The organism is Streptomyces sp. NTD107, from assembly GCF_059510435.1.
In genome coordinates, this window is the sequence record NZ_JCAJZV010000015.1 from 57,275 (window position 1) to 114,380 (window position 57,106).

The 57,106-nt window shown below is 72.0% G+C and carries 50 protein-coding genes and 1 pseudogene (2 of these 51 cut by a window edge); 13 read left to right on the forward strand and 38 right to left on the reverse strand.

Annotated features, from left to right (window positions below):
- Positions 1-194, reverse strand: the beginning of a protein-coding gene (locus tag AC5WRL_RS24215) for a hypothetical protein (RefSeq protein WP_496090846.1). Its footprint begins 244 nt before the window's first position; only the first 194 of its 438 coding nucleotides appear in the window; it begins with the start codon at positions 192-194; the stop codon falls past the left edge of the window.
- Positions 195-407: 213 nt separating this feature from the next.
- Complete coding sequence (locus tag AC5WRL_RS24220) at positions 408-1,403, reverse strand: hypothetical protein (RefSeq protein WP_496090773.1); 996 nt, start codon at positions 1,401-1,403, stop codon at positions 408-410.
- Between the two features lie 107 nt (positions 1,404-1,510).
- Between AC5WRL_RS24220 and AC5WRL_RS24225 the strand changes: the two genes are divergently transcribed.
- Genes AC5WRL_RS24225 through AC5WRL_RS24240 form a run of 4 tightly spaced genes read left to right on the forward strand, consistent with a single transcriptional unit; the run spans position 1,511 to position 7,409 of the window.
- On the forward strand, positions 1,511-2,533 hold the full coding sequence (locus AC5WRL_RS24225) for an adenosine deaminase (RefSeq protein ID WP_496090774.1): 1,023 nt from the start codon (positions 1,511-1,513) through the stop codon (positions 2,531-2,533).
- A complete protein-coding gene (locus AC5WRL_RS24230; RefSeq protein WP_496090775.1) occupies positions 2,530-3,222 on the forward strand; it encodes a glycerophosphodiester phosphodiesterase in 693 nt (230 codons plus the stop codon). The genes AC5WRL_RS24225 and AC5WRL_RS24230 overlap by 4 nt, the downstream gene beginning before the upstream one ends.
- 57 nt (positions 3,223-3,279) lie before the next feature.
- Positions 3,280-4,668, forward strand: a complete 1,389-nt coding sequence (locus tag AC5WRL_RS24235) for an SWIM zinc finger family protein (protein WP_496090776.1) — start codon at positions 3,280-3,282, stop codon at positions 4,666-4,668.
- Positions 4,665-7,409: a hypothetical protein gene (locus AC5WRL_RS24240; RefSeq protein WP_496090777.1), complete on the forward strand. Its 2,745-nt coding sequence runs from the start codon at positions 4,665-4,667 to the stop codon at positions 7,407-7,409. The genes AC5WRL_RS24235 and AC5WRL_RS24240 overlap by 4 nt, the downstream gene beginning before the upstream one ends.
- 95 nt (positions 7,410-7,504) lie before the next feature.
- On the opposite strand, the gene AC5WRL_RS24245 is transcribed toward AC5WRL_RS24240, so the two are convergent.
- A complete protein-coding gene (locus AC5WRL_RS24245; RefSeq protein ID WP_496090778.1) occupies positions 7,505-8,938 on the reverse strand; it encodes a gamma-aminobutyraldehyde dehydrogenase in 1,434 nt (477 codons plus the stop codon).
- A 387-nt stretch (positions 8,939-9,325) separates the two neighbouring features.
- On the opposite strand from AC5WRL_RS24245, the gene AC5WRL_RS24250 reads away from it, so the two are divergent.
- Positions 9,326-10,033: an ABC transporter ATP-binding protein gene (locus tag AC5WRL_RS24250; RefSeq protein WP_496090779.1), complete on the forward strand. Its 708-nt coding sequence runs from the start codon at positions 9,326-9,328 to the stop codon at positions 10,031-10,033.
- Positions 10,015-11,244: a hypothetical protein gene (locus tag AC5WRL_RS24255; protein ID WP_496090780.1), complete on the forward strand. Its 1,230-nt coding sequence runs from the start codon at positions 10,015-10,017 to the stop codon at positions 11,242-11,244. The genes AC5WRL_RS24250 and AC5WRL_RS24255 overlap by 19 nt, the downstream gene beginning before the upstream one ends.
- Before the next feature lie 43 nt (positions 11,245-11,287).
- On the opposite strand, the gene AC5WRL_RS24260 is transcribed toward AC5WRL_RS24255, so the two are convergent.
- The 10 genes from AC5WRL_RS24260 to rpsB form a co-directional block, all read right to left on the reverse strand.
- A complete protein-coding gene (locus AC5WRL_RS24260) occupies positions 11,288-12,859 on the reverse strand; it encodes a family 10 glycosylhydrolase (RefSeq protein ID WP_496090781.1) in 1,572 nt (523 codons plus the stop codon).
- 76 nt (positions 12,860-12,935) lie between these two features.
- Positions 12,936-14,015: an ABC transporter ATP-binding protein gene (locus AC5WRL_RS24265; RefSeq protein ID WP_496090782.1), complete on the reverse strand. Its 1,080-nt coding sequence runs from the start codon at positions 14,013-14,015 to the stop codon at positions 12,936-12,938.
- 14 nt (positions 14,016-14,029) lie between these two features.
- Positions 14,030-15,646 carry an ABC transporter permease gene (locus AC5WRL_RS24270; protein WP_496090847.1) on the reverse strand — a complete coding sequence of 539 codons (1,617 nt, stop codon included), beginning with the start codon at positions 15,644-15,646 and terminating at the stop codon, positions 14,030-14,032.
- Between the two features lie 98 nt (positions 15,647-15,744).
- Positions 15,745-16,824: a thiamine ABC transporter substrate-binding protein gene (locus AC5WRL_RS24275; protein ID WP_496090783.1), complete on the reverse strand. Its 1,080-nt coding sequence runs from the start codon at positions 16,822-16,824 to the stop codon at positions 15,745-15,747.
- 261 nt (positions 16,825-17,085) lie between these two features.
- The gene (gene rlmN / locus AC5WRL_RS24280) at positions 17,086-18,192 is read right to left on the reverse strand and encodes a dual-specificity RNA methyltransferase RlmN (RefSeq protein ID WP_496090784.1); all 1,107 of its coding nucleotides are present in this window, start codon (positions 18,190-18,192) and stop codon (positions 17,086-17,088) included.
- 35 nt (positions 18,193-18,227) lie between these two features.
- On the reverse strand, positions 18,228-19,262 hold the full coding sequence (locus tag AC5WRL_RS24285) for a phosphatidate cytidylyltransferase (RefSeq protein ID WP_496090785.1): 1,035 nt from the start codon (positions 19,260-19,262) through the stop codon (positions 18,228-18,230).
- Positions 19,263-19,335: 73 nt separating this feature from the next.
- A complete protein-coding gene (frr, locus tag AC5WRL_RS24290; RefSeq protein ID WP_496090786.1) occupies positions 19,336-19,893 on the reverse strand; it encodes a ribosome recycling factor in 558 nt (185 codons plus the stop codon).
- A 44-nt stretch (positions 19,894-19,937) separates the two neighbouring features.
- Positions 19,938-20,708: a UMP kinase gene (gene pyrH, locus AC5WRL_RS24295; RefSeq protein ID WP_496090787.1), complete on the reverse strand. Its 771-nt coding sequence runs from the start codon at positions 20,706-20,708 to the stop codon at positions 19,938-19,940.
- 192 nt (positions 20,709-20,900) lie between these two features.
- On the reverse strand, positions 20,901-21,746 hold the full coding sequence (gene tsf / locus AC5WRL_RS24300; protein ID WP_496090788.1) for a translation elongation factor Ts: 846 nt from the start codon (positions 21,744-21,746) through the stop codon (positions 20,901-20,903).
- A 49-nt stretch (positions 21,747-21,795) separates the two neighbouring features.
- Positions 21,796-22,677 (reverse strand): 30S ribosomal protein S2, encoded by an 882-nt coding sequence (gene rpsB, locus AC5WRL_RS24305; protein ID WP_496090789.1) that lies wholly within the window; start codon positions 22,675-22,677, stop codon positions 21,796-21,798.
- A gap of 391 nt (positions 22,678-23,068) precedes the next feature.
- On the opposite strand from rpsB, the gene AC5WRL_RS24310 reads away from it, so the two are divergent.
- The 5 genes from AC5WRL_RS24310 (at position 23,069) to AC5WRL_RS24330 (ending at position 27,941) form a co-directional block, all read left to right on the forward strand.
- Positions 23,069-23,476: a YraN family protein gene (locus AC5WRL_RS24310; protein WP_496090790.1), complete on the forward strand. Its 408-nt coding sequence runs from the start codon at positions 23,069-23,071 to the stop codon at positions 23,474-23,476.
- On the forward strand, positions 23,476-25,089 hold the full coding sequence (locus tag AC5WRL_RS24315) for a YifB family Mg chelatase-like AAA ATPase (RefSeq protein ID WP_496090791.1): 1,614 nt from the start codon (positions 23,476-23,478) through the stop codon (positions 25,087-25,089). The genes AC5WRL_RS24310 and AC5WRL_RS24315 overlap by 1 nt, the downstream gene beginning before the upstream one ends.
- Positions 25,090-25,097: 8 nt before the next feature.
- Entirely contained in the window at positions 25,098-26,252 is a 1,155-nt protein-coding gene (dprA, locus tag AC5WRL_RS24320; RefSeq protein ID WP_496090848.1) for a DNA-processing protein DprA, read from the forward strand.
- A gap of 154 nt (positions 26,253-26,406) precedes the next feature.
- On the forward strand, positions 26,407-27,249 hold the full coding sequence (gene whiG, locus AC5WRL_RS24325; protein WP_496090792.1) for an RNA polymerase sigma factor WhiG: 843 nt from the start codon (positions 26,407-26,409) through the stop codon (positions 27,247-27,249).
- 80 nt (positions 27,250-27,329) lie between these two features.
- Entirely contained in the window at positions 27,330-27,941 is a 612-nt protein-coding gene (locus tag AC5WRL_RS24330; protein WP_496090849.1) for a TetR/AcrR family transcriptional regulator, read from the forward strand.
- 54 nt (positions 27,942-27,995) lie between these two features.
- On the opposite strand, the pseudogene AC5WRL_RS24335 reads toward AC5WRL_RS24330, so the two are convergent.
- The 18 genes and pseudogenes from AC5WRL_RS24335 to nsdA all read right to left on the reverse strand — a co-directional run.
- Positions 27,996-28,415: pseudogene (locus AC5WRL_RS24335) on the reverse strand (murein hydrolase activator EnvC family protein); the annotation flags it as partial.
- Positions 28,416-28,527: 112 nt separating this feature from the next.
- Positions 28,528-28,863, reverse strand: coding sequence for a DUF2469 domain-containing protein (locus AC5WRL_RS24340; protein ID WP_496090793.1), 336 nt, complete (start codon positions 28,861-28,863; stop codon positions 28,528-28,530).
- Between the two features lie 28 nt (positions 28,864-28,891).
- Positions 28,892-29,596, reverse strand: coding sequence for a signal peptidase I (lepB, locus tag AC5WRL_RS24345; protein WP_496090794.1), 705 nt, complete (start codon positions 29,594-29,596; stop codon positions 28,892-28,894).
- 99 nt (positions 29,597-29,695) lie between these two features.
- Positions 29,696-30,601 carry a signal peptidase I gene (gene lepB, locus AC5WRL_RS24350; protein WP_496090795.1) on the reverse strand — a complete coding sequence of 302 codons (906 nt, stop codon included), beginning with the start codon at positions 30,599-30,601 and terminating at the stop codon, positions 29,696-29,698.
- On the reverse strand, positions 30,510-31,700 hold the full coding sequence (lepB, locus tag AC5WRL_RS24355) for a signal peptidase I (RefSeq protein WP_496090796.1): 1,191 nt from the start codon (positions 31,698-31,700) through the stop codon (positions 30,510-30,512). Before lepB (AC5WRL_RS24355) ends, lepB (AC5WRL_RS24350) begins: the two co-directional genes overlap by 92 nt.
- Complete coding sequence (lepB, locus tag AC5WRL_RS24360; protein ID WP_496090797.1) at positions 31,693-32,283, reverse strand: signal peptidase I; 591 nt, start codon at positions 32,281-32,283, stop codon at positions 31,693-31,695. Before lepB (AC5WRL_RS24360) ends, lepB (AC5WRL_RS24355) begins: the two co-directional genes overlap by 8 nt.
- Before the next feature lie 144 nt (positions 32,284-32,427).
- On the reverse strand, positions 32,428-32,778 hold the full coding sequence (gene rplS, locus AC5WRL_RS24365; RefSeq protein ID WP_496090798.1) for a 50S ribosomal protein L19: 351 nt from the start codon (positions 32,776-32,778) through the stop codon (positions 32,428-32,430).
- Positions 32,779-32,916: 138 nt separating this feature from the next.
- On the reverse strand, positions 32,917-33,726 hold the full coding sequence (trmD, locus tag AC5WRL_RS24370; protein ID WP_496090799.1) for a tRNA (guanosine(37)-N1)-methyltransferase TrmD: 810 nt from the start codon (positions 33,724-33,726) through the stop codon (positions 32,917-32,919).
- A complete protein-coding gene (gene rimM, locus AC5WRL_RS24375) occupies positions 33,723-34,268 on the reverse strand; it encodes a ribosome maturation factor RimM (protein WP_496090800.1) in 546 nt (181 codons plus the stop codon). The genes trmD and rimM overlap by 4 nt, the downstream gene beginning before the upstream one ends.
- A gap of 102 nt (positions 34,269-34,370) precedes the next feature.
- Positions 34,371-34,610, reverse strand: coding sequence for an RNA-binding protein (locus AC5WRL_RS24380; RefSeq protein ID WP_019435522.1), 240 nt, complete (start codon positions 34,608-34,610; stop codon positions 34,371-34,373).
- Between the two features lies 1 nt (position 34,611).
- The gene (gene rpsP, locus AC5WRL_RS24385; RefSeq protein ID WP_496090801.1) at positions 34,612-35,061 is read right to left on the reverse strand and encodes a 30S ribosomal protein S16; all 450 of its coding nucleotides are present in this window, start codon (positions 35,059-35,061) and stop codon (positions 34,612-34,614) included.
- A gap of 243 nt (positions 35,062-35,304) precedes the next feature.
- Positions 35,305-35,922 carry a hypothetical protein gene (locus AC5WRL_RS24390; protein WP_030738346.1) on the reverse strand — a complete coding sequence of 206 codons (618 nt, stop codon included), beginning with the start codon at positions 35,920-35,922 and terminating at the stop codon, positions 35,305-35,307.
- 110 nt (positions 35,923-36,032) lie between these two features.
- Complete coding sequence (gene proS, locus AC5WRL_RS24395; RefSeq protein WP_496090802.1) at positions 36,033-37,448, reverse strand: proline--tRNA ligase; 1,416 nt, start codon at positions 37,446-37,448, stop codon at positions 36,033-36,035.
- 65 nt (positions 37,449-37,513) lie between these two features.
- The gene (ffh, locus tag AC5WRL_RS24400) at positions 37,514-39,067 is read right to left on the reverse strand and encodes a signal recognition particle protein (RefSeq protein WP_496090803.1); all 1,554 of its coding nucleotides are present in this window, start codon (positions 39,065-39,067) and stop codon (positions 37,514-37,516) included.
- Positions 39,068-39,143: 76 nt separating this feature from the next.
- A complete protein-coding gene (locus AC5WRL_RS24405; protein ID WP_496090804.1) occupies positions 39,144-41,696 on the reverse strand; it encodes a [protein-PII] uridylyltransferase in 2,553 nt (850 codons plus the stop codon).
- 165 nt (positions 41,697-41,861) lie between these two features.
- Positions 41,862-42,200, reverse strand: a complete 339-nt coding sequence (locus AC5WRL_RS24410) for a P-II family nitrogen regulator (RefSeq protein ID WP_496090805.1) — start codon at positions 42,198-42,200, stop codon at positions 41,862-41,864.
- Entirely contained in the window at positions 42,197-43,486 is a 1,290-nt protein-coding gene (locus AC5WRL_RS24415) for an ammonium transporter (protein ID WP_496090806.1), read from the reverse strand. Before AC5WRL_RS24415 ends, AC5WRL_RS24410 begins: the two co-directional genes overlap by 4 nt.
- Positions 43,487-43,809: 323 nt before the next feature.
- Positions 43,810-45,354, reverse strand: a complete 1,545-nt coding sequence (nsdA, locus tag AC5WRL_RS24420; protein WP_496090807.1) for a transcriptional repressor NsdA — start codon at positions 45,352-45,354, stop codon at positions 43,810-43,812.
- Positions 45,355-45,686: 332 nt separating this feature from the next.
- On the opposite strand from nsdA, the gene AC5WRL_RS24425 reads away from it, so the two are divergent.
- Entirely contained in the window at positions 45,687-46,376 is a 690-nt protein-coding gene (locus AC5WRL_RS24425; protein ID WP_496090808.1) for a bifunctional DNA primase/polymerase, read from the forward strand.
- 45 nt (positions 46,377-46,421) lie between these two features.
- Here AC5WRL_RS24425 and ftsY read toward each other — a convergent pair whose 3' ends face one another.
- The 5 genes from ftsY to AC5WRL_RS24450 all read right to left on the reverse strand — a co-directional run bounded on the left by ftsY (position 46,422) and on the right by AC5WRL_RS24450 (position 54,429).
- Positions 46,422-47,657, reverse strand: a complete 1,236-nt coding sequence (gene ftsY / locus AC5WRL_RS24430) for a signal recognition particle-docking protein FtsY (RefSeq protein ID WP_496090809.1) — start codon at positions 47,655-47,657, stop codon at positions 46,422-46,424.
- Positions 47,658-47,702: 45 nt separating this feature from the next.
- Complete coding sequence (locus AC5WRL_RS24435) at positions 47,703-49,130, reverse strand: sugar porter family MFS transporter (RefSeq protein WP_496090810.1); 1,428 nt, start codon at positions 49,128-49,130, stop codon at positions 47,703-47,705.
- 122 nt (positions 49,131-49,252) lie between these two features.
- On the reverse strand, positions 49,253-53,344 hold the full coding sequence (locus tag AC5WRL_RS24440) for an AAA family ATPase (RefSeq protein ID WP_496090811.1): 4,092 nt from the start codon (positions 53,342-53,344) through the stop codon (positions 49,253-49,255).
- A 229-nt stretch (positions 53,345-53,573) separates the two neighbouring features.
- Entirely contained in the window at positions 53,574-53,780 is a 207-nt protein-coding gene (locus AC5WRL_RS24445) for a hypothetical protein (protein WP_496090812.1), read from the reverse strand.
- A 337-nt stretch (positions 53,781-54,117) separates the two neighbouring features.
- Complete coding sequence (locus tag AC5WRL_RS24450) at positions 54,118-54,429, reverse strand: acylphosphatase (protein ID WP_496090813.1); 312 nt, start codon at positions 54,427-54,429, stop codon at positions 54,118-54,120.
- Between the two features lie 134 nt (positions 54,430-54,563).
- Between AC5WRL_RS24450 and AC5WRL_RS24455 the strand changes: the two genes are divergently transcribed.
- The gene (locus tag AC5WRL_RS24455) at positions 54,564-55,493 is read left to right on the forward strand and encodes a CAP domain-containing protein (protein ID WP_496090814.1); all 930 of its coding nucleotides are present in this window, start codon (positions 54,564-54,566) and stop codon (positions 55,491-55,493) included.
- A 29-nt stretch (positions 55,494-55,522) separates the two neighbouring features.
- On the opposite strand, the gene mutM is transcribed toward AC5WRL_RS24455, so the two are convergent.
- Positions 55,523-56,383, reverse strand: coding sequence for a bifunctional DNA-formamidopyrimidine glycosylase/DNA-(apurinic or apyrimidinic site) lyase (gene mutM / locus AC5WRL_RS24460; protein ID WP_496090815.1), 861 nt, complete (start codon positions 56,381-56,383; stop codon positions 55,523-55,525).
- Positions 56,376-57,106, reverse strand: partial view of a ribonuclease III gene (gene rnc / locus AC5WRL_RS24465; protein ID WP_496090816.1) — the 3' portion only. It continues 49 nt past the right edge of the window; only the last 731 of its 780 coding nucleotides appear in the window; its start codon lies off the right edge, out of view — the gene reads right to left on this strand; the stop codon is at positions 56,376-56,378. Before rnc ends, mutM begins: the two co-directional genes overlap by 8 nt.

Consider the following 57,106-nt stretch of genomic DNA (forward strand, 5'->3'; position numbering starts at 1 on the left):
GCGTCCGCCAGCACCGGGCCCGGCCGGTCCAGCAGCCGGGTGAGCACTTCCAGCGTGGGGTGGCCCAGCGCGCCGTCCAGAATCAGCACATCCCACACCCGGCCGGCCGGCAGCAGCGCCACCCCCAGCGGATGGCGCTCCCACTCCCATCGGCAGGTCTCCGGTTCGTGCGCCGCCGATGCCAGCCATCGCATCGCGGACCTCACCCCGACTGTGCCGCTCACCGTTCTCTCCTTCCTGATGCTCCGCCGGTCCCCGGTCGGGGGCTGTGCGGATCATCCGGTGAGAGCGGCGGGCGGACGGATCCTTACACCGTTTCGCCGGGGTTTCGCGTGGTGTGCCTCACATCGTCCGAAGGGTTCGATACGCGGTGCGGCGGCGCGCGGCGCCGGGCACGGGCGCTCGGATCAGACGTCGGCGGTGTCGCCGTTGTCCCGGTCCCGCTCCCGCTCCCGGTCGTCGCCGCGGTCGGCAACCCCGGGCAGCGGCAGCCGCCAGTAGCCGAACGCGTAGTCCCGGCCCGGAGCGTAGTCCACGCCGAACTCGGTCGCACCGGAGGGCACGGTGACGGTGTACCGCGCCGTCCAGCTCTGGCCCGGGTCCAGGCTGCCGGGAGCGGGGGTCTCCAGTCGCACGTCGCGGCCCGGCAGGTCGCGGTCACCGACCAGGACGTACAGCTCTGCGCCGCCGAGGCGGGCCTTGCCGCTGCCCTCGTTGCGCAGCCGTACCTCCACGGTGGCGATCGCCCCGCTGGCGGACAGTTCCGGCTCGGGCATGGTCACGGTCAGCCCGTCCTCGAAGCGGACGGCCACCTCGGCACCGGCCAGTTGGTCGGACCCTGCCTGCGATTGCACCTCGATGACCTGGAGCAGCGAGCCGGCCAGCAGCATCGAGAGCACCGCGCCGATCGCCGCCGCGCCCGCCCCCGACCACAGTCCGCCCAGCGCCGCGCCGCGGTTGGTGGCGGCGCCGCGCCGCGCGCGGCCGGCCCCCACGGCGCCGAACACCAGGGCAAGCACGCCCAGGACCACGGCCAGCGGGCTGAGATAGAAGGTCCAGCACACGGCGGCGGCGATCACGCCGAGTACCAGCGATGCGGTGCCGAGACCGTTGCGTGGCGGGCCGGGCGCCATGATCGGATAGGGGGCGCCGTACGGCGAGTTCATCATGTACGCCGGCGGGCCGTACGGCAGCTGATGCGGTACGGGCGTCGGCGCGAGCAGGGGCGCGGGTACGGGTACGGGCCCCGGTACGCCGCCAGGCGCAGGTTGCTGCTGCGGCGGCGCCGTGGGCGGCGTGACCGGCGGGGGCATCGTGCCCGCGCCGCCCGGCGGTTCCCAGCCCGATCCCTGTCCCTTGGCCCCGTTCTCCTCCGGCGCCCGGAACGGATTGGGCTCCTCCATCGACGTCACCTTTCCTCCCCTGAGTCCCCATACCCTATGGGCCGCCGCGAGCGGCGCGGCCCTTGCCTACCATGAACGGGCCCAGCCAGCCCGTCCCGGAGGCAGCCTTGTCCGACCTGACCGCATTCATCGCCCGACTTCCCAAGGCTGAGCTGCATGTTCACCATGTCGGCTCGGCCTCCCCGCGCATCGTCGCGGAGCTGGCCGCCCGGCACCCCGACTCGTCGGTCCCCAAGGATCCGGAGCAGCTGGCCGAGTACTTCACCTTCCGGGACTTCGCGCACTTCGTCGAGGTGTACATCTCCGTCGTCGATCTGATCCGCGACGCCGAGGACATCCGGCTGCTGACGTACGAGGTCGCCCGGGACATGGCGGCCCAGCAGATCCGCTACGCGGAGCTGACACTCACGCCGTACTCCTCCGTCATCCGTGACATCCCGGCTCCCGCGTACATGGAGGCCGTCGAGGACGCGAGGGTCACCGCGGAGCGCGACCTGGGCGTCGTGCTGCGCTGGTGCTTCGACATCCCCGGTGAGCTGGGACTGCCGGCTGCCGAGGAGACGGCCCGGCTGGCGACGGAACTGCCGCCGGACGGCCTGGTGTCCTTCGGTCTCGGCGGCCCGGAGAAGGGCTGGCCGCGTGGACTGTTCAAGCCGGCCTTCGACCGGGCGATCGCCGCCGGGCTGCACAGCGTCCCGCACGCCGGGGAGAGCACCGGGCCGCAGACCGTCTGGGACGCACTGACCGAGTTGCGCGCCGAGCGGATCGGGCACGGGAACAACGCCGTCCACGACCCCGCCCTGCTGGCGCATCTCGCGGAGACCGGCATTCCCCTGGAGATCTGCCCCACCTCCGAGGTCGCCACCCGGTCGGTGTCCTCCATGCCCGAACACCCGCTCCCGCAGCTGGTCGACGCCGGGGTCACCGTCACCATCAACTCCGACGACCCGCCGATGTTCGGCACCGATCTGAGTACGGAGTACGCAATCGCCGCGCAGCTGCTGGGCCTGGACGCCGCGGGCGTGGCGGCGCTGGCGAAGAACGCCGTGACGGCCTCCTTCCTCGACCCGGCCGGCAAGGCGGCGCTGACGGCGGAGATCGACGCGCATCTGGCGGCGTGGCCCGCATGAGGAAGGTCCTCGCGGTGGCCCACCGGGGCGACCCGTACCGCGCCCGGGAGAACACCGTCGCCTCCTTCCGCTCGGCGATCGCCGCGGGCGCGGACATGGTCGAGCTGGATGTCCGGCTGACCCGGGACGGGATGCCGGTGGTGCTGCACGATCCGACCCTGAAACGGCTGTGGGGGCACGACCGCCCGGTGGCGGAGCTGACCGCCCAGGAGGTACGGGGGCTGTCCGCCGGCGGAGTGCCGACCCTCGCCGAGGTCCTGGCGGTCACGGCGCCGGTGCGCACCCTGATCGATCTGCCGATGCGCGCCGCGGCGCCGGCCCGCGCGGCGGTCGCGGCGGTACGGGAGGCGGGCGCGGGTGACCGGGTGAGTTACTGCGGCGATCCGGCGGCGGTCAAGGCGGTGCGGGCGGCGGACGGAGCGGCGGAGATCAGTCTCACCTGGAAACGTACGGGTCCGCCGCGCCCCGCCGTGCTGCGCGAACTGCGCCCCTCCTGGCTGACGTACCGCTTCGGCCTGCTGGACCATGCGCTGGTGGACGGCGCCCACGCACAGGGGCTGCGGGTGATGGCCTGGACGGTGGATTCGCCGCGCGTCATGCGCCGCCTGCTGGCCATGGGCGTGGACGCCATCACCAGCAACCGTGTCACCGAACTGCGTCGCATCGTGGACTCGTTGTCCCACCGCTGAGCCCAACCATCCCTGCACCGGGCCGGATTGTCAGTGGTCGGCTCTACGGTTCGGTGCATGGTGGCGATGACGCATTCTTATCGGTATCTACGGCCCTCTGCGGCCGATGTGCCCAAGGGCAGAGTCGGGCTCGCGACATCGGGCGGCAGGACAGCGCGCGGTACGCCGCCCCATCCCCGCTTCTTCAGCGGGGTGCTGACCCGGCCCGAGCCGGCGGCGCGCGGCCTGCTGGCGATCGCGGTGGTGGCCCGTACCCGCTACTTCCAGCCAGATCTGGCCGCGCTGCGTGATCCGGTGGTGACCTGCGACGGGCAGCGGCTGCGCTTCGAGTCGTTCTCGGCGTGCTGCGGGGTACACGCCCGGCTTGATGTCCTGGCGGGCGGGCTGGACGGCGAGGTCATCGACCGGGGCACCACCAATGTCGATGTGAACGATCCGCTGCGTGAGGCGCTGGCCCGGGTGCGCGGCGGCGACCCGCTGCATCTGTCGGTCGGCGCCGATGAGCTGGCGGTGACCACGGGGGACGGCGCGGTGGTGGAGAAGAAGGTTCCGCTGCCCGAGCGCTGGTTGCGAAGCTTCGCCGAACTTCAGGTGATATCCGCGCCGTTCGACCTACGGGCCGAACTGTCGGCGGCGGAGGCGGTCCGGCTGCTGCGGTCGCTGCCGGCCGGTACGGAGCCGCTGTGGATGGTGCCCGCCGGGCGTACGCTGCGCCGCTCGGCACGACCGGTGCCCGGTGCGGTGACACTCGCCGGGGCGCGGCGTCTTGAGGTACTGGCCCCGCTGCTGCGTTTCGCCCGGGCCCTGCGGGTGTACGGCCCGCCGGTGACGGCCGGGGCACTCCCCGCGGCATCGGCATGGGAGCTGGAACTGCCGTGGATGCGCGTGATGCTGACACTGTCCCCCGAGGTGACGCGTGGCTTCTCCGGCGAGGGCGCGGTGCTGGACGCGCTGGCGGCCGACGAGGTGGAGGCTGACGCCGAACTCATCGGCGCGCTGATGGACTTCGAGCCTGCCGTCGACACCGGAGAGCTGGCGCGGCTGTCCGGGCTGCCGCTGCCCCGGGTGAAAGCGGCGCTGGGGCTGCTGGGAACGGCCGGCCGGGTCGGGTACGACGTGGCGGAGGCCGCGTACTTCCACCGCGAGCTGCCCTACGACGCCGCCCGCGCCGAGCGGCTGAACCCGCGGCTGCGCGGCGCGCGCTCGCTGCTGGCGGCGGGCGTGGTGCGGCTGGCGGAAGGCGGCGCCACGGCCACCATCGCGGTGCCGGACCACGTCCACCGGGTTCGGCTGTCCTCGGACGGTGCGGCGTTGGGCTGCACCTGCCCCTGGTGGTCGCGGTACCGGGGGACGCGTGGCAAGTGCAAGCACGCGCTGGCGGCACAGCTCGCGGCGCGGAGCGGCGGAGCGAACGACCGGGAGCGGCTGGGGAGCGCGGGATCATGACGGATGAAGTGTTCGGCCCTCTGGAGAAGGCGCTGGAGGCGGCCGACCACGCGGCGGTACGCGCGGCGGTCTCGGGCCTGACCGACCGCGAGCGGCGGGCCCTGGTCAAGCCGCTGCGCGCCTACCGCCGACGGTGGGAGCGGGAGTGGGACGAGAGCGATCGGTCGCTGTGGGGCCGCGGATCGCGGGGACGACGCGCGACCCGGGCGAGCCGTCAGCTGGTGTACGAGCGCGGCCCCGCGCTGCGGCTGGCCTGCACCGGGGTGTTGCGGGGCCCGGAGGAGCTGGCCCGCTGGCTGACCGATTGGCGGTTCTTCCAGGGCCCCTTCCGGGAGGGTTTCGCGGCGGAGCTGGAGGTGCTCCGGGAACGGGACGCCGCGTGGCTGCGGGAGCTGACCGAGCGGCTGGTGCTGCGGGTGGACGACTCCGCCCGGGACGAATGCCAACGGGCCGCTCTCGATCTGCTCGCCGAGACCGGCGTGACGCCGCCGCCGCGCGCCGAGCTGGTGCAGTCGTGGGTGCGCCGCTCGTACCACCGGGACTACGCCGCCGCGGGCTTGGGGAAGGATCCGCTGCTCAGGGCGATGGTGCCGCTGCTGTTCTCGGTGGACGGCGTGGGGGAGCTGTTGGAGAAAGGGCAGTTCGCACCGCGTCTGGTGGCCGCTGCGGACGGCCGGGACGGCAGGCCGGACCGGACCGGACTGCTGGACGGCACACTGCGCCGGCTGCTGCGCGGCGGCCGGCCGGGCGATCTGCGCGGTTATCTGCGGCTGTACGCGCTGTTGGAGGTGACGACGCAGGAGGCGGCGGCGCGCAAGCGGGAGCTGGCACTGCTGCTGCCCGACGCGCCGTCCGCGGTGGCCGCCGCGGCGCAGGCGGAGCTGCGTCGCCTGGACGAGGCGGGGCTGCTGACGGCGAGCGAGCTGTGCGAGGTCACCGAGGCGGTGCTGTTCCGCCCGGAGCGGAAGTCGCCGACCGCTCAGCTGTCCTGGCTGGCCAAGGCCGTTCCCCGGCACCGGGAGCACACGGCGGCGCTGCTGACGGCGGCGGCCACCGCCTTCGCCCATGGCTCCTCCGAGGTGGCCGAGCGCGCCGCCCGGCTGGTGGTGCGGCACGCGTCCGCGCTGCCTCCGGGCGCCGCGGAGGAACTGTCGGTGCGGGCCGAATCCCTGCCCGCGGATCTGCGCAAGCAACTGGGTCCGGCGCTGGGGATCGAGGTCAGCGCGCCGGACGGCGCTCCGCCGCCGCCCCCACCCGCCCCACCCGTGCGGAGCGCACCCGTCCCGATCGGCTCGCTCGCGGAGCTGGCGGAGGAGACGGCGCAGCTGCTGTCGGTGATGACCGGCGGCGTACCGTTCTCCCACGGCGCCGAGGTCGATCCGTCGGCGCTGGAGCGCGTGCTGGCGGCCGTGGTGTCCGCCGCGTATGAGGACCGGCCGGGGCTGATCGCGGCGCTGACCCCGGTGCTCGACCGGCATGGCATCGGTCTCGGGGAGAGCGAGTCGTACCTGCGCTCGTACTGCGACCCGCTCGGCGAGTTCCGCGATCTGCTGGGCGCGGCGACCGGCGCGGTGGCAGGGCCGGGCAGCAGGCTCCGGCTGTTCCACCTGGGGGCGGCGGTGGAAGGCCGGTCGCCCGATCCGGACCGCCATTTCGGTGTCCGCCTGCGGCAGTGGCGTACCGAGGCGGACCGGTCCCCCGGCCCGGTACAGGTAATCCTCCACCGGTTGCGGGAGATCAGTCTCGGCCTGGCAGCACACGCCCCGGTGCCGCTGCTGGTGGCGACGCCCACGGAGCCGGACGGCACACTGGCCGCGCCGCGGCTGACGGAGCGTCTGGAGCGGGCGGCGCGCGAGGGCTGGACGCCCTGGGAGTACGACCTCCAGCTGGCGCTGCTGCGGCTGCCGCCGGATCCGGAACCCCAGCTCGCGCAGCGCGCCAACGCGATCGGCACCGAGGCCGGGGACCGGCTGGCGGACTGGCTGAGCTTCGGCGCCGCGGGGGCGACGGTGGAACGGCCCAGGGGCCTGCGCGCCATCGCGCTGCGGTCGGTCGCCGTGCCCGCCCGTACCGGTGTCCCGGCAGCGGGGAACGACGCGCTGCTCTCGATGCTCACCACGCCACCCAACCCGCGGCGCCAGCTCTACCCGAGGGCGCAGCTGGCCAGTTGCTGGCCCGCGCTGTGGCCCGCCCAGCCGGAGCTGCTGGCGGCGGCCGTGGTGCCCGGGCTGCCCGCTCTGGTGGACAACACGTCGAACGAGGGCTCCGGGATGATCACTCAGCTGGCCGAAAGCCCCGGGTCCGGTGGCCCGGTCCTGCTGCTCGCCACCACGTTGACCCTGAGCGCGGCCCGTGCCGAGGACCGGGCGGTGGCGGTGGACGCGCTGCTGGTCCTGGCGGCGGGGCGGCGGCTGGACGGCGCGAGGCTGGGCGCGGAGTTGGCGGCCCGCGCCGGGCAGGGTGAGGTCAAGCTCAGCCGGGTCGTCCCGGCCCTGCGGGAAGCGGCGGGGTCCGGCGCGTACCGGGAGATCTGGGACGCGGTGGCGGTGGCCCTGCCCAAACTGCTGGCCGACCCCCCGCACCGGATGGCGGACCTGGTGGCGCTGGGCACCGAGTGCGCCGCCTGGGCCGGCGCGGGCGGGAAGATACCGGCCTTGGCGGAGTACGCCGCACGGCCGGGCTCCACCAGGCTCCTGGCGGAGGCCCGCCGGCTGCGGGACGTCCTGGCCGAGGACAGCTGAATCCGGCGCGGTGACGCGCCGCCGACCGCGCTCCGCCGCGCACCGGGTCGCCCGGTGCAGGGTCGGCGGCCGGCGGCCGGCGGCGCGTCACCGCCTCACAGTGCCGTCATCACATGCTTGATCCGGGTGTAGTCCTCCAGGCCGTACGCGGAGAGGTCCTTGCCGTACCCGGACTTCTTGAAGCCGCCGTGCGGCATCTCGCCCACCAGTGGAATGTGGGTGTTGATCCACACGCAGCCGAACTCCAGCTCCTTGGACAGCCGCATCGCCCGCGAGTGGTCCTTCGTCCACACCGATGAGGCCAGGCCGTACTCCACGTCGTTGGCCCACCGCACGCCCTCGGCCTCGTCCGTGAACCTCTGCACGGTGATGACCGGGCCGAAGACCTCCTGCTGGATGATCTCGTCGTCCTGGTGCAGTCCGCTGATCACGGTCGGTGCGTAGAAGTACCCGCGCTCGCCGACCCGCCTGCCGCCGGTCTCGACCTTCGCGTGGGCGGGCAGCCGCTCGATGAAGCCGGTCACCTTCGCCAGATGGGCGGCGCTGTTGAGCGGGCCGTAGAAACAGTCGGGGTCGGTCGGATCGCCGGTCCTGACCTCCTGCGTCGCCTTGGTGAGGGCGGCGACGAAGTCGTCGTGCAGTGACTCGTGCACCAGAACCCGGGTGGCCGCCGTACAGTCCTGGCCGGCGTTGAAGAAGCCGGCGTCGCGGATGCCGGCCACCGCTGCCTGGAGGTCGGCGTCCTCGAAGACGAGGCAGGGCGCCTTGCCGCCCAGCTCCAGGTGCACGCGCTTGAGGCCGGCCGCGGCGCCTGCCGCGACCTCGCCGCCGGCCCGTACCGAGCCGGTGATGGACACCATGGCGGGGGTGGGGTGATCGACCATCAGCCGGCCGGTGTCGCGGTCGCCGCACACCACGTTGAAGACGCCGGGCGGCAGGATCTCGCCCATCAGACCGGCGGCGTACACCGTGGAGGCGGGCGTGGTGTCGGACGGCTTGAGGACCACGGTGTTGCCCGCCGCCAGGGCAGGGGCGAACTTCCACACCGCCATCATGATCGGGTAGTTCCAGGGGGCCACCTGGGCACACACCCCGACCGGCTCGCGGCGGACGAAGGAGGTCATGCCGGCCATGTACTCCCCGGCGGACTTGCCCTCCAGCATGCGCGCGGCCCCGGCGAAGAAGCGGATCTGCTCCAGCATCATCGGCAGTTCTTCCTGCCGGGTCAGCTCCAGCGGTTTGCCGGTGTTCTCGCACTCGACGGCGAGCAGTTCGTCGGCGTGCCGCTCGAAGGCGTCGGCGATCTTCAGCAGCGCCAGTTGCCGGGTGGCGGGGGTGGCGTCCCGCCAGGCGGGGAACGCCGCCTCGGCGGCGGCCATCGCCTCGTCCACATCGGCCGGCCCGGAGAGCGGGGCCAGGGCGTACGCGTCACCTGTCGTGGGATCGACCACCTCGGTGGTGCGCCCGTCGTGGGCGTCGCGGAACGTACCGCCGATGTAGTTGCGCAGCCGACGCGGTTCGGTGGTCACAACAGCCTCCTGCTCACTGTCCTGGGGAGGGCGGGACACCTCACCCTATGCCCGCACGCCCCTGTGGCAACACCGCCACTGTCGAGAAATCCGCATCCTTATCTGCTCGATATCGGGAAGAACAGCGACTGCACGGCGTGATCGAGGGAGATCTTACGGATGTCTTGCCTCGCGTTCCCCCGTCCGGCCGCCATCGGCTTCCGCCAGGGTTCCCTCCCGTACACCCCAGCGCGCGCCTCGCCGACTTGCTCGACTATGTGCCGATTCGCCGCCTCCCGTTGTTAGCATCGCCGCTCCGGCGGCAGCATCCCCTGTGACCGACTACCCCGGCGACTCATTCACCCGGCCGGGGGAACCCCGACCCCATGAGCGGAGGTCCCGGCAAGCATGGCCCCACCCGACGACGATGTGCTGTGGGCGCGCGACGTGCACTACTCCCACGGCGGCTCCCCGGCACTGCTCGGAGTCTCCCTGGGCGTCCAGGAAGGCGAGATCGTGGCCGTCACCGGCCCCCGGGGCTGCGGCAAGACCACGCTTCTGGGCTGCCTGTCCGGGCAACTGGTGCCCAGCGGCGGCGAGGTCTGGTTCAGCGGCATGCCCGTCCACACCCTCACCCCCACCTCCCGCGAGCGGCTGCGCCGCGACAAGTTCGGCTGGGTGGGCGACCGCCCGCATCTGGTTCCCGAGCTGACCGCCTGGGAGAACGCCGCCCTGCCGCTGCTGCTCACCGGCACCGGCCACCGCGCCGCCAAGCGTGCCGCGCTGGACTGGCTGGAACGGCTCGACGTGATCGACTGCGCCCGCAAACGCCCCGCGGCGCTGCTCCAATCGCAGCGTCAGCGCATCGCCATCGCCCGCGCGCTGGTGCACAAACCGGATGTGGTCTTCGCGGACGAACCCACCGCGCCGCTGCATCAGGCCGACCGCGCCCAGGCGCTGCGCACCCTCACCAGCGCCGGCCGCTCCCACGGCATCACCGTGCTGCTCGCCACCCATGACCCGGAGGTCGCCACGCTCGCCGACCGTACCCTCACCCTGCTCGACGGCCGCCAGCCCGACTCGACGGCCGAGCCGGCATGCTCGCTCTCCGCCTAGCCCGCGGCTCCCGGCCGCCGGCGCTGGCCCGCCGGCTGCTGCTGGCGGGCGCGGCCGGCGGGGTGGGGTTCTTGCTGCTCAGTGGTCTGGGCTGGGCCAGCGCCCACCCCGGCGACGGCGACCAGGCGGTCCTGCGGCTGGCGTGGTGCGTCCTGCCGATCGCCGCGACAGTCCAGCTGGCCGTGGCGGTCGCCCGCGCCGATCCTGCGGGCCGGCCCCGCTCTGGGCTCGACACGGCGGGTCTCGGCCCGGCGCGGCTGCCGATGCTGGCGGCGGTGTCCACGGCGGTCGCCGCGCTGCTGGGCAGTGCACTGGCGCTGCTGGTCTTCCTGCATCTGCGCGGGGACATCTCGGGGTTGCCGTTCGACGGGGCGGCGGCGGGACTGCTGGCCGCCGATCGGCCACTGCCGCTGCCGGCCGCGCTGACGCTGCTGACGATCGTCCCGGTGGCGGCTGCGGTCGCCAGTGCGCTCGCGCTGCGTGGCCGGGTGGCGCCGGTACGGCAGTCCTCTGCGCTGCTGCCGGCGCCGCCCCCCACGCCGCCTCCTGTCACGCCCGGCGCCGCGGCACACGGGTCGGCCGCCGAGGAGCCGGTCCAGGTCCCCACCGGGCTGCCATGGGGTGCCGCACTGACCGGGGCGGGCATCGCGTTCAGCGGGTACGCGGGCTTCACGGAGCGGCCCCCCAGCAACACCGAGGGGGCGCTGACCCTGCCGGGCGCGCTCAGCGGACTGACTCCCGGCGTCGTGGCCGGCTGGCTGCTGATCGCCACCGGCGTCATCGTGGCGGCGCCGTCCCTCACCCATCTGTGCGGCCGGGTGCTGGCCGCCGGCCGGCCGAGGGCACTGCGGTTGCTGGCGGGCCGGGTGCTGCAAAGCGAGGCGGAGCGGCTCGGGCATCCGCTGGGGGCGCTGTGCGTGGCCGTCGCGGCGGCGCTGGCGGCGCTCGACCTCGACGGGCCCCGGCTGTTCGGCCCGCTCAGCGCGCTGGGCACCGGCATCGTGCTGGTCAGTGCGCTGGGCACCATCGTGGCGACGGTCCATGAGACCCGCGCCACCCGGGCTCCGGCGACCACCTCACTGCTGCGGCTTGGCGCGCCGCGCGCCCTGATCCGCCGCGCGGCGCTGCTGCGGGTGGCGGCGCTGCTGCTGGTCTTCGCCCCGCTGACATGGCTGGTGTTCCAGACGCTGGTACTGCCGATCCGCGCCTAGCCGGCCGCGGCGTGGGCCGCGGCCGGCGGGCGGGGGGAACGGATCAGGGCAGTGGCCGGAACGGGGCGAACGGCGCCTGGCTGATGCGGCCCTCACGCACCACGACGGTGCTCACCGGGACGCCCACCACGCCCGAGGGCAGATCCACCGTCAACAGGTAGCGCCCCGGGGCGGTGTGCGCGAAACCGAACCAGCCGGAACCGTCCGTAACCGTGCGCACTGTCTGCGGCGGGGAGCCGCCGTCCGGGCCGAGTGGCCGCAAGGTGACCCCGGCCCGATCCAGCGGCGTACCGTCGCGCAGCGCCAGTTCGCCGGTCACATGGCCGTCCCGGGGCGCGGATTTCCACGCCATGTCCGGTACGGCGGCGGGCTCGGCGAACGGTGCGTCCGGACCGGTGGTGAGCGCGGCGGACAGCCGCTCCCGTTCCGCTGCGAGACCGTTCGCCGCCACGTCCATGCTGGGGCTGGCGTAGGAGTAGCCGCTCCAACCCACCGCCACATTCCCCGCGGCGGTCGGGGCCAGGGCCTCCCGTACCTGGGCAACGCTGCCCTCCACCGGGTTGAGGTAGAGCGCGGGCCCGGTAACCCCTTGCCGTTCTGCCTGCGAATCGGCCAGGAACTCCGTCCATTCGCTGTACATCCGCGCCTGGTCGGGGTTCCAGTCCCGCTTGTAGTTCATGGTGACCACCGTGTCGGTGATGCCCTCCGCCAGCCAGCCGGCCCAGTCCTGGAGCACCTCGGCATAGGTACGGGTGGCCTCCCAGCCGCCCACCGACTGCGGGCCGAAGCCGTAGGTGATGGCGTTGACGGACAGCCGCGCCGCCGGGTCCTCCTCCCACATGCCGAGGTAGATCCGTCGTACCAGGGAGGTGATCTGGTCGCGGCGCCACTCGCTCCACAGCGCGTCGTCGGGCGCGGGGGTGCCGGTACGGCCGGTGGCCTGCCGGAAGCGTTCCAGCGCGACCTCGTTGTACCCCCAGTCGCTGTGCGTGGTGGTGGAGCTGCCGTCGGGGTAGCGGATGTAGTCGAGATTGATGCCGTCCACGTCGTACTGGCGCACGATGGAGCGGATGGCGGCCACGATGTACGCGGCGGCGTCCGGGTGCCCGGGATCGATGTAGGCGTTGACCCCCTGGAGTTCGGTGCCGTCCGCCTTCTTGTTCAGCCAGCGGTCCCGGCCCTGAGCGGTGGGGCCGTGGCGGTTGAAGGCGTGGTCGGCGGAGCGCGGCGGGGTGGCGCTGTTCCACAGCGTGTTGACGTTGACCCAGGCATGCACCTGGAGGCCGGCGGCGTGTGCCTGGGCGATGACCTCGTCCAGCGGGTCGTACGGGGCGGCGGCGATGGCGGCGTCGGTTCGTGGATACAGCGCCCTGTTGCAGAAACAGTCGTAGCGGCGGGCGGTCTGCACGATGAGGACGTTGGCGTTGACGGCGCGGGCGTCTTCGATCAGGGTGCTGACCTGATCCGGGGTGTAGATGCCGTCATTGAAAGCGTCGACCCAGTAGCTGCGCCACTGTTCGGGGACGTCCTGCTCCGCGCGGGCGGGGCCGGCCAGCGCGACGCTGCCCAGCAGCAGACTCAGCGCGACGAGCCAGGTGGCGACGATCCGTCTCATACGGCCCCTCCAGGGGTGGTTGACGGGACGGCCGACAATTTACTTCGCCACTTGGCCTACGTACAGATGAAAACTTTCATTCCTCCTCGGCACTGTCGCCGGCGGCCAGGGGCACCACCTCGCGCGGATCGAACACCACCGTCACCCGCTCGCCTTCCGCAGGGGCCGAGCGCAGCGGTACGGAGGCCTCAAGCTGCGGGCCACGCTCGGGGTCCAGCAACAGGGCAACCCGCTCGCCCCGGAAGGTACGCGACGCCACGGTGCAGCGCGGCCCGGCACCGCCATCGGAACCGGATCCGTCGCCGCCCCCACCGCCGCCCGAGAAGCCCACCCCGGAGGGCCGGATCAGCAGCCGGACCGCCCCCTCGGGGGTGCCGGCCGGCACCGGCACCGCGCCCCAGGAAGTCTGCGCCACCTGGCCCCGTACCGTCGCCCCGATCACATTACGGAAGCCCAGAAAGCGCGCGACGAACTCCGAGGCCGGGCGCTGCCACACCTCGGCCGGACTGCCGCTCTGCGCGATCCGGCCCGCCCGCATCACCAGCACCCGGTCGGCCAGCGCGAACGCCTCACCCTGGTCATGGGTGACGGCCAGCACCGTGGTGCCCAGCGCCCGGAACAACTGCCGCAGCTCCACCACCAGCCGCTCCCGCAGTCCCCGGTCCAGCTGGCCCAGCGGTTCGTCCAGCATCAGCAGCCGGGGGCTCGGCGCCAGCGCGCGCGCAAGCGCCACCCGCTGCTGCTCGCCGCCGGACAGCGAACCCACCGCCCGGCCGGCGGCGTCCGGCAGACCCACCAGGTCGAGCAGTTCGGCCACCCGCGCCGCCGCGGCGCGGCGCGGCACGCCGCGCATCCGCAGCCCGAAGGCGATGTTCCCGCCGACATCCCGCTGCGGGAAGAGCTGGTGGTCCTGGAACATCAGCCCAACGCCGCGGCGGTGGGTGGGTACCGCGGACTGGTCCTCGCCGCCGAGCATGACCGTGCCGGCGTCGGCGGACCGCAGCCCGGCGACCGCGCGCAGCAGGGTGGACTTGCCGCTGCCGCTGGGACCCAGCACGCAGACGATCTCCCGTTCGGCGACGGAGAGATCCACGGCGTCCAGCGCGAGGTGCGCGCCGAAACGTACGGTCAACCCGTCCAGACGCAGCAGGGCCATCGAGTCTCTTCCCTTCACAGCTCTCCCGTGCGGCCGGGGCGCAGCCGCTCCAGGATCAGCAGCGTGGCGGCACACACCAGCATGAGAATGGTGGACAGGGCCATCGCCTGCCCGTAGTTGAGCTGCCCGGCGCGCCCCAGCAGCCGGGCCACCGCGACCGGCAGTGTGGGGGTGTCGGCGCGGGCGATGAAGACGGTGGCCCCGAACTCCCCCAGCGACACGGCGAACGCGAACCCCGCCGCGACCAGCACGGCCCGGCGAACCAGCGGCAGATCGACCTCACGCCACACCCGTAGCGGGGAGGCACCCAGGACCGCCGCCGCCTGCCGCAGCCGGTCGTCGACGGCGCGCAGCACCGGCAGCAGCACCCGTACCACGAAGGGCACCCCGACCAGTGCCTGAGCCAGCGGCACCAGAATCCATGAGGCGCGCAGGTCCAGCGGTGGTTCGTCCAGCGCGATCAGGAAGCCGAAGCCCACGGTGACGGCGGAGGTGCCCAGCGGCAGCATCAGCAGGGCATCGAAGCCCCGGGTGAAGCGGCCGGCCCGCCGGGTGAGCGCGGCGGCGGCCAGTCCGCCCACGGTCAGCGCGATCACGGTGGCCACCGCCCCGTAGGCCAGGGAGTGCCCTATCGCCTCCCACGGCGCCACCACAAAGGTGCCGCTGTCGGTGCTGGTCAACGCCCGGTAGTAGGTGAGGCCATAGCCTTCGGGACCGGACAGGGAGCGTTCGACGAGGACCGAGAGCGGCAGCAGGAGCAGCAGCGCGATGGAGATCAGGACTCCGCCCAGCAGCGCCCACTGCGCGGCGCCGCGCGGCCGGTGCGCGGCGGATCCGGCGTCCACCAGCCGCAGGGCGGACTCGGCGCGGCGCACCGTGCGCGCGTGCAGCAGCAGCAACGCGCCGACTGCGGCGAACTGGAGCAGGGTGAGCACCGCGGCGGTGGGCAGATCCAGCAACTGCGCGGTCTGCCGGTAGATCTCCACCTCCAGCGTGGCGTAACGAGGGCCACCGAGGATCTGCACCACCCCGAAGGAGGTGAAGGTGAACAGGAAGACCATCAGTGCGGCGGAGGCCACCGAGGGGGCCAGCGCCGGGAGGGTGACGCGTCGCCAGGCCGCCGCGCGGCTCGCCCCCAGCACGCGTGCCGCCTCCTCCTGGCCGGGGTCGAGTTGCGCCCACAGACCACCCACGGTGCGGACGACCACCGCGTAGTTGAAGAACACATGGGCCAGCAGGATGGCCCACACCGTGGTGTCCAGGCGGACGCCCCACAGCTCCTCCAGCAGCCCGCCGCGGCCCAGCAGGGCCAGGAAGGCGGCGCCGGTCACCACCGTGGGCAGCACGAAGGGCACGGTCACGGCGGCGTGCAGCAGGCGTTTGCCGGGGATGTCGAGCCGGGCGAAGACATAGGCGCCGGGCAGGGCGAGAGCAAGAGTGAGCGCTGTGGAGGCGGCAGCCTGCCACAGCGTGAACCACAGCACCTTGCGGATGCCGGGGTCGCCGAGCACGTCGGCGGCGGGGCCCAGCTGCCAGCTGCCGCCGTCGCGCAGCCCGCGGCCGATGATGGCGGCCACCGGGTAGGCGAAGAACAGTGCGAAGAAGACCAGCGGCACGGCGAGCAGGGCCAGCCGTACGGCCGTGGCCCTGCGCCGTGCCCGCGCCGCCGCCGGGGACCGCGGCGCGGACGGTGGGGCGTAGGGCGGCGCCGCCGGCGCCCGGTCGCGTACTACCTGATGACCAGCGAGGTCCACGCCGAAACCCAGTCCTCGCGGTGCTCCGCTATCCGCTGCGGGTCCATCGTCTGCGGCGTCTCGATCGTCTCGCCGTAGGTGACGAACTCCTGCGGAAGCTCGGCGTCCGGGTGCACCGGATTGACGAACATCTGCAGCGGCAGATCCTCCTGGAAGTCCAGACCGATCAGAAAGTCCAGCAGCGCCCGACCGCCCTCGGGATTGCCGGCGCCGGTCAGCAGTCCGGCGAACTCGATCTGCCGGAAACAGGTGCCGGTGGCGACCCCGGTCGGCCCCTCGGCGGGCGGCTCGCCCTCACCGTAGATGACCTCGACGGGCGGGCTGGAGGCGTAGGAGACCACCAGTGGCCGGTCGCCGGATCCGCCACCGGCGCCCGAGAAGCGCTCGTTGTACGCCTGCTCCCAGCCGTCGACCACCTCAACGCCGTTGTCCCGGAGCGCCTGCCAGTAGTCCTGCCACCCGCCCTCTCCGTAGGCGGCGACCGTACCGAGCAGAAAGCCGAGACCGGGCGACGAGGTCGCGGCGTTCTGCACCACCAGCAGATCGCGGTAGGCCGGGTCGATGAGGTCGTCCAGACTCTGCGGCGCGGCGAGATCGTGCTCGGCGAAGTACGCGCGGTCGTAGTTGACGCAGATGTCACCGGTGTCGACCGGGGTCACCCGGTGCTCGGCGGCGTCCAGCTGGTACTCCTGGGGGACCGCGCTCAGGCCGGCCGCCTCGTACGGGGTGAACACGCCCTCGTCCAGAGCACGGGAGAGCAGGGTGTTGTCCACCCCGAAGAGCACGTCACCCTGCGGGTTGTTCTTGGAGAGCACCGCCTGGTTGACCATCACACCGGCATCACCGGAGCGCAGCACCTGGACCCGGTAACCCGTCTCCTCGGTGAATCTCTCCAGCACCTCGGGAGAGACATTGAACGAGTCATGGGTGACGAGGGTGACCTGCTCACCACCGGAACCGCCGGAGTCGCCGCCACCGCCGCAGGCGGTCAGGGGCACCGCCGCCATGGTCAGGGCGAGGGCCGCCGCGAACCGGCGGCTACTGCTGCGCGTCATCGTGCTGCTTTCTCAAGGAGGGCACACGCGGGCAGCACGAGAGACATCGACTTCCTACCCAGCATGACCTGGGCGAGGTTCGAGGGTCTGCGGCCTGGTGCCGCACTCTCAGCGCTGCGAGCGCTCCCCTGTCGGAGTAATGCGTTTGTTCGAGGTCACGATAGCAGCAGGTCCGGACAGAACCACCTGGACCACCGAAGACCGACCGGACCGGGCCCCTTCCCCACGGACCGGTCCGGACCCGCTGCCACCGGAGGGCCGCTACCGCTCGGCCGCCGCCAGTTGCCCGCAGGCGCCCTCGATCTCCTGACCACGCGTGTCCCGTACGGTCACCGGCACCCCCTGCGCCTGCAACGCCGCGACGAACGCCGCCTCGTCCTCGGGCCGGGAGGCCGTCCACTGGGAACCGGGCGTCGGGTTCAGCGGGATGAGGTTGACGTGCGCGCGGTGCCCGCGCAGCAGCTTGCCGAGCAGATCTGCCCGCCACGCCTGGTCGTTGATGTCCCTGATGAGCGCGTACTCGATGGAGATCCGGCGACCGGAGCGCTCCGCGTACTCCCACGCCGCGTCCAGCACCTCGCGCACCTTCCAGCGGGTGTTCACGGGCACCAGGGTGTCACGCAGCTCGTCGTCGGGTGCGTGCAGCGACACCGCCAGCCGGCAGCTCAGCCCCTCGTCGGCGAACCGCCGCATCGCCGGTACCAGGCCGACCGTGGAGACCGTGATGCCACGCTGGGAGAGCCCGATGCCGTCCGGCTCGGGATCGGTCAGCCGCCGGATCGCGCCGATGACCCGGTTGTAGTTGGCCAGCGGCTCGCCCATCCCCATGAAGACGATGTTCGACAGGCGGGCCGGGCCGCCGGGCACCTCGCCGTCCCGCAGCGCCCGCATGCCGTCCACGATCTGGTGAACGATCTCGGCGGTGGACAGATTGCGGTCGAGACCGGCCTGCCCGGTGGCGCAGAACGGGCAGTTCATTCCGCAGCCGGCCTGCGAGGAGATGCACATGGTGACCCGGTCCGGGTACCGCATCAGCACGGACTCCACCAGCGTCCCGTCGTGCAGCCGCCACAGCGTCTTGCGAGTGGCGCCGTCGTCGCAGCTGATGTGCCGGACCACCGACATCAGCGGCGGCAGCAACCCGCTCGCCAGCCGGTCGCGGGCGGCGGCGGGAATGTCCGTCCAGGCCGAGGGGTCATCGGTCAGCCGCGCGAAGTAGTGCCGCGACAGCTGCTGGGCACGAAACGGCTTCTCCCCGAGCGCGGCCACCGCCTCGCGGCGCTCCTCAGGGGTCAGATCGGCCAGGTGGCGCGGCGGCTTCTTGGCTCCGCGCGGCGCGACAAAAGTGAGTTCTCCGGGCTTAGGCATGGTTCTGCCAGTGTCGCAGATTCACCCGGGTGGGCTCACCCGGCGCCGGTGAAGGCCAGGTACAGCAGCCACGCCACCGGCGCGGTGGGCAGCAGCGAGTCGAGCCGGTCCATGATGCCGCCGTGGCCGGGCAGCAGGGTGCCCATGTCCTTGATGCCGAGATCGCGCTTGATCATCGACTCGCCCAGGTCGCCGAGCGTGGCGCAGATCGCCACCGCGAGCCCCATCAGCAGGCCCTGCCACCAGGCCCCGTCCTCGATGAGGAACGCGAAGCACAGCGCGCCGGCCACCATCGCGAACGAGATCGCCCCCGCGAGTCCTTCCAGGGTCTTGCCGGGGCTGATCCGGGGCGCGAGCTTGCGGCGGCCGAGCCGCCAGCCGACGGCGTACGCACCGGTGTCGCTGACCACCACCAGCACCAGGAACGTCAGCACCCGCCACGGCCCGTCGTCGGCGGCGAGCATGAGCGCCACGAAGGTGGCCAGGAAGGGCACGTAGAACGCGGCGAAGACCGCCGCCGTGGCGTCCCGCAGGTAGGTCTCGGGAGAGAACGCCATTCGCCACACCAGCACCACGAGCACCGTGAGTCCCAGGGCCACCCAGGCGCCCGCCGCGCCGCGCAGATACCCCGCCACGACCATGGCGGCGCCGCCGATCGCCAGCGGCACCACCGGCACCCGGATCTGCTTGCGTTCGGCCAGCCGAGAGGACAGCTCCCACACCCCGACCATGACGGCGACCGCTATCACGCCGAGGAAGACCGGCTTGTAGACGAACAGCGCGGCGATGATCACCGCGCCCAAAGACAGTCCCACCCCGACGGCGGCGCGCAGGTCGCGCCCCGCCCGCTTGCCGCCGCCCGCGCTCCCCCGGCCCTCCGGTCCACCGCCACCCGCGGCGCCGCCCGGCGCGGACGCCGCCGACGCCGGGGAGGCGGCGGAGCGATCCGCCGTGTCACGGCCGTGGCCGCGGCCGTCATCCGTGTGCCCCGTCGCGTGGGGACGGGCATACGCTGGCGGTTCCCCGTAGCCGGCGGCGGGCTGGGGCGGGCGCCAGGATGGTTCGTTCACGGGTGGCGGTGTCCTTCGTCCTTCGGTGGCGGCGGTGTGGCGTGCGGCACGACGGCGTGGGGTCCGGCGCCGCTCAGACTTCGAGCAGCTCGGCTTCCTTGTGCTTGAGCAGTTCGTCGACCTGGGTGACGTACTTGCTGGTGGTGTCGTCCAGCTCCTTCTCCGCGCGCCGTCCCTCGTCCTCGCCGACCTCGCCGTCCTTGACGGACTTGTCGATGGATTCCTTGGCCTTGCGGCGTACGCCGCGGATCGAGATCTTGGCGTCCTCACCCTTGGTCTTGGCGACCTTGATGTACTCCCGCCGCCGCTCCTCCGTCAGTTCGGGGAAGACCACCCGGATGATGTGACCGTCGTTGGTGGGGTTGACGCCCAGGTCGGAGTCGCGGATCGCCTGCTCGATATTGCGCAGCGCGGTCTTGTCGAACGGGGTCACCACCGCCATCCGGGCCTCGGGCACCGAGAACGAGGCCAGCTGGTTGATCGGGGTCAGGGTGCCGTAGTACTCGGCCACGATCTTGCTGAACATCGCCGGGTGGGCACGACCGGTACGGATCGCGGCCAGGTCCTCCTTGGCGACGACGACCGCCTTCTCCATCTTCTCCTCAGCCTCGAGGAGGGCTTCTTCGATCACCACGTGCTCCTGGTTCGATGTGTATGACGTGACAAGACGGACCGTCAGGCCCGCCGGCCCTGGCTGTTCACGAGCGTGCCGATCTTCTCACCCTTTACGGCGCGGGCGATATTGCCTTCGGCCAGCAGTTCGAAGACCAGAATGGGGAGCGAATTATCCCGGCACAGGGTGATGGCCGTGGAATCGGCGACCCGCAGATTTCGGGTGATGACCTCGCCGTAGTCGAGGGCGTCGTACTTCACCGCGTCGGGGTTCTTGGCGGGGTCGGAGTCGTACACGCCATCGACCCCGTTCTTGCCCATCAGCAGTGCCTCGGCGTCGATCTCCAGCGCCCGCTGGGCGGCGGTGGTGTCGGTGGAGAAGTAGGGCATGCCCATGCCGGCGCCGAAGATGACGACCCGGCCCTTCTCCAGATGCCGCACCGCACGCAGCGGGATGTACGGCTCGGCGACCTGCCCCATGGTGATCGCGGTCTGCACCCGGGAGTCGATGCCCTCCTTCTCCAGGAAGTCCTGGAGCGCGAGGCAGTTCATCACCGTGCCCAGCATGCCCATGTAGTCGGACCTGGCACGGTCCATACCACGCTGCTGGAGCTCGGCCCCGCGGAAGAAGTTGCCGCCGCCGATGACGATGGCGATCTGGGCACCGTCCCTGACCACGGCAGCGATCTCCCGCGCCATCTTGTGGACGATGTCGGGATCGACGCCGAGCCCTCCGTCTCCCGCGAAGGCTTCTCCCGACAGCTTCAGGAGAAAGCGGGGAGGTGTGACGTCCTTGCCGTCCGTCCTCTCGGCGGCGGCGGCGCCCTGGTTCATGGAAATCTCCTCGTGCGCATGCTGAGGAGGCCATTGCCCGTGGATCCTTGACGGTTCCTGCTCGGCAATGGCCTCCTCGTCACAACTGCGGCCGTCCGGATTCGAATCCGGCGCGACCGTACGGCCTGCCGCCCCCGACAATAGCCGGGTGCGCTCCCGTCCGCCGCCGATGGCGCGGGACGGATTCCGTGATCAGGCGCCGACGCGGAAGCGGGCGAAGTTCTTGACCGTGGCGCCCGCCTCGGTCAGGACCTTCTGCACCGACTTCTTGTTGTCCTTGGCGAAGGGCTGGTCAAGGAGGACGTTCTCCTTGTAGAAGCCCGTCACCCGGCCCTCGACGATCCGCGCCAGGGCGGCCTCGGGCTTGCCCTCCTCGCGGGCGGTCGCCTCGGCGACGCGGCGCTCGGACTCCACCAGGTCGGCGGGCACGTCCTCACGGGAGAGGAAGCGCGGGGCGAAGGCGGCGATGTGCTGCGCGACGTCCTTCAGAACCTGGGCGGCCTGCTCGCCACCCTCGGCCAGCTCCACCAGCACGCCCACCTGCGGCGGCAGGTCGGGGTTGGTGCGGTGCAGGTAGGAGCCGACGTAACCGCCGGAGAAGCGCGCGAAGCGGTCGAGAACGATCTTCTCGCCCAGGGTCGCGTTGGCCTCGTCGACGTACGCCTGTACGGACTTGCCGGGCTCGATCTCCGAGGCCAGCAGCGTCGCCAGGTCCGCCGGGGCGGTGTCGGAGACGTGCCGCGCGATGGCGGCGACGGCCACCTGGAACTTGTCGCCCTTGGCGACGAAGTCCGTCTCGCACTTCAGCTCGACCAGCACACCGAGGGTGGCGTCGTCGGAGATCAGCGAGGTGACGGCGCCGTTGTCGGCGGTGCGGCTCTCACGCTTGGCCACACCCTTCTGGCCCTTGACGCGCAGGATCTCAACAGCCTTGTCGACGTTGCCCTCGGCCTCGTCCAGCGCCTTCTTGCAGTCCATCATGCCGGCGCCGGTCAGCTCACGGAGCTTCTTGACGTCAGCGGCGGTGTAGTTCGCCATGGTTGTCTGATTCTCTTCCCGGAATGTCGATGAATCGCTCTGCGGCTCGTCAGCCCTGCTCGGCGGAGGTGTCCGCGGCGGGGGCCTCGGGAGCAGCGGCCTCAGCGGCCGGTGCCTGCTCGGCGGGCTTCTCCTCGGCCTTGGCCTCGGCGGACTCACCGCGCTCCAGCAGCTCGCGCTCCCACTCGGGCAGCGGCTCTCCGGCCGCCTTCTCGCCGCCCTTGGCCGCCTCGGCGGCACCGGAGCGCGAGATCAGGCCCTCGGCGACGGCGTCGGCGATGACCCGGGTAAGCAGCGTGACGGAGCGGATCGCGTCGTCGTTGCCGGGGATCTTGTAGTCGACCTCGTCCGGGTCGCAGTTGGTGTCGAGGATCGCGACCACCGGGATGTTGAGCTTCCGGGCCTCGCCGACCGCGATGTGCTCCTTCTTGGTGTCCACGATCCAGACGGCGCTGGGCACCTTCTGCATGTCGCGGATACCGCCCAGGGTCTTCTCCAGCTTGGCCTTCTCGCGGGAGAGAACGAGCAGTTCCTTCTTGGTCAGGCCGGAGGCGGCCACGTCCTCGAAGTCGATCTGCTCCAGCTCCTTCAGGCGCTGCAGCCGCTTGTGCACGGTGGAGAAGTTGGTGAGCATGCCGCCCAGCCAGCGCTGGTTGACGAAGGGCATACCGACCCGGGTCGCCTGCTCCGCGATGGCCTGCTGGGCCTGCTTCTTGGTGCCGACGAACATGACCGTGCCGCCGTGGGCGACGGTCTCCTTGACGAACTCGTAGGCGCGGTCGATGTACGACAGCGACTGGAGCAGGTCGATGATGTAGATGCCGTTGCGCTCGGTGAAGATGAAGCGCTTCATCTTCGGGTTCCAGCGACGGGTCTGGTGCCCGAAGTGGACGCCGCTCTCCAGCAGCTCCCGCATCGTGACGACGGCCATGGCCGTTCTCCTCGTGGTGCTCGGTTGTCAGCGCCGACCGGGCGGCCGGCGCTCCTGACGCCCCTGCGCGCTGTGCCGGGGACCGCCCGCGAAGGCCGTCCCATGGACCGAGAGTCGCGGCCACCCCAGCACGTCGGCTGCGAGGCCGGTGCGCGGTGGTGGCGGGGCATGCGAGGTCGATCCGGGGACCCGGATCGCCACCAGAAGTGTACGGGACCCGGGGCACGCGGGGCGACAGCCCATCGGCCACCGGACCCACCTCCACTTCCGCCCCCGACGCGGCGCGGTTCCCACGGAAGAGTGAACGAGTTATCCACACCCCCCGGGTTGTCCACAGGCCGCAGCGGGTTCCCGGCGACTGGGGCACCGTCCATGGCGGAGGTGAGGCGCGATGACGCGTGCGACGGGACGTACCGGAGGACAGCGGGGAGCGCTGGGCCGGTTCGGAGAGGATCTGGCGGCACGGCGACTGACGGCCGCCGGGGTTGCCGTACTGGAGCGGAACTGGCGCTGCCGGGCCGGAGAGATCGACATCGTGGCCCGGGAGCCGGGCCCGGCCGGGGCCCTGATGGTGTGCGAGGTGAAGACCCGCAGGGGTGCCGCGTTCCAGCACCCGATGGCGGGCGTCACGGTGAGCAAGGCGGAGCGGCTGCAGCGGCTGGCCGAGTGGTGGCTGAGCGAGCGCTGGCTGCCGGCGTACGGTGCCCCACCGCCCGGCGGGGTGCGGATCGATCTGATCGGGGTGCTGCTGCCCCGTCGTGGTGCTCCGGTCGTGGAGCACGCCAAGGGGGTGGCGTGATGGGGTTCGCGCGGACCGGTGCGGTCGCCCTGATCGGGGTCGAGGGCGTGGTGGTGGAGGTGCAGGCCGATCTGGAGCCGGGGGTCGCGGCCTTCACCTTGGTAGGGCTGGCCGACAAGTCGCTGAGCGAGAGCCGGGACCGGGTGCGGGCCGCGGTGCTCAACTCGGGTGCCCAGTGGCCGCAGAAGAAACTCACCGTGGGGCTGAGTCCGGCGGCGGTGCCCAAACGCGGCAGCGGCTTCGATCTCGCGGTGGCCTGCGCCGTACTGGCGGCGGCCGAGCGCATCGATCCCAGGGCGATCGCGGATCTGCTGCTGATCGGCGAGCTGGGCCTGGACGGCGGGGTCCGTCCGGTACGTGGCGTACTGCCCGCCGTGCTCACCGCGGCGGACGCGGGCTACCGGCAGGTGGTGGTGCCCGAGCAGGCCGCCGCCGAGGCTTCTCTGGTGCCCGATGTGGCGGTGCTGGGGGTACGTACGCTGCGGCAGCTGATCGCCGTACTGGCCGGTGAGCCGGTGCCGGACGAACCGCCGCCCCGGCCCGAAGGGGCCGGCCCCGGGCCGCGGGGTGCGGGTTGGGGCTATCCGCGTCCGGGCGGCCTGTACCGCACCTTCGACGGGAAGGGGCAGCCGCCGGACCTCGCGGAGGTGGCGGGCCAGCGGCTGGCCCGCCGGGCTCTGGAGGTCGCGGCGGCCGGGCGGCACCATCTCTTCCTCAAGGGTTCGCCGGGAGCGGGAAAGACCATGCTGGCCGAGCGCCTGCCGGGGCTGCTGCCGCCGCTGACCCGGCAGGAGGCACTCGAAGTCACGGCCGTGCACTCGGTGAGCGGTTCGCTGCCGCCGGGGCGCCCGCTGGTGGACCGGCCGCCGTACTGCGCCCCGCATCACTCCGCTTCGCTGCCCGCGCTGGTGGGTGGCGGCAGCGGGCTGCCCAGGCCGGGCGCCGCCTCGCTGGCACACCATGGGGTGCTCTTTCTGGACGAGGCCGCCGAGATGAGCAGCCAGGTGCTGGACGCGCTGCGGCAGCCGCTGGAATCGGGGCAGGTGGTGGTGGCGCGCTCTGCGGGGGTGCTGCGCATGCCGGCCCGGGTGCTGCTGGTGCTGGCCGCCAATCCCTGTCCGTGCGGGCGGCATGGTGCGCCGGGTGGGGAGTGCGAGTGTCTGCCCAGTACGGTACGGCGCTACCGGGCCCGGCTGTCGGGTCCGCTGCTGGACCGGATCGATCTGCGAGTGCCGGTGGAGCCGGTGCGCCGGGCCGAGTTGACCTCGCCAGGTCTGGGCGAGTCCACCGCCGCGGTGGCCGAGCGGGTGCTGGCGGCGAGGGAGCGGGCGGCGGCCCGCTATGCCGGGATGGGGTGGTCCACCAATGGTGAGGCTCCGGGGCACGAGCTGCGCACCCGCTGGGCCCCGGCACCGGGCGCGCTGGCCCGGGCGGAGACGGACATGGACCGGGGCACGCTGACCGCCCGGGGCCTGGACCGGGTGCTGCGGGTGGCCTGGACCGTGGCGGACCTGGCGGGGCACGACCGCCCCACGGCGGAGGACGTGGACGCCGCGCTGGAGTTCCGTACCGGGGTACAGCGGGGCGCCGGAGTGATGGGCAGTCTCCCGTGAGCGGGGTGGTGACGCAGGAGGAACGGCTGGCACGGGCGGCGTTGACCCGGGTGATCGAGCCGGGCGACGCGCTCATGGGCCGGGAGCTGGCGCGGATCGGTGCGGTACGGGTATGGCGGGCGCTGGAGGAGGACCAGCCGCTGCCGGGGCTGTCGGCCGGCCGCTGGGCAGGGTTGCGGCTACGGGCCGAGCGGGCCGAGCCGGGCCGGGATCTGGCGCGGATCGCCGAGTGTGGGGGCCGTTTGGTGTGCCCGGGCGACTGGGAATGGCCCGGCCAGCTGGACGATCTCGGGGAGGACCGCCCGGTCGGGCTGTGGGTGCGCGGCAGTTGCTCGCTGCGGTTCATGGCGCTGCGGTCGGTGTCCCTGGTGGGGGCGCGGGCCTGCACCGACTACGGGATGCACATGGCGGCCGAGCTGGGGGCGTCGCTGGCGGAACGCGGCTGGACGGTCGTCTCGGGTGCTGCGTACGGGATCGACGGCGCGGCGCACCGCGGTGCGCTGGGGGTGGGCGGGCCCACGGTGGCGGTTCTGGCCTGCGGGCTGGATGTGGCGTATCCGGCCGGGCACCGGGAGCTGCTGGGCAAGATCGCCGAGGGCGGGCTGTTGGTCACCGAACTGCCGCCGGGGGAACGTCCCACCCGGGGTCGGTTCGTACAGCGGAACCGGGTGATCGCGGCACTGAGCCGGGGGACGGTGGTGGTGGAGGCGGCGCTGCGCAGCGGTTCGCTGATCACCGCCCGGCAAGCGGCGCGGCTCGGGCGGCATCTGATGGCGGTACCGGGGCCGGTGACTTCGGGGCTGTCGGCTGGGGCGCATCGGCTGATCCGGCAGGAGGCCACGCTGGTGGGCAGCGCGGCGGAGGTCATCGAACTCGCCGGCGACATGGGCGAGGTGGTGGACACGGAGACGGGCCCGGTGGTCCCCCGGGATCTGCTGGGAGAGGCCGCCGGGCGGGTACTGGACGCGTTGCCGGCGACGGGGGCGATCCCGGTGGCGGAGGTTGCCCGCGGGGCGTGCATGTCCGGCGAGGCGGCGCTGGCCCGGCTGCTCGAACTCGGCTCCCTCGGCTTCGTCGAACACGCAGGCGATCGCTGGCAGTTACGACGTGTCTCCGGCCGACACACCCTCCAGCCCGTCCCACGCCTTGCCGCGGGCGCGTAACACGACGGTGCGGCCAGCGGAACGTATCTGCGCATCGGTCAACTTCGGCCACCTGCACAAAGCGACCCACTAGTCACGCTACGCTCACAGAGTTCTCCATCCCGGAACTTCGTACCACTCGCTCAGACCCCTGCAGAACGGCTCAAGACAACGCATGCCCCAGCACTCTCCCGGGCCCGCGCACCCGGCGCCGGCCGCACCGGCCGCGGTGGAGGGCGCGACGCTTCCCGCCGCGCCCACCTCGCTCGATGAGCTGTGGCGTACGTACAAGGCCACCGGCGACGAGCGGCTGCGGGAGCAGCTGATCCTGCACTACTCCCCTTTGGTGAAGTATGTGGCGGGCCGGGTGAGCGTGGGGCTGCCGCCCAATGTGGAACAGGCCGACTTCGTCTCCTCCGGGGTGTTCGGGCTGATCGACGCGATCGAGAAGTTCGACCCCGAGCGCTCCATCAAGTTCGAGACCTACGCCATCACCCGGATCCGCGGCGCGATGATCGACGAACTGCGGGCCCTGGACTGGATCCCACGCTCGGTACGGCAGAAGGCGCGGGCGATCGAGCGCGCCTACGCCACGCTGGAGGCGTCGCTGCGCCGCACCCCCTCGGAGTCCGAGGTGGCCCGGGAGATGGACATCACCCTGGAGGAACTGCACGCGGTATTCAGCCAGTTGTCGCTGGCCAACGTGGTGGCGCTGGAGGAGCTGCTGCATGTGGGCGGGGAGAGCGGCGACCGGCTGAGCCTGATGGACACCCTGGAGGACACCGCCGCCGACGATCCGGTGGAGGTGGCCGAGGACCGTGAGCTGCGCCGGCTGCTGGCGCGGGCCGTCAACACCCTGCCGGAGCGGGAGAAGACCGTGGTGACGCTGTACTACTACGAGGGGCTGACGCTGGCGGAGATCGGCCAGGTGCTGGGGGTCACCGAGAGCCGGGTCAGCCAGATCCACACCAAATCCGTGCTCCAGCTGCGGGCCAAGCTCGCCGATGTGAGCGGTTGAGGCAGCTCTTGCGCGCGGGGCTGAACCTCACCCGGGGCACGCTCTACAGTGGTCTGGTGCCCAGGATCCAAGCGGCCTCGGTGGCCGAGCACCGCTCACTCCAGCTCGGCGCCCTGCTGGACGCCGCCCGTTCACTGCTGTCCGAGGGCGGCGCGGCGGCACTGACCTTTCCGGCACTTGCCGCCCGTACCGGCCTGGCGCGCTCCTCCGTCTATGAGTACTTCCGCTCGCGGGGCGCGGTCGTCGAGGAACTGTGCGCGGTCGACTTCCCACTGTGGGCCGCCGAGATCGAGGCGGCGGTGGCCGCCGCCGGCTCACCGCGCGACCGGGTGGAGGCCTATGTGCGCGCGCAGCTCGCGCTCGCCTGTGACAGTCGGCATCGAGCGGTGGTGGCGATCTCGGCCATGGAGCTTGACGCAACGGCCCGGGAGAAGATCAAGGCGGCGCACGGCGGCCTGTTTGAGCTGATCACCGAAGCGCTTCGCGGCCTGGGGCACACCGAGCCGCGGCAGACGGCGGCGCTGCTGCAGGGCGTGGTGGACGCGGCGGTGCGCCGTTCGCTGGCGGGGTTCGACGATCCTGCCGAGATCACCGGTGCGGCCGTGCGGATCGCGCTGGACGGAGTCGCCGGGGCCGCCGTGGGGCAGCGGGACTCCGTGGACGGGCAGCAGCCGGGAGGGGCCCGGGCGTAGCAGATCGGCGGGCAGCAGGCTCAACGGGTCCTGGTAGCGGCGGGTGCCGCTCTCCTTGAGGCCCCAGTGCAGACAGGGCTGATCGCAGTGGTACGGCCCGTCCTCCAGGACACCCACCGGCTGGCCGGCGGTGACTTCCTCGCCCACGGTCACCGTGGCCCTTACCGGCTCGTAGGTGGTACGCATCGGGGGTCCTTCCCCGCCGGAGAGTTCGATGCTGATCACTCCCCGGCCGGCGACCCGGCCGGCGAACACCACCGTGCCGGGAGCGGCCGCCATCACGGTGGCGCCGGGGTCGGTGAGCAGGTCCACCCCTCGGTGGCCGGCGCCCCAGCCGGTCGCGGGGGGCTCGAAGAGTCGGAGGATCAGCGGCCGGGATGCCCCTTGAGCACCGGGTACGGGCCAGGCGCGCTCGGGTGGTGAGCCGCCCCCGGCCAGGGCGAGCAGCAGACAACACAGAGTAATCGGAGACATGCGGGCAGGGTGCCCGATGCGTCCCGGTCGTGGTGGTGGGCGGCCGAAATCTGTGGATAACCGGCGGGCTGTGGATAACTCCCTCACTCGTCCGAGTGAGCCTGGGGCGCAGTCACTGCCCTCGCGATCCCCCGAACCCTGAGTCCTCAGGGAGATCGAGATCGCTCTTGTTGAGCTCCTCGATGTTCACGTCCTTGAAGGTCAGAACGCGCACCTGCTTGACGAACCGGGCCGGCCGGTACATGTCCCAGACCCAGGCGTCCGCCATGGACACCTCGAAGAAGACCTCGCCGTGGACCGAATGCACCTGCATCTCGTAGTCATTGGTGAGGTAGAAGCGCCGCTCGGTTTCAATCACATATGTGAACAGTCCGACAACGTCCCGATACTCCCGGTAGAGCTTCAGCTCCATCTCGGTCTCGTACTTTTCGAGGTCCTCGGCGCTCATGGCGTGATCCCCTTCAGCCGTGCTTCCCTCATTGTGCGTCACCGGTGGGCTTCGGCACCCCCCGGAGACCCGATCGGGATGAGCGGCGTGCCAGCGGCGCGTACAGCGCCCCGGCGAAGATCAACAACATTCCGGCGCCAATCGCCCAGCACAATGCCACCAGCGGCCCCGTGCCGGATATGCCGCCGGGCTGGCCGGCGAACCCGGTGGGACGCGGCAGCAGCCCGACGGAATCCGGCGGCCACAGTGTGGCCTCGACTCGGGCGGTGACCGCCTGGAGGGGAATGCTGCCCGCCTGGACATCGGTGATCTGATCACGGGAGTCCACGGAGGCCAGCCGCTGGTCTCCCAGCAGAAAGAGCTCGCCCTGCGGGATCCGGACCTCGTAGGAGGTCGGCGACTCACCCCAGCGGGGGTCCAGATACGGCTCCTGGATCGGCTCGCCGTTCACCAGCAGCAGACCATCCGGGTCGCAGCAGGCCACGGTGTCCCCGCCGAGGCCCACCACGCGCTTGACCATCGGGGCGTCCCCCCAGGCAGCCTCGCGGAAGACCACCACATCCCCGCGTCGTACCTGATCGCCCTCGATGCGCTGGGCCAGCACCCGGTCCCCTGCCGCGACCGAGGGGTACATGGAATCGGTGGGCACGGCATACGGCTGATAGAGCAGGCCGCCCAAGACGAAGCCCCCCACGAACAGCACGCATCCCACGGCCACGGCGAGCCGGGACACCAGCCGTCCCACGCCCCCGCGGCCGCGCGGCGCTGCGATCATCACACCCTCCAGATTTCTGGTCCGGGGTGACTCTACCCAGCGCCGGGTGTCGCACGGTCAGCGCTGCTGGGACTCCTCCCGACGGAGCAGCGACCGGCGCCGCCACAACACCAGCGGAACGGCCAGGGCCAGCCCCAGGCCGGCGGGGCTCGCCGCCGTCGCCGCGGCCGTGGCCATCGCGGCGCTGGGAATGTCGTTGTAGCTGGACGGGACCGGCAGGGTGGCCCAGCGGTTCACCGGCCAGGCAACCACGATGGCGCGACCGACAACCTTGCTCTCCGGTACGGTGCCGCCGCCCGGGAGGTTCTGGTGATAGCGGGAGTCCAGCGAGTCCTGCCGGTGGTCCCCCATCACCCACAGCTGGCCGTCCGGGATGGTGATGGGCCCGAACTCCTGGTCGTCGCAAGGAGTGTTGCCGGGGAAGAGATAGGCGCTCTCGTCCAGTTCCGTGCCGTTCAGGATCACCGGGCCGCCCTTGCGGCAGGAAACGGTGTCGCCGCCGACGGCGATCACCCGCTTGATCAGATCCTGGTCCTCGGCGGACGGCATCAGCCCGATCCAGCTCAGACCCTGCTGCACGGCGGCGCCGAACCCGCTCTGCTTCGGGCTCTCGCCGAGCCAGCCGCCCGGGTCGTTGAAAACAACGACCTCACCGCGCTCAGGAGTGGACCCGAACCAGGGGGTGAGCTTGTCGACCAGCACCCGGTCACCACGCTGCAGGGTGTTCTGCATCGAGTTCGAGGGGATCGAGAACGCCTGCACCAGGAAGGTCTTGATCAACAGCGCCAGCACGATGGCGATGCCGATCAGGATCGGCAGCTCCTTCCAGAAGGAACGCTGCTTCTTTCCGGGTGCCGGCTTGCTCTGGCCGTCATCGGGCTGATAGCCGCCCGCATCCTGCCCCTCTGACCCGCTGCCGCCGCCTGGGGGCTCCTCGCCAGATGCCTCGCCGCCGGGGTTCACCGGGGATTCCTCCGGTTCGTCCGCGCCGGACCGTGCACCGACTGCCACATCCCCCACATCCACTCCTCACGCTGCGTTTCCGCCCGTGCGATATCCGCCACAGGCCCACTACTCCCATAACGAGCGGGAGTTCCGCAGGGATCGGGAGTGGCGCCAAAACATTGTCCTCGACCGTGGCCCGTTCCAGCGGACCGGCTCGCGCCTCGGCGTCGTCACCGGGCCCATCCGGATCCGGCACCGCCGCGAAGACATCGGTGCCGTCCAACCGCTGCCAGTGCGAGAAAGGCCAGGCTATGACCACTGCCCGGCCCACGACCAGGTCAGTGGGAACGGTACCCTGGTCCGGCCCGTCCAGGTGATAGCGGGAGTCGGCGGAGTTCGACCGGTGGTCACCCATCACAAAGATGTGCCCCTCGGGCACCGTCACGTCGAACTCGATCCGTGAGGGCGGGTTCCCCGGGTAGAGGTAGGGCTCGTCCACCGCGACGCCGTTCACCGTGATCCGGCCGGCCTCCTCGCAGCAGACCACGGTGTCCCCGCCGACGCCGATCACCCGTTTGATCAAGTCCTGGTCTTCGGCGGAGGGCAGCAGTCCGATCCAGGTCAGCGCATCCTGCAACTGTTTGACACCGACGGGGGACTCTCCCCCGGTGCCCTGTGGGTCCTGCTCCAGCCAGCCTCCGGGGTCCTTGAAGACGACCACCTCGCCGCGCTGCGGCTCCCAGCCGAACCACGGGGTCAGCTTGTCCACCAGCACCCGGTCGTCGATCTTGATGGTCTGTTCCATCGACCCGGACGGGATGACGAACGCCTGCACCAGAAAGGTCTTGAGCACCAGCGCGATCAGCAGGGCCACCCCGATGAGGATCGGAATCTCACGGGTCGCCCGCAGCCGGCGGCGGCGCTTGATCCGTTTCGCAGCCCGCCGCCGGTCGGCCCGACCCTCGCCGGGCCCGCGCAGCGTGGGCCGATCCAAACCGTCCGCGCTCGGCATCTCCTCCGACGGCGCCGTTGTCGCGTCCGCCGCGTCGTGTGCCTCCTGGGATTTCCCCGGGTCCGGCCGTCCGCGCCCGCTCCTGGGCCTCCCCCGCTCACCCATCGCCGGACCGCAGTGAGTGCATTCTGCTGGGCGGCCAGCCGATCCAGTCGGCCCGACCGATCACCTTGTCCTCGGAAATCGTGCCACCCCCCGGGGCTCCCAGATACTCCCGGGAGTCCGCCGAATCGGAACGGTGGTCACCCATTACCCACAACCGTCCCTCCGGCACCTCGATGTCAAACCTGACCGTCGAGGGCTCGTCCCCCGGATACAGATAGGGCTCGTCGAGCGGTTCACCGTTCACCTCGATCCGGCCTTGGGTGTCGCAACAGGTCACCCGGTCCCCGCCGACACCGATGACCCGTTTCACGTAGTCGGTCCCCGACGCAGGACCGAGCCCCACGGCGGCGCCGACCGTGCGCACCAGCCCGCCGAGCAGCCCTGGATCGTCCGGCTCGGCGGCGAAGGTGCCGGCGCCGTCGAAGACGATCACATCCCCGCGCTGGATCTCACCGCCGAAGCGGTAGGCGAGCTTGTTGACCAGCACCCGGTCACCGACCTGGAGTGTGCCCTCCATCGAGCCGCTGGGGATGACGAAGGGCTGCACGACATAGGCGCTGGTGAGTCCGAAGAACAGCGCCATGCCCGCCAGTGAGACAGTCCACACACGCACGGAGCGCGACCGCCACCACCTGCCCCACTCGGAGCCGGAGGAGCGGTCGCGCTCCGGAAGTTGTGCGTCGGATTCGGTCACGCCTGATGGTAACCGGCCACCGGGCGCGGCCCGTCAGCGATCGCGCTTCTCCTTGATCTTGGCGGCCTTGCCGCGCAGCTCGCGCAGGTAGTACAGCTTGGCGCGGCGGACGGCGCCGCGGGTCACGACCTCGATCTTCTCCACGACGGGGGTGTGTACGGGGAAGGTACGCTCCACGCCCACGCCGAAGCTGACCTTGCGGACCGTGAAGGTCTCGCGGACGCCGGAGCCCTGGCGGCGGATCGCCACGCCCTTGAACTGCTGCACACGGGAGCGGTTGCCCTCGATGACGCGCACGTGGACGTTGATGGTGTCACCGGGCCGGAAGGCCGGGATGTCGTCGCGCAGCGACGCGGAGTCGACGGTGTCGAGAAGGTGGGTCATCTCAGGCTGCTCTCTTCGCGGATGCCACAGGTCATCAGCGGTCATAGTCACGGTGGGTGGGAATACGTCAGAGGTGCTCGCCGTCGGCGGGCGTCGATCCCCCTGTGGCAGGGTCGCGCGCCGGATGGGTGAGCCGGGCTATTCTTCCACGCCGTCCGGCCCCCGCCCAAATCGGCCGTCCGTCCCCGGCCACCAGCCCTCTTCCGCCAGCGTCGCCCGGTCCCGCTTGTCGAACGCCGCCGGGTCGGCGCCGGAGATCAGATCGGGACGGTGGGCGATCGTACGGCGCAGTGCCTCGTCCCTGCGCCACCGGGCGATCTTTCCGTGGTGGCCGCTGACCAGCACCTCGGGCACCTCGTGCCCGCGCCAGCCCGGTGGCTTGGTGTAGACGGGCCCCTCCAGCAGGGCCGCCATGGTGCCCGGCGCGAAGGAGTCGTCCTGGTGGGAGGCGGCGTTGCCGAGCACGCCGGGCAGCAGCCGGGCGATGGCCTCGGTCATCACCAGTACCGGAGCCTCGCCGCCGGCCAGGACGTAGTCGCCGATGGAGATCTCGCGCACCGGCAGCCGGGCGCCGTACTCCTCGATCACCCGGCGGTCGATGCCCTCGTAGCGCGCCGGGGTGAAGATCAGCCAGGGCGCGGCGGACAGCTCCACGGCGAGCCGCTGCGTGAACGGCACTCCGCTGGGCGTGGGCACGATCAGCTCCGGACGGCCCTCGCCGTCCGCGATGATCGCGTCCAGCGCCTCCCCCCAGGGTTCGGGCTTCATGACCATGCCGGGGCCGCCGCCGTAGGGCGTGTCGTCCACGGTGTGGTGCCGGTCGTGCGTCCACTGCCGCAGATCGTGCACCCGGACGTCCAGCTGTCCGCGGGCGCGGGCCTTGCCGACCAGGGAGACGTTCAGCGGCTCCAGGTACTCGGGGAAGATGCTGACGATGTCGATCCTCACCGCCGGCCGTCCTCCGTACCGTCCGCATCCGCCGGCTCCTCCAGCAGGCCGGGCGGCGGGTCGATCACGGCGCGCTGCGCGCTCAGGTCGATCACGGGAACGATCTCGTGGACGAAGGGGATGAGTGCCTCGCCGCCACCGGGACGGGCCACCACCAGCAGATCCTGGTACGGCAGATGCGAGATCTCGGTGATCCGGCCGACCGGGGTGCCGTCGCGGGTGACCACTTCGAGGTCGATCAGCTGGTGGTCGTAGTACTCTTCCGGGTCCTCCGGGGTCTCCTGCGGATCGATCTCCGCGATCAGCAGGGTGTTGCGCAGCGCCTCGGCGCCGCCCCGGTCGCTCACCCCGGCGAACCGCAGCAGCAGTCGCCCACTGTGCACCCGGCCGGTCTCGATGGTCAGCGGCCCGGTGCCGGGCGGGTCGGTGGCGAGCACCGCGCCGGGCGCCAGCCGTACCTCCGGCTCGTCGGTGCGTACCTCGACGGTGACCTCGCCCTTGATGCCATGGGCACGCCCAATGCGGGCTACAACCAGCTCCACGGTGACTGTTCCGTCTCTTCCCTCAGTGCTGCGCGAACAGCCGAAGGCCGGGGGCGCTGTGCTCAGCCCCCGGCCTTCGGAATGATGCCATCGCGACGGGCCCTAGCGGACCTCGTCCACGTCGACCAGATCGACCCGGATGCCCCGGCCGCCGAGCGCGCCCACGACCGTACGCAGCGATCGGGCGGTCCGGCCATTGCGGCCGATCACCTTGCCGAGGTCGTCGGGGTGCACCCGGACCTCCAGCACGCGCCCGCGGCGCAGCGTGCGCGACGCGACCTGGACCTCGTCGGGATTGTCGACGATGCCCTTCACCAGGTGCTCCAGGGCCTCCTCAAGCATCTCAGCCCTCGGTCGACTCGGCCGGGGCGTCGGTGCCCTCGGCATCGGCCTTCTTGTCGGCCTTGTCGCTCTTCTTGGCCTTCTGCGTGATGGCCTCGCCCTTGGGCTCGCCACCCGACTCCTGGGCAGCGGCCTCGAAGAGGGCGCGCTTGTCGGGCTTGGGCTCGGCGACCTTCATCGGCGGCGGCGCGGGCAGACCCTTGAACTTCTGCCAATCGCCGGTGACCTTGAGGATGGCGAGCACGGGCTCGGTCGGCTGGGCGCCGACCCCCAGCCAGTACTGGGCACGCTCGGAGTCGACCTCGATGCGCGAGGGGTTCTGCACCGGGTGGTAGAGGCCGATCTCCTCGATCGCCCGGCCGTCACGGCGGGTGCGGGAGTCGGCGACGACGATGCGGTAGTGCGGCGAACGGATCTTGCCCAGTCGCTTCAGCTTGATCTTGACTGCCACTGCTGTGGTGTCTCCTGAGTCTTGACGTGATGGGCCACAGCGTTCTGCCACGTGGGGTTGCGGCTCAGGAGGGCCCGATGGACGCGGCAGCCGAAGGCGAGAGGGGTCCTGTACGACTGTCGAGTTCAGCGTTTCATTCTGCCACACGGGCGCGGGGCCCGATGCACGCCCGGGAAAAGGTGGGGGGACCGGTGTGGTCAACCGCCCCGGAGGCGTCAGGAGACAGCGACAGGTCCGTCCGCGTCACACGGACGCGGCGACAGCCATCGTCTTTCCGGCCACTGCCGTCTCAGCGATCTGGAAGGGCTTCTTGCAGGCGCCGCACATGATGGGGGCCTGTGCGAGGACGGAGGGGACGACCCGCACATTGCGTCCGCATTCGCAGACGGCCTTGACCCGGACACCGCCACCGGACGAACCGTGGCGAGCGGCGGGCCCGCGGAAACTGCGCTTGGTATCGGTGGCGGTCGCCGCCAGGTGGGCCTTGAGGGCCCGCTGGAGACGCTCGGCCGTGGGTCGGTAACGCCGGCGGGCCTCGGCGTTCATGGTCACCAGGGAGAATCCGCTGCTGGGATGCGGATCCTCGGCGTGATCGAGGCCGAGCTCCTCGGCGATCGCCAGGAAGCGGCGGTTGTGATACCGCCCCGCCCGGGAGGTGTCCCGCACTCCGCGGGCGGCGGCGATGCCATGCACGGCCTCGTGCAACAGTCGTTCGAAGGAGAGCTCGTGTCCGCAGGCGGACGACGACTCCCCGATCAGGGATTCAGGGGCGGCCAGATCTGGCAACTCCGGGTGGTGCCGTTGAATATCGGCCCACGCGTGTGCCAGCTCGGCGGCGAGAACTGGTGGTGTCGTGCTCACGTCGTGTGTAACGAGCCAGGGCCGCCGGGTGTTCCGATTCCGGTGCCAAGTCCGCGAATTTGCACTTACCCGTCAGTTCATGGCGACGCCGAAATCCCCGGAGATCTCGGTCAGTACGCGCGGCCCACCACAGCGACCGTACCGGGTGCGTCGTCCGCGTCCGGAACCGACCCGTCCGCCGCCACCAGCACCCGTACCGACACGGCATCCTGCGCCAGCCGAGCCTCCCCCTCCGGGCCGAGATCCGCCCACGGGATCCGCGCCCAGCCGCCCGCCTTGGCCGCCTCGACCGCCTCCTGGACAGTGGACACCTCGGTGGTGCGGGCCTCGCGCCGTTCGCGCGACTCGCGCAGCAGTTGCGCCTGGTCCTCCTCCAGCAAGCCGGGGAGCAGCCCCGGCAACGCCGCCAGCGCCACCGGCTGCTTGCCACCGGGGATGCGGCGTACCAGGGTGGCCGCACCGTCCGCCAGGTCGCGCGGGCCGATCTCCACCCGGACCGGGACGCCCTTGAGTTCCCAGTCCACCGCGCGCCGCCCGAACGGGATCTCCGCCCGTTCGTCGGTCTCCACCCGGATCCCGGCCTCGCGCAGTCGCGCGGCGGTCTCGCGCACCGCCGCGAGCACCGCCTCGTCGCCCTTGACCGCGAGCACCACGGCCTGCACCGGCGCCAGCCGCGGCGGCACCCGCAGCCCCTGGTCGTCGCCGTGCGACATGATCAGCCCGCCCACCATACGGGTGGACGCGCCCCAGGACGTCTGCCACACCAACTGCTGTGTGCCGTCCTGGCCCAGATAGCGGGTGTCGAAAGCCTTCGCGAAGTTCTGGCCCAGCTCATGGCTGGTGCCCAGTTGCAGTGCCTTGCCGTCACGCATCATGCCCTCCAGGGTGAGGGTGTTGATGGCGCCGGCGAACCGCTCGGCCGGTGACTTGCGGCCCAGCACCACGTCGATGGCCAGCACGTTGCGCAGCAGGTCGGCGTACACGTCGCGGTGGATGCGGGCGGCGTAGTCGCGGGCCTCCTCGTAGGTGGCGTGCGCGGTATGGCCCTCCTGCCACAGGAACTCGGTGGTACGCAGAAAGACCCGCGGCCGCATCTCCCAGCGCACCACGTTCGCCCACTGGTTGATCAGCAGCGGCAGATCGCGGTAGCTGTTGACCCATTTGGAGAAGTACTCGTTGACGATCGTCTCCGAGGTGGGCCGGACCACCACCGGCTCCTCGAGCCGCTTACCGCCGCCGTGTGTGACCACCGCCAGCTCCGGCGCGAAGCCCTCCACATGCTCGGCCTCGCGGCTGAGGTAGGACTCCGGGATGAACAGCGGGAAGTACGCGTTACGGGCGCCGGCCGCCTTGATCCGGGCGTCCAGTTCCTGCTGCATCCGCTCCCACAGCCCGTACCCGTACGGTCGGATCACCATGGTGCCGCGCACCGGCCCGTTGTCCGCCAGCTCGGCCTTGCCGATCAGATCCTGGTACCAGCGGGGGAAGTCCTGGTCCTGCGGGGTGAGTACGGGAGCCTTGGCCATGGCGGACATGCTACGGCGCCCGGCGGCGTACGCTACGCCACCGGGCGCCGTGGGCGCAGGGCCGGTCACTTGGGGGGCAGGATGTCCCGGAACTCCTTGGGCAGTTCGAAGTTGCCCGGGTCCTCTCCCGCGCCGGGGATGCCGAACGCCGCGCCGCCGCCCTCGGCCTTGCGCTGGGCCTCGGCGCGCTCCTGCTCCTGACGCTTCATCGGGTTGCCGGACTGGCGCTTGCCCTTGCTCTTCTTCTGCTGCTTGGCCTTGCGCCGGCCGGCGCCGCCCATGCCGGGGATCCCGGGCATGCCCGGCATGCCGCCGCCCTGAGCCATCCGCGACATCATCTTGCGAGCCTCGAAGAACCGCTCCACCAGGCCCTTGACGGTGGAGACGTCCACCCCGGAGCCCCGCGCGATGCGGGCCCGTCGCGAGCCATTGATGATCTTGGGGTCGGCGCGCTCGCCCGGTGTCATGGACTTGATGATCGCGGCGGTGCGGTCCACCTCACGCTCGTCCAGATTGTTGATCTGCTCCTTCATCTGGCCCATGCCGGGCATCATGCCGAGCAGCTTGGAGATGGAGCCCATCTTGCGGACCTGCTCCATCTGGGCCAGGAAGTCGTCGAGGGTGAACTCCTTGGGGCCCTTCGCCAGCTTGGAGGCCATCGCCTCGGCTTCTTGCTGGCTGAAGGTGCGTTCGGCCTTCTCGATGAGGCTGAGCACGTCGCCCATGCCCAGGATCCGGGAGGCCATCCGGTCCGGGTGGAAGGCGTCGAAATCGTCCAGCTTCTCGCCGTTGGAGGCGAACATGATCTGCCGGCCGGTGACCTGCGCGATGGAGAGCGCCGCGCCACCGCGCGCGTCGCCGTCCAGCTTGGACAGCACCACGCCGTCGAAGCCGACGCCGTCGCGGAACGCCTCGGCGGTGGTGACCGCGTCCTGGCCGATCATCGCGTCGACGACGAACAGCACCTCGTCCGGGCTCACCGCGTCCCGGATGTCGGCGGCCTGCGCCATCATCTCCTGGTCGATGCCCAGGCGGCCGGCGGTGTCGACGACGACCACGTCGAACTGCTTGTCGCGGGCGTGCGTGAGGGAGTCCTTGGCGACCTTGACCGGGTCGCCCACGCCGTTGCCGGGCTCGGGGGCGTAGATGCCGACCCCGGCGCGCTCGGCGACGACGGCCAGCTGGTTGACGGCGTTGGGCCGCTGAAGGTCGGCGGCGACCAGCAGCGGGGTGTGGCCCTGCCCCTTGAGCCAGTGGCCGAGCTTGCCCGCGAGGGTGGTCTTGCCGGCGCCCTGGAGGCCGGCCAGCATGATCACGGTGGGCGGGTTCTTGGCGAACCGCAGCCGCCGGGTCTCGCCGCCGAGGATGCCGACGAGCTCCTCGTTGACGATCTTGATGACCTGCTGGGCGGGGTTGAGCGCCTTGGAGACCTCGGCGCCCCTGGCCCGCTCCTTGATCTGCCCGATGAAGGCTCGCACCACGGGCAGCGCGACATCGGCCTCCAGCAGGGCGATGCGGATCTCGCGCGCCGTGGCGTCGATGTCCGCCTCGCTGAGGCGGCCCTTGCCCCTGAGGTTCTTGAACGTCGCCGCTAGGCGGTCGGAGAGTGTGTCGAACACGGCGCTGGCGAGTCCCTTGTGCATCGGTGGTCGGATGAGCGGTGCCCTCCAGCGTATCCGCACGGCGCGGGTACGGTCAGCCCGCGGGTTCCGCCGCGTTCCCGTCGGGGGCCGGGGCCAGCGCCCGTTCCAGGTCCTGGGCGAGAGCGGCGGCCTGCTCGGCGGGCAGCGGGCCGCCCTCCGGACCGGTGACGTAGAAGGCGTCCACCGCGTTGGCACCGAGAGTGCTGACGTGGGCGCTGCGTACCCGTACCCCGGCGCCTTCCAGGGCCCGGCCGATGCGGTGCAGCAGGCCGGGGGCGTCCTGGGCGCGGACCTCGATGACGGTGGCCAGGGCGGAACCGAGCGGCGCGACGGTGACGCGGGGCGGCGGGGCCTGCGGGAGGCGGCGGCGCGGCCTGCGGTAGGCGGACTCGCGCTCGGCGAGCCGGCGGGTGATGTCCAGGGAGCCCTCCAGGGCCCGCACCAGGTCGGCGCGCAGCCGCTCGGCCTGCGGCAGGGAGCCGTACTCCGCGGCTACCCGCCACTGGAGCAGCAGCATCTCGCCCTGTCCCGCCGGGTCGACGGTGCTCAGTTCGGCGGAGCGCACGGTGAGTCGGTGCAGCGCGAGGACGCCGGAGACGGCGGGCAGCACGCCGGGCTGGTCGGGAAGAGCGATGACGAGTTCGACGCCGACCGGCTCGGGGCCCGTGGTCTCCGCGTCCTCGGCCGCGGCGGCGGGACGGTCCCGGTCGGTCGGCTGCGTGGCGGGCTCGGGGCGTGCGGTGTGCAGGGCGAGCACCGGGGCCTGGGTGCGGAAGGCTTCGATCGCCAGACGTTCGGCGGCGACGGTGGCGCGGGGCGGGACGGTACGCGGCGGCGGGCCGCCCGCACCGAGCGCTGCGGCGACCCGGGTGGCGAGGTCGTCGATGAGGGAGGCGCGCCAGGTGGACCAGGCCGCCGGGCCGGTGGCCAGGGCGTCGGCCTCGGTGAGGGCGTGGAGGAGTTCCAGCGTGCCGGTGGAACCGACCGCGGCGGCGACGTGGGCGATGGTGGCAGGGTCCTCCAGATCGCGGCGGGTGGCGGTCTCCACGAGCAGCAGGTGGTGCCGTACCAGGGTGGCAAGCACCTCGGCGTCGGCGGAGCCGAAGCCGATGCGGGCGGCCATGTCGCGGGCGATGGTCTCGCCGGCGACGCTGTGGTCGCCGGGCCAGCCCTTGCCGATGTCGTGCAGCAGTGCGGCGATCAGCAGCAGGTCGGGGCGGTGCACACGGCGGGTGAGGGCGGAGGCCCGGACGGCGGTCTCCACGAGGTGCCGGTCGACGGTCCAGCGGTGGACGGCGTTGCGCTGCGGACGGCAGCGTACGCGTTCCCAGTCGGGCAGCAGGGTGTCGATCAGGCCGCCGGCCTCCAGGGCTTCCCAGACGGGCACGGTGTCGGGGCCGGCGCCGAGCAGGGTGATGAACTCCTCGCGGGCCTCGGCCGGCCAGGGGACGGGGAGCGGCGCGGCGCCGGCGGCGAGGGCATGCACGGCGGGCATGGCCAGCGGGAGCCCGGCCTGGGCGGCTGCGGCGGCGGCGCGCAGCGGCAGCACGGGGTCGCGGTCGGGGCGGGCGGAGCGGGCGAGCACGACTTCGCCGTCCGCCTCGACGACGCCCTCGGCGAGCGGGGTGCGCTGTTCGGCGGGGCTGATCCGGCGTGCGCCGCGGCCACCGAGCAGCTGACGCAGCCGGGGCCGGGCGGCGCGGGAGCGCAGCACCCGGCCGACCTCGCGCCAGGTGACGTCGGAGGCGTACGAGATGGTGCGGGCCGCTTCGTACACGCGGCGCAGCAGGGCGTCGGCGTCGAGCATGCCCAGCGCCTTGGCGACCTGGTCCTGGTCCTCCAGGGCGAGCCGGTCGGTGGCGCGGCCGGTGGTCAGGTGGAGGGCGTCGCGGATGTCGAGGAGGGTGGTGCGGGCGGCTTCGAGACCGGCTCGGGGGGCGTCGGCGATCCAGGAGGCGGCGACGGCGCGCAGTGCGGTGGCGTCGCGCAGACCGCCGCGGGCTTCCTTGAGGTCGGGTTCGAGCAGGAAGGGCAGTTCGCCGTGGCGGCGGGCGCGGTCGCGGCCGAGTTCGTGGAGGGCCGGGAGGCGGGCGGGGGCCTGGGCGCGCCATTGGGCGAGCAGCGCGGTGCGCAGTTCGGTGGTGAGGGCGGCGTCGCCGGCGATGTGCCGGGCGTCCAGCAGGCCGAGGTGGACCTTGAGGTCCCCGGCGGCGGTCTCGTGGGCCTCGCCGAGGGTGCGGACCGAGTGGTCCAGGGCGATTCCGAGGTCCCACACGGGGTACCAGACGCGGTCGGCGAGGGCGGCGATCTCGGCGGGTGTGCCGGTGCCGTCGTGCAGCAGCAGCAGGTCGAGGTCACTGCGGGGGGACAGTTCGCCGCGCCCGTAGCCGCCGACGGCGACCAGGGCGACGCGGGGGCTGTGCGGTCGGGTGCCGAGGAGGCCGGTGAGCCATTCGTCGGTGAGCTGGGCGAGTTGGGCGCGGCGCGGCGGTCCGGGCCGGGTCTGCTCGGCGAGTGGTTCGCCCAGCAGACGCAGCCTGGCCGCCGCGTACCCGCCGCCGGGGCCCGTGTCCGTGCCGGTGGTGGATGTCGACTCCGCCGTCATGCGGTCCCCAGCTCCCCTTCGGGTTGTCAGGTGGTGCTTGCTGCCGGGCCCGGTACCGAGCCCGGGTCCGGGTCGGGGTCCGGCACACATTCCGCTTCCGCCGGTCGGTCCCGCGGTGTGCGGCGCGGTACCCCGCGGGCGGGGCGGGGTGTGCCGGATCCGCCCTTAGAGGGCGTCGGGGCCGCGGTCTCCGGTACGGACCCGTACGGCTTCCTCGACCGGGACGCTCCAGACCTTGCCGTCGCCGATCTTGCCGGTGCGGGCGGCCTTGACCACGACGTCGATCAGCTGCTCGGCGTCGTCGTCCTCGACGAGGATCTCCAGACGGATCTTGGGGACGAGGTCGACGGTGTACTCGGCGCCCCGGTAGACCTCGGTGTGTCCGCGCTGCCGGCCGTATCCGCTGGCCTCGGTGACGGTCATGCCGTGCACGCCGAATGCCTGGAGGGCCGTCTTGACCTCGTCGAGACGGTGCGGCTTGATCACCGCGGTGATGAGCTTCATGCGTCCACCTTCTTCTCACCGGAGGCCGTCTGAGCGGTCGCCGGAATGCTGCTGGCCACGGTCACCGAACCGGTGCCGGTCTGGCTGAAGTCGTACCCGGTCTCCGCGTGGTAGACCTGGTCGAGCCCGGCGGTCTCGTCCTCCTCGGTGGAGCGGAAGCCCATCGTGGAGTCGATGATCTTGGCCAGAATCCAGGTGACGACGAAGGAGTACGCCATGACCGCGGCGGCGGCGATGGCCTGCAGGGCGAACTGGGCGAAGCCGCCGGCGCCGTCGATGGCGAGGAAGCCGACGAGCAGGGTGCCGATGATGCCGCCGAAGAGGTGGACGCCGACGACGTCGAGGGAGTCGTCGAAGCCGAGCTTGTACTTGAGGCTGACGGCCCAGGCGCAGACCGCGCCGGCGACCAGGCCGATGAGCAGGGCGCCCATGGGGTTGACGTTGGCGCCGGAGGGGGTGATCGCGACCAGGCCGGCGATCGCGCCGGAGGCGGCGCCGAGGGTGGTGTACGCGCCGTGCCGGATGCGCTCGTAGGCGAGCCAGCCCAGGACGGCGGTGCCGGTGGCGACCATGGTGTTGAGGGCCATCAGGGCCGCGGTGCCGTTGGCGGCCAGCTCCGAGCCGGCGTTGAAGCCGAACCATCCGAACCACAGCAGGGCGGCGCCGAGCATGACCATGGGCAGGTTGTGCGGGCGCATCGGGTCCTTCTTGAAGCCGACGCGCTTGCCGATCACCAGGACGGCGGCGAGGGCCGCGATGCCGGCATTGATGTGGACCGCGGTGCCGCCGGCGAAGTCGATGACCTCGTGTCCGTCGATCTCCAGGCCGCCGATCCAGCCGTTCTCGCCCCAGACCCAGTGCGCGACGGGGAAGTAGACGATGGAGACCCACAGCGCGATGAAGACGGCCCAGGCGCTGAACTTGACGCGCTCGGCCAGGGCGCCGCTGATCAGGGCGGGGGTCAGGACGGCAAACATCAGCTGGAACACGGCGAAGGTGAGCAGCGCGTCCGAGCCGTCGACGCCGAGCATGCCCTTGAAGCCGATGAAGTCGAGGTTGCCGATGATGCCGCCGCCCTCGCCGTTGACGCTGTCACCGAAGGCGAGGGAGAAGCCGTAGAGCACCCACAGCACGCTGGAGATGCCGGTGGCGATGAAACACATCATGAGCATGTTCAAGGCGCTCTTGACACGGATCATGCCTCCGTAGAAGAAGGCGAGGCCGGGGGTCATCAACATGACCATAGCGGCACAGATCACCACAAAAGCGATATCTGCTGCTTCCAACGTGAACGTCTCCTCAGAATGACGACCCGTGCGGGCAGGATCTTGGGGCGGGTCAGGATGCGCCACAGGCTCTCGGAGGGCCGTTTCCGGTGATGGCCGCCCATGTTTCACGGGAGTGACGATGAGTAGCCGCATGTTAAGCAGAGATGAAATGGAGCCGGCCTCCACCACGCCCGTACTACGGTGTGCGGCACTGTCCTCCCGGAGTGCGGACAGCGAACCGGCCGCGGTGCTCCGCCCGGGGTGACGCGACAGGGTGAGCCCTGCCGGGTTGCCCGGGACGGCCACCGCGGCCGGGGATCAAGGAGGCGTGACCGGCGGGCTCAGCAGGCCCGTACCGCCTCGCTTTCCGGGAGTTCCGTGGTCAGCCGCTCGGTCAGACCTCGTACGGCGGACACTTCGCCGAAGTCCCGCAGGGCGTTGGCGGAGGTCTTGCGCAGCCGGGTGTTGACCCGCTCCGAACGCAGTCTCCTGGCCAGCACGATGGCTTGCTCGGCCCGCCCGGCGGCGGCCTCCGGATCGCGTTCCAGCAGATGTACGGAGGCCATGCCGATCAGGTTGAGTGCATACGACCGCTGGTGGCCGCCGCTGTCGTTGCCCTCGCACTCCTGGGCGAACAACTGCACCGCCCGTTCCATCGCAGGGCGGGCGAGGGAGACATATCTGGGGCTGCGCCCGGCGACGTACGCGAGATCCCGGTAGGAGTGCGCCGTCTCCGACTTCAGCTCGGCCTCGGAGAAGAAGCGGATCCACGGAGGCTCCTGGGCGGCGGGGCCGGCCTCCGCGAACGCCTCCTCGGCGGCGCGCGCCGCGCGGTGGCACTTGGGCGGGGCCCCCATCGTGGCGTACGCGCGGGCCTCGATCGCGTGGAGCATCGCCTGGGTACGGGCGGTTGCGCCCTCCCGGCTGCCGTACTGCGCGAGGTGGATCAGTTCCAGGGCGTCCTCGGCGCGGCCCAGGTGAATCATCTGCCGGCTCATCTGGGACAGGATGAACGCTCCCAGCGGCCGGTCCCCCGACTCCTTGGCGGCGTGCAGCGCCAGGACGAAGTACTTCTGCGCGGTGGGCTGCAGGCCGATGTCGTAGCTCATCCAGCCGGCCAGCTCGGACAGTTCGGCGGTGATCCGGAACAGCCGTCTGCGGACCGGCTCGGGGTGCGACTCGTGGAGCAGATCAGTGACCTCGTGCAACTGGCCGACGACCGCCTTGCGACGCAGTCCGCCGCCGCACTGTGCGTCCCAGGCCCGGAATTCGGCCGTGGTGCTCTCCAGCAGCTCCAGTTCGGGCACCGACAGACCGTTTCTGCGGCGTCCCTCGGCTCCGGCGGGGGTGGGCAGCGCGATGATCCGCGCACCGCCGCCGCTCGCGACGCCGCCGGCGCCCACGCCCGGGGACGGCCCTTCGGCGGAGGTGGGCACCAGCCAGCGCTGCATGGGCTCTATCAGCGCGGGTCCCGCCGACATGGACAGCGAGGTGCCCAGAAAGCCACGCCGCCCCAGCATCAGGTCACTGCGGGAGAACTCGTTGATCAGCGCCACGGTCTGCTGGCCGGCCCACGGCAGATCAATGCCGGAGACGGCGGCGGACTGGCGTGCGGAGCGCAGTCCGAGGTCCTCGATGCCGACCACGCAGCCGAACCGTTCGGAGAACAGCTCGGACAGAATCCGCGGTATGGGCTCGCGCGGCTGCTCACCGTCCAGCCAGCGACGCACCCGCGAGGTGTCGGTGCTGATGTGGTGCGCCCCCAGTTCCCTGGCCCGCCGGTTGACCTGACGGGCCAGCTCACCCTTGGACCAGCCGCTGCGCTGGAACCAGGAGGTGAGCCGCTCGTTGGGGACCTTCGCGGAGGTGCCGCCCTCAGTGCCCACAGTTACGCCCCCATCCCGGCCCGCATCCCGCGCGGGCCGATGGCCGTCGCCTCGCCATACCGATCCGGCGCGCCGTCTGCTGACATCCTGTCTATGAATCTACCGAAAGTAATCCTATGATCACCGACGCGCTGAGAGGGCAGTGGCCAATCGCCACCATTCGCCACCCCTCCGATTGAACCTATTGCCCAGCGTGGACGCTTCACTGGTACGGAGATGTTCGGCCTCAGGCGGAAGGAAGCACAACGGGGGCGCACTACGGCGAGCGTGCTCCCCCCGGTGTCCACCCCGACGATCGTCACTATCGGTATACCGGACCCGTTGGAGAGTGCATGGGCTTCACGATCGACGGACTGCGGGAGATCCGGGAGCTGCGGCTGACGGGTCGGCTCCCGCGACGGCTGATCCGCACCCCCATCCGGATGGCGGTCGCCGAGTACACCGGTCTGTGGGGCTGGGACGTGGCCCCCGGTGCGCGGGCCGCCCGGCGCGGGCCCGGACCCGGCCGCCCCGATTGCTCCTGCGGACGCGCCGACTGCGCCGCCCCCGGCGCCCATCCGCTCAGCCCCGCCCTCACCATCTCCGCCGGCACCCCGCTGCGGCAGGCCCTGGCGGACTGGGACCGTACCCCCGGCGCCACGGTGCTGCTGCCCACCGGGCGCGGCTTCGATGTGATCGAGGTGCCGCGCGGGCCGGGCCGCCGCGCACTGCTGCGCCTGGAGCGCATCGGGCTGCCGCTGGGGCCGGTCGCCGAGGCCCCGCACGGCCGGATCTGGTTCTTCGTCGCCCCAGGCGCCGCCGCCGAGCTGCCCCAACTGCTGTACCGGATGGGCTGGGACGACGCGCTGCCCCAGCTGCGCTGCCTGGGGCCAGGCGGCCACATCACGGCGCCGCCGTGCGAGCACGGCGGCCTGGGCCCGGTGCGCTGGCTGCGGGCGCCGGACCTGGAGAGCGCCGCGCCGCCGCCGGCCCGGCTGCTGGTCGGCGCGCTGGCGTACGTCTGCCACCGCGCCGCCGGCTGACCCGCCGCGCGGGCGGGACCGGCCGGCGCAATGCCCCGGCGCTCCTCAGCCGATCAGCGCGTCCACGAACGCCTCCGGCTCGAACGGCGCCAGATCGTCCGCGCCCTCGCCGAGACCCACCAGTTTCACCGGCACGCCCAGCTCCCGCTGCACGGCGATCACGATGCCGCCCTTGGCGGTGCCGTCGAGCTTGGTCAGGGCGATCCCGGTGATGTCGACGACCTCGGCGAAGACCCGCGCCTGCACCAGCCCGTTCTGTCCGGTGGTGGCGTCCAGGACCAGCAGCACCTCGTTGACCGGGCCCTGCTTCTCCACCACCCGCTTGACCTTGCCCAGCTCGTCCATCAGACCGGTCTTGGTGTGCAGCCGGCCCGCGGTGTCCACCAGCACCACGTCGGCGCCCTCCGCGATGCCCTCCTTGACGGCGTCGAAGGCCACCGACGCGGGGTCGCCGCCCTCCGGGCCCCGCACCGTACGGGCGCCCACCCGCTCCCCCCAGGTGCTCAGCTGCTCGGCGGCGGCGGCGCGGAAGGTGTCGGCGGCGCCGAGCACCACCGACTTGCCGTCCGCGACCAGCACCCGGGCGAGCTTGCCGGTGGTGGTGGTCTTGCCGGTGCCGTTGACGCCGACCACCAGCACCACGGCGGGCCGCTCCTCGCCCTCCACCGACACGCCGCCCTCGGTGTGCACCGCGCGGTCCAGCTCCGGGCCGACCACCGCGAGCAGTTCCTCCCGCAGCAGCGCGCGCAGTTCCTCGGGGGTGCGGGTGCCCAGCACCCGGACGCGCTCGCGCAACCGCTCCACCAGCTCCTGGGTGGGCGCCACGCCGACGTCCGCCGTCAGCAGGATGTCCTCGATCTCCTCCCAGGTGTCCTCGTCCAGGCGCTCCCGGGAGAGCAGGCTGAGCAGGCCCTGGCCCAGGGTGGACTGGGAGCGGGAGAGCCTGGCCCGCAGCCGCACGAGGCGGCCGGCGGTGGGCTCCGGAGTCTCCAGCGGCGGCGCGGGGGGCGGCGGGGCGACGGGCGGCAGCGCCACGTCCTCGACCGTGCGCCGGGCCTCGTCCGTCGCGGCGGGCTGTGGCTCGTCCCCCAGATGGGGCTCGGCGGGCGGCGCGGTAGCGGTGCCCGTACCGGCCGCTGCGCCGGTACCGGCAGCGTCGGCCCCGGTGCCCTCCTCCTTCGTCCGGGGCAGCGCCTTCTTGCGGCGGCTGCCGACGACCAGCCCCGAGATCGCGGCGAGGGCGACCAGAGCGATGACTACGGCGAGAATCACGGTTTCCATAACGCGACTCAGTATCGCCGACAGCCCGCGCCACGGGCGCGGGACTCAGCCCATCTCCTCCAGCGTCTTCCCCTTCGTCTCCGGGACGCAGGCCCAGACGAAGGGGATCGACAGCACGGCGAAGACCGTGTACATGACGTACGCACCGGACAGGTTCCACTCCGACAGGCTCGGAAAACTCTGGCTGATGGCGAAATTGGCCACCCACTGCGCGGACGCCGCCACGCCGAGCGCGGCGGCCCGTACCCGCCCGGGGAACATCTCACCCAGCAGCACCCACACCACCACGCCCCACGACAGCGCGAAGAAGAGCACGAAGCTGTGCGCCGCGATCAGCGCCACCGTGCCCTGCGTGTGCGGCATGTGGATGTTGTCCCCGGTGCCGGTGCGGAAGGAGAACGCCCACGCCGCGACGCCGAGCGACGCCGCCATCCCCACCGAGCCGATCAGGGCCAGCGGCTTGCGGCCGATCCGGTCGACGAACAGCATCGCGATCACCGTGCCGATGATGTTGATGATGGAGGTCGTGAAGGAGTAGAAGAACGACGTGTCGGGGTTGATGCCGACCGACTGCCACAGCGAGTTCGAGTAATAGAAAATGACATTGATGCCGACCAATTGCTGGAAGACGGACAGTCCGACGCCGATCCAGACGATCGGCAGCAGCCCGAACCGCCCGCCGAGCAGATCCCGCCACCGGGACTTGTGCTCGCCGTGGATTCCGGCGGTGATCTCGACGACCCGGGCATCCAGGTCGGTGCCCCGCGCCTCCACCTCGGCCAGCACCCGCTTCGCTTCATCGGTGCGCCCGCGCAGGATCAGATAGCGCGGCGACTCGGGGATGCGCAGCGACAGCAGCCCGTACACCAGCGCCGGCACCACCTCGATGCCCAGCATGATCTGCCACGCCTCAAGACCCAGCAGGTGACCGCGCTGGTCGCCGGAGGCCAGGTTGACCACGCCCCAGTTCACCAGCTGGGAGATCGCGATGCCCAGCACGATGGCCGCCTGCTGGAAAGAGGCGAGCCGGCCCCGGTAGCGGGCCGGGGAGACCTCCGCGATGTACGCGGGCGCGATCACCGACGCCATCCCGATGGCGACGCCGCCCAGCACCCGCCAGCACGCCAGGTCCCACACCGCGAACGGCAGCATCGAACCGAGGCCGCTGACGAAGAACAGCACGGCGGCCAGTTGCATCACCCTGATCCGGCCGATCCGGTCCGCCAGCCGCCCCGCGACCATGGCGCCGAGCGCCGCGCCGAGCAGCGCGATGGCGACGACGGTGCCCAGCGTGCCGGAGGCGACATCGAATCTGCCCCTGATGCCTTCCACCGCGCCGTTGATGACGGCGGAGTCGTAGCCGAAGAGAAAGCCGCCCATCGCGGCGGTGGCGGCGATGAACACCACGAAGGTCAGCTGCGGCGGGCGGCCCCGCGGGGCCTGGTGGGGGTCCGTCCTGGCGGTACTGGTCACGGCGTGTCTTTCCCGGTGCCCGGCCGATGGGGGTACGCCACCGTCGGCCACGAACGACGCTGTCGCAAACCAGTGCCGCACACCCGCGCCGTCCTGGCCACCCGGGGAGGGATCGGCGCAGGTCAGCCGAGCCGCTGACTGATGACCTTGGAGACGCCGTCGCCCTGCATCGACACGCCGTACAGCGCGTCGGCGACCTCCATGGTGCGCTTCTGGTGGGTGATCACGATCAGCTGGGAGCTGTCCCGCAGCTCGCGCATGATGCGGATCAGCCGCTGGAGGTTCGTGTCGTCCAGTGCCGCCTCCACCTCGTCCATCACATAGAACGGGCTGGGGCGCGCCTTGAAGATCGACACCAGCAGCGCCACCGCCGTCAGCGAGCGCTCGCCGCCGGAGAGCAGGGAGAGCCGCTTCACCTTCTTGCCCGGCGGCCGGGCCTCCACCTCCACGCCGGTGGTCAGCATGTCGGACGGGTCGGTGAGGACGAGCCGGCCGTCGCCGCCCGGGAACAGCCGCGAGAACACCCCTTCGAACTCCCGCGCCGTGTCGTGGAACGCGTCCGTGAACACCTGCTGGACGCGCTCGTCGACCTCTTTGATCAGCCCCAGCAGCTCGGTCCTGGTCTTCTTCAGGTCCTCCAGTTGCTCGCTGAGGAACTGATGGCGCTCCTCCAGGGCCGCGAACTCCTCCAGCGCCAGCGGGTTGACCTTGCCCAGTTGCTTGTACGCGCGCTCGGCCGCCTTCAGACGTTTCTCCTGCTCGCCTCGGTGGAAGGCCCGGGGCTGGTTTCGGGGGTCCGCGGGATCCTCGGACAGTGTCTCGCCCTCGGCGGGCGGGGAGGGCGGTACGGGCTGGTCCGGTCCGTACTCCGCGAGCAGGGCCTCCGGCTCGACGCCCAGCTCCTCCAGCGCCCGTTCCTCCAGTTGCCGGATCCGCAGCCGCTTCTCGGCGCCGAGCACCTCGCCCCGGTGTACGGAGTCGGTCAGCTTGTCGAGTTCTGCTTTCAGGTCCCGGCCGGCGGCGCGGGCGGCGGACAGATCGCTCTCCTTGGCCGTGCGGGCCGTCTCGGCGGCGGCGCGGTCCTGCTCGGCGTGGGTGAGCGATGCCTTCACATGGGCAAGGAGTTGGGCGGCGCCGTGGGCCACGGCGGTGGCGACGACCGTCTCGTGGCGCAGCCGGGCGCGCCGCTGCTCAGCGCGGGCCCGGGCGTCGCGCTCGGCACGGGCGCCGCGGTCCAGGGCGTCCGCGCGGCCGGCCAGCGCCTTGACCCGCTCCTCGTGGGTGCGGACCTGGAGCCGGGCCTCCATCTCGGTCTGCCGGGCGTTGGCACCGTCGGCGGCGAGCCGGTCCCGTGCGGTGGTGTCGGGGTCCTCGTCGTTCCCGGCCGCGTCCTCGGCGACGGCCAGTCGTTCGGCCAGTTCCTCGGCCTGCCCGGTGGCGGTCTCCAGTGCGTCGCGGGCCCGGTCCACGGCGGCGGCCGAGCGTTCGGCCTCACCGGCGGCGGCGCGTGCGGCGCCGGCCAGACGGCCCAGGTCCTGGCCGATGCGGGATCGCTCCCGCTCGGCGGCGGACAACCGCCGGCCCAGTCTCTCGGCCTCGGCGGCCCGGTCCCGGTGCTCCGTCCCGGCCGCCTCCCGGGAGCGGGTCAGTTCCTCGCACCGGATCTCCACCTCACGCAGCCGGGCGGCGGCGTCGTCGACCGATGCCTGGACCTCCAGCAGGCTGGGGGCGCCGGCCGAACCGCCCTGGGCGAAGCACCGCCCCAGCACATCGCCTTCGGCGGTGACGGCGGTGAGGTCGCCGTCCGCGGCGAGCAGCGCCGCGGCCTCGTCGAGGCCGGGGACCACGACCATGTCCCGCAGCAACCAGCGGACGGCCTCCAGGATCTCCGTGGGACCGCTGACGAGATCGGCGGCGGCGTGCGCCGCGCCCGCGGCGATACCCTGCGCGCCGCGCGCGGCGGGCACGCCGGGGCCGGCCCCCGCGCCCTCCGCCGATCGTGCGCCGGGAAGCACTCCGCCACGCGCCTGCGCGTCGGCCGGAACATCGGGTCTGCTGTCCTCCGCGGCGGCGTTCGCGGCGCCGGACGGGCGCCCTGGGGCGGCGTCCGGATGGGTGAAGACCGAACCGGACACACCCGCCCGGGCCTCCGCCGGCTCCGGCGCCGGGGCAGTGGCAGCGCCGCCGACGGATGGCGCGGCGTGCGAAGTCATCCCTTGCCCGGGTACAGCCGATCGGGCCACCGCCCCCACTCCCGCCCCCGCGGAAGCACCTGCCGGAGGCGGAGTGGCAGCCCATCCGGGCGAGGGTGGTGTCGTGGCCTCGGATCGGGGATGTTCGGGGGTGGAGGTGGTACGTGCGGCGTGGGGTTGTTCCGGCTTGCCGGCGGGGGCGGGGCGTGCTGCGAAGGCGCCGGTTCCCGGGGCGGCGGTCGGCGGCGCCGTGGCTGGGGCGGGAGTGGCGGTCACCGGGGCGTCGCCGCAGGGGGCCGCGCTCGGCGTGCTGAGCAGGAGGGCGGCGCGGCCGGCGTCGGCGGTGCGGAGGTGTTTCAGGGCTGCGACGGCCGTGGTGGGGCCGTCGACCGCGATCGCGTCGGCGGCGGCGCCGAGGGCGGCGGCGACCGGGATTTCGAAGCCGGGGGTGACGGTGAGCAGTTCGGCGGCCTGGCCCAGTACGCCGCCGAGCGTTCCGGCCGCGGCCAGCAGCGCGCCGGACCCGTCCTTGCGGCGCAGGCCGAGTGCCAGCGCCTCGTGGCGCGCGTCGAGGGCGGCTCGTTCGCGTTCGGCCGTGGTCAGGGCGTCCCGGGCGGCGCCGAGGGTGGCCTCCGCAGCGGTGAGGTGGGCCCTGGCCCGCTCGTGCTCGGCGGCGAGTTCGCTGTCCCCCGCTTCCAGCGCCCGGACCTCGCCCCCCAGCGTCTCGTGTGCGCGATGCGCGGTCTCCGCGCGGTGGACCGCCTCCTGGTGGGCGGCGGTGAGCCGGTCGATCTCGGCCTGCGCGGCGCCCGCCCGGCTGCGGGCGGCGGCGGCCTGGCCGTGCAGCCGGGCCAGTCCCTCGCGGCGGTCGGCGACGGCGCGGGCGGCGTCCCGCAGCCTGCGTTCCTCGGTGGCCAGGTCCCGTTCCAGTGCGGCGCGGTGCTCCACGGTGTCTTCCAGGGCCCGGCCCGCCGCCTCCAGGGCCGCTTCGAGTTCGGCCTCCTGCTCCCTCATCCGGGCGGCCTCGCGCGCCATGTCCTCGGGGTCGCGTCCGCGGCGTTCCTCGGGCTGCCCGCTGCCGGCGCTGGCGATCCGGGCCTCGGCCAGGGACTGCGTACCGCGTACGCGTTCGGCCAGCTGGGAAAGTGCGTACCAGGTCTGCTGGGCGTCCTGGAGCCGAGGTGCCAGGGCCCGTACCTCTTCCTCCAGCGCGGTCTCGGCCCGCGCCGCCTCGCGCAGCCGCTGCTCGGCCGTCTCCTTGCGTTCCTTGAGCGCACTCTCGTCGGCGATCTCGATGGCCAGCGCGCCGCGCTGGGTCATCAGCTCGTCCGCGAGCAGCCGCAGCCGGGCGTCGCGCAGGTCGGCCTGGATCACGGCGGCGCGACGGGCGACGGCGGCCTGTCGGCCCAGCGGCTTGAGCTGGCGACGCAGTTCGTCGGTGAGGTCCTGGACCCGGGCGAAGTTGGCCTGCATCGCGTCCAGCTTGCGCAGCGCCTTCTCCTTGCGCTTGCGGTGTTTGAGGACTCCCGCCGCCTCCTCGATGAAGGCGCGGCGCCCGGCGGGGTCGGCGTGCAGCACGGAGTCGAGCTGGCCCTGGCCGACGATGACGTGCATCTCGCGGCCGATACCGGAGTCGGAGAGCAGGTCCTGGACGTCCAGCAGCCGGCAGGTGTCGCCGTTGATCTGGTATTCGCTGCCACCGTTGCGGAACATGATGCGGGTGATGGTGACTTCGGCGTAGTCGATGGGCAGCGCGCCGTCCGCGTTGTCGATGGTGAGGGACACCTCGGCGCGGCCCAGCGGCGGCCGGCCGGTGGTGCCGGCGAAGATGACGTCCTCCATCTTTCCGCCGCGCAGCGATTTGGCGCCCTGCTCCCCCATGACCCAGGTCAGGGCGTCCACCACATTGGATTTGCCCGACCCGTTGGGGCCCACCACGCAGGTGATGCCGGGTTCGAAGCGCAGCGTGGTGGCCGAGGCGAAGGACTTGAAGCCGCGCAGGGTCAGGCTCTTGAGGTGCACGCCGTCGGACTTTACTCCCCGGCCTTCACGGATTGGCCGTTTCGACGCGGGGGATGGGGGGCACATCAGTAGTTGAGCCAACGCGGTCCGTAGGCCGGAAGGCGCCGAGCCGAGGGGACCGGAGCAGAGCAGCAGAGGTGGTCCGGACATGACGAAGGGACGCCGAAGCGTCCCTCGCATACTCCGCAGGCGGTGAGTGAGCCGTGGTGCCCTGTCCTCGTCCTTGAGGTCAGGTCAGAGCGGGCTCCGCCTGGTGCACATCGATGCCGTCGAGCACCGGGTCGCTGTGCCGAGTGGCGGCGGCCAGCGCGTCGTTCTCCGCCTGGACCCGCAGAAGCTGCGTCTCCAGGTCCTGTACGCGCTGCTGAAGCCGTCGCATCTCGGCAAGGACTCGGGGGTCTGAGCCGCCGATGTGACCGAGAAGCGCCTTTGCCATGATGGATGGTCCTCCACACTGAGTGACCGACCGAAGCCGTGGTAGGTCGTGAGGGATAACGTCCGCGATGGGTGCTCGGCACCCTGTTCTCAAGGCCACATAGCTGAGATGCGCGGGGATTTCAGAGTCTCACCAAAAAGTGGGACGGTCAACACGATCACACCGCGTATCGCCGGGGGTGCCGGGCCTGCGAAGACCGGACACCGCCGGGTGCCGGGGGCGCCGCATGGGGGCGCCGGCGGGGTCACCGACGGGTGATCGGTTGGCAGCCTTGCACGTGGGAGCGGGGTTGGCAACCACTTTCCGGTCCCGGACGCGTTGCGTGTCGATCACCCGATCAGCGGATGGCGAAGTCCGGGTAGCCGCCCCGGGGTGTGTCCCAAATCTCGGTGACGCCGTCCACCCGGCCGGGCGTGTCGCCGTCCCTGGTCCAGCGCAGCAGCCGCTCGCAGCGTTCGCGGGGTCCCTCGGCCACGATCTGGACCCGGCCGTCGGCAAGGTTTGAGGCGAATCCGCGCAGCTCACCGATGGCGAGTGCCTGCGCCCGGGTGTACCAGCGGAACCCCACGCCCTGCACATGGCCGCGTACCCACACCGTCATCCGGACGGGCTGGGACGGGGCGGATTCGTGAGGCGTGGGCTCATTCATGTGACGCACGCTATCCGGCCATCCGCACACAGGGCAGCCACACCGCGCTCACGATGGCGTAAAGTCACGCCGCAATAACAACCACTCAATCGAGTGATCTTTCAGTTGTCGAGTTGACGAGGACGGTGCCACCGATGGGTCGCCATCGCCGCTCCGTGCACACCCCGCCGCCCCTTCCCGCCCCGCGCGACGAGGACGGACACCGGGGCGCGCATCGCCGAAAGAGCCCCGCCCGCGCCGGGCTGCTGGGCGCCTCCGCCGCGCTCACCGTGGGCGCCATGGCCGTGGGCTCCGGCCTGCTGCCCGGGATGGCGGACCGCTTCACCCTGACCGACTCCGACGACGTGCAGGCCCGCCCGGGCCCCTCCGAGGAACGGCTGATCCTCGGCTCCCCCTCCGCCTCCCCCACACTGGAGCGCGGCGCCGCCGCCGAGGAGCGCGAGGACGCCGCCAGCCGCGGTCAGGGCCGTACCACCACGCCGGAGCCCTCCCCCACCCAGGAGGCCACCGAGAGCGAGCCGGAGGCCGAGGAACCCTCGCCCGAGCCCTCCGCCGAGGCCACCACCGAGCAGCCCAGCCCCTCGGCGCCGCCCCAGACCCAGGAGCCCGCGCCGACCACCCAGGCTCCGGCGCCCTCCCAGAGCGCTCCAGCGCCCGAACCCGAGCCCTCCCCCACCCAGGACGCGGCTGTCGCCGCGGCCGACGCCGTACTGCGCCTGGTGAATCAGGAACGCGCCCAGGCCGGCTGCCGGCCCCTGGTCCGCGACGCCGCGCTCACCACGCTGGCCACCGACTTCAGCCGGGACATGGCCCAGCGCGGCTACTTCTCGCACACCGACCCCGACGGCCGTACCCCCTGGGACCGCGCCCAGGCGGCCGGCATATCGAACATGGGCGGCGAGAACATAGCCCGCGGCCAGCAGGACGCGCAGGCCGTCATGGACTCGTGGATGAACAGCGAGGGTCACCGCGCCAACATCCTCAACTGCGACTTCACCACGCTCGGCGTCGGCGTGTACCTGGGCGACGGCGGCCCCTGGTGGACCCAGAACTTCGGCTACTGACCGGGCCCGGAAACGGACCTGCTCCCGCGTCAGCCGGCTGACGCGGGACCGCGCTGGCAGCGCGGGCAGAAGTAGCTGGAGCGGTTCATCCACGGGCGGCGCCGAATCGGCGTACCGCACCGGCGGCACGGCTCGTCCTCGCGCCCGTACGCGTCCAGCGAGCGGTCGAAGTACCCCGACTCGCCGTTCACATTGACATACAGGCTGTCGAAGCTGGTGCCGCCCTGTGCGAGCGCCTCGTTCATCACCTCACGGATGTGGGTGACCAGCTCCGCCGTCCGCGGCCGGGTCAGCGTCGCCGTGGCCCGCTCGTAGTGCAGCCGGGTACGCCACAGCGCCTCGTCCGCGTAGATGTTGCCGACCCCGCTGATCAGCGACTGGTCCAGCAATGCCCGCTTGACGGTGGTACGCCGCCGGCGCAGCGCCGCGTGGAAGGCGTCCTCGTCGAAGGCCGGGTCGAGGGGATCGCGGGCGATGTGCGCGATCGCGTCCGGCAGCCCGTCCGCCGTCACCGGGTGCAGCGACAGCCCGCCGAAGGTGCGCTGGTCGACGAACCGCAGCTCCCCCTCGCCCGGGTCGGTGAAGGTGATCCGGATCCGCAGATGGCGCTCGTCGGGCGCCGCCGCCGGCTGGATCAACAGCTGCCCGCTCATGCCCAGATGGGCCAGCACGGCCAGCTCACCGTCCGCCAGCGGCAGCCACAGATACTTGCCACGCCGCCGCGCCGCGGCCACCTTCGCCCCGGCCAGCCGCGCCGCGAAGTCCTCGGCGCCCCGCTCGTGACGGCGGATCGCCCGGGGATGCAGCGTGCTGACCGAGGCGATGACCCGACCGCTGACCCAGCGGTCCAGGCCACGCCGTACGACCTCGACCTCCGGCAGCTCAGGCAACGGACCGCCCCTGCGCCGCCGGGCCCTCCCCGCCGCCGCGGTGTTCCGCCGCCGCGTGGATCGCCCGCCAGGCCGTCTCCGCCGCCTGTTGCTCCGCTTCCTTCTTGCTGCGGCCGGTGCCGGTGCCGTAGGTCTCGCCACCCACGCGGGCCGCAGCGGTGAAGGTCTTCTCGTGATCGGGGCCGGCCTCGTTGATCACATACTCGGGTACGCCGAGCCCTTCCGCGGCGCTCAGCTCTTGAAGGCTGGTCTTCCAGTCCAGGCCGGCGCCCAGCTTCGCCGAACGCTCGATCACCGGGTCGAACAGCCGGTGGACCATCTCGTCGGCGGCTGCCAGGCCACGGTCGAGATAGACCGCGCCGATGACCGCCTCCAGGGTGTCGGCGAGGATCGACGCCTTGTTACGGCCGCCGGTCCCCTCCTCGCCCCGCCCCAGCCGGACGAACGCCCCCAGATCCAGGCCGCGCGCCACATCGGCGAGCGCCCGGGCATTGACGACGGCCGCCCGCAGCTTGGCCAGCTGTCCCTCGGCCAGCTCCGGATAGGTGCGGTAGAGGGTGTCGGTGACGATCACCCCGAGTACCGAGTCCCCGAGGAACTCCAGCCGCTCGTTGGTGGGCAGTCCGCCGTTCTCGTACGCGTACGAGCGATGGGTGAGCGCACGCACCAGAAGGGCGGACTCCAGCTGATAGCCGAGCCGCCCTTCCAGAACCGCGTGGGACG

Excerpts from the sequence above, each read along its gene's own strand:
- AC5WRL_RS24275 (WP_496090783.1), bottom strand. The coding sequence starts at position 16,824 with ATGACGCGCAGCAGTAGCCGCCGGTTCGCGGCGGCCCTCGCCCTGACC.
- ftsY (WP_496090809.1), bottom strand. The coding sequence starts at position 47,657 with ATGGAAACCGTGATTCTCGCCGTAGTCATCGCTCTGGTCGCCCTCGCC.
- AC5WRL_RS24405 (WP_496090804.1), bottom strand. The coding sequence starts at position 41,696 with ATGACGGCGGAGTCGACATCCACCACCGGCACGGACACGGGCCCCGGC.
- lepB (WP_496090797.1), bottom strand. The coding sequence starts at position 32,283 with ATGGCGCTGTTCTTCGGACTCACCAGCGCCTATGTCGTGCAGCCCTTC.
- AC5WRL_RS24250 (WP_496090779.1), top strand. The coding sequence starts at position 9,326 with ATGGCCCCACCCGACGACGATGTGCTGTGGGCGCGCGACGTGCACTAC.
- AC5WRL_RS24310 (WP_496090790.1), top strand. The coding sequence starts at position 23,069 with ATGACGCGTGCGACGGGACGTACCGGAGGACAGCGGGGAGCGCTGGGC.
- tsf (WP_496090788.1), bottom strand. The coding sequence starts at position 21,746 with ATGGCGAACTACACCGCCGCTGACGTCAAGAAGCTCCGTGAGCTGACC.
- AC5WRL_RS24220 (WP_496090773.1), bottom strand. The coding sequence starts at position 1,403 with ATGGAGGAGCCCAATCCGTTCCGGGCGCCGGAGGAGAACGGGGCCAAG.
- AC5WRL_RS24340 (WP_496090793.1), bottom strand. The coding sequence starts at position 28,863 with ATGAGCGCCGAGGACCTCGAAAAGTACGAGACCGAGATGGAGCTGAAG.
- rplS (WP_496090798.1), bottom strand. The coding sequence starts at position 32,778 with ATGACCCACCTTCTCGACACCGTCGACTCCGCGTCGCTGCGCGACGAC.
- rpsB (WP_496090789.1), bottom strand. The coding sequence starts at position 22,677 with ATGGCCGTCGTCACGATGCGGGAGCTGCTGGAGAGCGGCGTCCACTTC.
- AC5WRL_RS24260 (WP_496090781.1), bottom strand. The coding sequence starts at position 12,859 with ATGAGACGGATCGTCGCCACCTGGCTCGTCGCGCTGAGTCTGCTGCTG.
- AC5WRL_RS24450 (WP_496090813.1), bottom strand. The coding sequence starts at position 54,429 with ATGAATGAGCCCACGCCTCACGAATCCGCCCCGTCCCAGCCCGTCCGG.
- AC5WRL_RS24235 (WP_496090776.1), top strand. The coding sequence starts at position 3,280 with ATGGTGGCGATGACGCATTCTTATCGGTATCTACGGCCCTCTGCGGCC.
- lepB (WP_496090796.1), bottom strand. The coding sequence starts at position 31,700 with ATGGGTGAGCGGGGGAGGCCCAGGAGCGGGCGCGGACGGCCGGACCCG.
- AC5WRL_RS24315 (WP_496090791.1), top strand. The coding sequence starts at position 23,476 with ATGGGGTTCGCGCGGACCGGTGCGGTCGCCCTGATCGGGGTCGAGGGC.
- pyrH (WP_496090787.1), bottom strand. The coding sequence starts at position 20,708 with ATGAACCAGGGCGCCGCCGCCGCCGAGAGGACGGACGGCAAGGACGTC.
- AC5WRL_RS24445 (WP_496090812.1), bottom strand. The coding sequence starts at position 53,780 with ATGGCAAAGGCGCTTCTCGGTCACATCGGCGGCTCAGACCCCCGAGTC.
- proS (WP_496090802.1), bottom strand. The coding sequence starts at position 37,448 with ATGGCCAAGGCTCCCGTACTCACCCCGCAGGACCAGGACTTCCCCCGC.
- AC5WRL_RS24455 (WP_496090814.1), top strand. The coding sequence starts at position 54,564 with ATGGGTCGCCATCGCCGCTCCGTGCACACCCCGCCGCCCCTTCCCGCC.
- whiG (WP_496090792.1), top strand. The coding sequence starts at position 26,407 with ATGCCCCAGCACTCTCCCGGGCCCGCGCACCCGGCGCCGGCCGCACCG.
- AC5WRL_RS24255 (WP_496090780.1), top strand. The coding sequence starts at position 10,015 with ATGCTCGCTCTCCGCCTAGCCCGCGGCTCCCGGCCGCCGGCGCTGGCC.
- AC5WRL_RS24265 (WP_496090782.1), bottom strand. The coding sequence starts at position 14,015 with ATGGCCCTGCTGCGTCTGGACGGGTTGACCGTACGTTTCGGCGCGCAC.
- AC5WRL_RS24410 (WP_496090805.1), bottom strand. The coding sequence starts at position 42,200 with ATGAAGCTCATCACCGCGGTGATCAAGCCGCACCGTCTCGACGAGGTC.
- AC5WRL_RS24380 (WP_019435522.1), bottom strand. The coding sequence starts at position 34,610 with ATGCTTGAGGAGGCCCTGGAGCACCTGGTGAAGGGCATCGTCGACAAT.
- AC5WRL_RS24230 (WP_496090775.1), top strand. The coding sequence starts at position 2,530 with ATGAGGAAGGTCCTCGCGGTGGCCCACCGGGGCGACCCGTACCGCGCC.
- AC5WRL_RS24240 (WP_496090777.1), top strand. The coding sequence starts at position 4,665 with ATGACGGATGAAGTGTTCGGCCCTCTGGAGAAGGCGCTGGAGGCGGCC.
- rlmN (WP_496090784.1), bottom strand. The coding sequence starts at position 18,192 with ATGCCTAAGCCCGGAGAACTCACTTTTGTCGCGCCGCGCGGAGCCAAG.
- AC5WRL_RS24425 (WP_496090808.1), top strand. The coding sequence starts at position 45,687 with ATGGGCTTCACGATCGACGGACTGCGGGAGATCCGGGAGCTGCGGCTG.